Origin of the sequence: Streptomyces sp. NPDC053367 (assembly GCF_044545925.1) — a bacterium.
GTDB lineage: Bacteria > Actinomycetota > Actinomycetes > Streptomycetales > Streptomycetaceae > Streptomyces.
Genome location: NZ_JBITYN010000014.1, coordinates 53,524 through 111,194 on the forward strand (window position 1 = coordinate 53,524; position 57,671 = coordinate 111,194).

Genomic DNA, 57,671 nt, shown 5'->3' on the forward strand with positions numbered 1-57,671 from the left:
GGGTGCGGGCGGCCGGCCGGTCCGAGCATGGCGGCACATGATCCCGACGGAAGGCGGTCGCCGATGACCACGACCTCTTTGTCAGCAGAACCCGGACTCGGTGCGCGCCGGCGCTGGACGGTCCTCGCCGTCTGCGCGCTGAGCATGTTCCTGGTGGGGCTGGACACCACCATCGTCAACGTGGGGCTCCCCGCGATCGGGGAGGGTCTGGGGGTCGGCACGCGGGGCCTGGAGTGGGTTGTGGACGCCTACACCGTCGTCCTGGCCGCGCTCCTCATCACCTCCGGCGCGCTCGCCGACCGCTTCGGACGCCGGCGGGTGTTCCGGGTCGGCCTGGTCGTGTTCGGGGCCGCGTCGCTGGTCTGCGCGGTGGCGCCGTCGCTCGGTGTCCTGGTCGCGGCGCGGGCCGTGCAGGGGGTGGGGGCGTCGATGCTGAGCCCGGTGGCCCTGGCGATCGTGGTGAGCGCGATGCCCGATCCGAGGGAACGGGCCAGGGCCATCGGGATCTGGGCGTCGGTGTTCGGGCTGAGCATGGCGGCGGGGCCGGTCACCGGCGGGGCGCTCGTGGCGGCGCTCGGCTGGCGGTCGGTGTTCTGGGTCAACGCCCCGGTCGTCGTGGCCGCGCTGGTGCTGGTCGCGGTGTTCGTGCCGGAGTCCCACGGGCAGCGCGCCCGCCGTCTGGACCTGCCCGGGCAGGCGCTCCTCGCGCTGGCGCTGGGGGCGAGCGTCTGGGTGCTCATCGAGGGCCCGCGCGTCGGCTGGGCCTCCCCCGTGGCCGCGGCCGGCTACGCGCTGATCGCCGCCGCCACGGTCGCGTTCGTCCGGGTCGAGTCCCGTCGGAGCGAGCCGCTGATGGACCTCGGGCTGTTCCGGCGGCCGGTGTTCGCCACCGCGGTGCTGGGCGCCGTCGCCGTGTTCGTCGCCCTCAGCACGGCCCTGCTGCTGAACACGCTCTACCTCCAGCACGCCCGCGGCTGGACCCCCCTCGCGGCCGGGCTCGCCACCCTGCCCATGGCGCTCGGCGCCACCCTGTGCGCGCCCTGGGCCGGCAGCCTGGTGGGCCGCCTCGGGCCGCGGCGCCCGCTGCTGCTGGCCGGCGCGTTCACCGCGGCGGGCGGCCTGTGCCTGGCCGACCTCGGCCAGGACACCGACGTACGCCTGCTGCTGACGGCCCAGTTGCTGCTCGGGATCGGGTTCGGCTTCGCCAACGCGCCGCTCACCAACGCCGCGGTCGGCGGTCTGCCCGCCTCCCGCGCGGGCGTGGCCGGAGCCATCACGTCCACCGCCCGTCAGGTCGGCTCCGCCGTCGGGGTGGCCGTCGCGGGGGCTCTGGTCGCCGGGGCCGGGCCGGGCGGACTGGCCCGGGCGGCACGTCCCGGGTGGCTGCTGGTGGCGGCCTGCGGGCTGTTCCTGCTGGGCGCGGCGCGGGCCGCCGCACCGGTACGCCGGAAGGCGTGACAGCCGAGCCGCCGGCGAAGGGTCACGCCCCTGGGACACCGGCGCCCCCTGGGACACCGGCGCCCCCTCGGAGCGCCGGCCTCACCTTGGGATACGGCCTCACCTTGGGGCACGGCCCCACCTTCGGGCACCGGCCCCACCGCCCCGTCAGCCGTCGACGAAGGCCAGGCTGCCGGCGTCGTAGCGGGAGCCGGCGACCTCTTCCGCGGGGGCGGCCGCCTCGATGGCGGCGAGGTCCTCCGGCGTCAGCTCGATGTTCAGCGCGGCGAGGTTCTCCTCCAGGTAGCGCTGCCGCCGGGTTCCGGGGATCGGCACCACGTCGTCGCCCCGGTGCTGCACCCAGGCCAGGGCCAGCTGTCCCGCGGTCACGCCCTTGGCTCCGGCCAGCTTCTCCAGCTCGGCGACGATCGCCAGGTTGCGTTCGAGGTTGCCGTCGGCGAACCGCGGCTGGGTGCGGCGTACGTCGTCGGCGGCCAGGCCCTCCACCGAGCCGACCCGGCCGGTCAGGAAGCCCCGGCCGAGCGGGGAGAACGGCACGATGCCGATGCCGAGTTCGCGGCAGACCGGCGCGATCTCCGCCTCCAGGCCGCGGGTCCACAGAGACCACTCGCTCTGCAGCGCGGCGATCGGGTGCACCGCGTGCGCCCGCCGGATCGTGTCCGCTCCGGCTTCCGACAGCCCGAGGTGGCGCACCTTCCCGGCCCGCACCAGCTCGGCCATCGCCCCGACCGTCTCCTCGATCGGCACGCTCGGGTCCACCCGGTGCTGGTAGTAGAGGTCGATGTGGTCGACGTCCAGCCGGCGCAGCGAGGCGTCGCACGCCTGACGCACGTACGCGGCGTCGCCCCGGATGCGGGTGGGCTCGCCCAGCTTGTTGGCGAAACCGAACTTCGTCGCCAGCACCACTTCGTCGCGCCGGCCCTTGATCGCCCGGCCGATCAACTCCTCGTTGTGCCCTGCGCCGTAGAAGTCCGCGGTGTCCAGCAGGGTCACCCCGAGGCCGAGGGCATGGTGCAGGGTCGCGATCGACCGGGCGTCGTCCGAGGCGCCGTAGCCGTGGCTCATGCCCATACAGCCGAGTCCCTGCGCGGAGACCGCCAGTTCGCCGAGGTGCCGGGTGGGGATGTGCGTCATGGTGCTGCCTCCTGGGTCGGTTGCGGCGTGCTGTCATGACGCTAGGTGTTGGACCGCGCTCCAAGTCAAAGAGCCCAAGACCAAGTCGAAGAGCCCCGAGATGTCGACGAGTTGCCCAGGTGGTGTCCGGCACGGCGTCGAGACGCCGGGGCGCTGCACGGCGCCGCCGGGGCGCCCGCTCGCCCCACGCGGCACCGTCCGCCCGCACCTAGGGGCAGTCGTACGTGACTTCGGCCGTGACCGTGCGCGGGTCCGGCGTGAGGATGCGCAGGTCCGCCTGCCCGGTGAGGTGCCCTTCGCCCTCGAACGTCCACTGCAGATGCAGCCTGGCCTCGCGCTGGCCCCGAGCGAGGGTTTCGCGCAGCACGCCGGAGGCGGTTCCGTCGCTGCGGATCCAGCGGTAGGTGAGGGTGCCGGGGCGGCCGTCGGTGGTGACCCGGGCGACGATGTCCGACGTGGCGCCGCAGCCGAGCTCCGCCGGACCGGCCGCGACCGTCACCGAGCGCACCCGGACGGACGGGCCGAGCCGCTGCCAGGCGAGGAACGCCAGCACGCACAGGAGGACCACCGCGGGCAGGGCGTACCGGCGCCACCCCGCCCTGGGGCGGGGCGCGGGCGGCTCGGGCACGACCGGCGCCGGCCGCAGTGTCCGCTCCGCCACGGCGGCCGTGACTCCGGGGCCGAACCGCAGCACGGTGCCCTCGACCCGGTCGGGCTCGGGCGCGCCGTCGCCGGTTCCAGGGCCTGGCAGCGCCACGGTCCCGCCCGGCACCGGCGCCGGAACCCGCACGGTCCCTGCCGAGGGCCCCGGACCGTGGTCCGGCACGGTGGTGGTCCGTGGCCCCGCACCCTCGACGAGCGTGGCTCCGGCCTCCCCCGTGTCCGGGCCCGGGGCGCGGAGGGACACGGTCCCTCGCGGCTCCCGGTCCTGCATGCGCAGGGTCCTGGTCTCCCCCGCTCCGAGGCCCGGGTGCGGCGCGGGCGTGTTCCCCTCCGGCTGCCCGTCCCGCATCCGCAGGGTCCCCGGCTCGTCGGGCTCCGGGCCCTGGATCCAGTGGGTGGCCAGCACGGTGGCGCTGTACTCGTCGTCGTCGGGCCCGGGCGTCGGCGGCGCGGGCGGGGGCGTGCGGTCGTCGGGCGTGGTCATCTCAGCTCACACTGCCTGGTCAGAAGCTGCTGCGAGGCCCCGCCGTCGGCGGGGGCGGGGGTGGTGGTCGCCTGCACGGTCCAGTAGCAGCCCCGGCTCTGGAAGGTGTGCTGGACGGTGACGGTGTAGCTGGTGGCGCCGCTGCGCTGGACGCTCCCGGTCGCGCCGTCCGGGGTGCCGGGCTCTCCCGAGGTGTTCCCGGTGAACCAGCCGACGTCCACGGACACCGGCCCGGTGCCGTCGGTGGTGACGGTGAAGGTGGCGCTGGCGGTGAGCAGGCCCGTCTGCTGGAAGGCCGTCACCGTCACGTCCTTGACGGCCGTGGGGGCGGCGGTGGTGGGCGGGGCGCTCGTCGGCGGGGCCTCGGTGTCGCCGGGCGGCGGAGGCGGCGGTTCCGTGGTCTGGGCGGGTGCGGTCGCGGGCGCGGACACGGTGGCCGGGCCGCCGGCGGTCGGCGTCCCGGTGACCGGCCCCGTATCCGTCGCCGTGGCCGTGGGCGTGGCCGACGGCGTCGCCGTGGTGGTCTCCGGTGAGGGCGACGGAGAAGCCGAGCCCGGCGTGGACGGCGGCGCCGCTCCGCCGGGGCCCGCGCTGGTGGTGGCCAGGGCCCGCGCTGCCTCGCCCGCCGCCACCTCGGAGGCGGGCGGCCGGGCACCGTAGGCGAGCAGGACACCCAGCAGCACGAGCGCGCCGGACAGCAGGAGCCCCGACCTGCCCGGCAGCCAGGCCCGCAGGCCGCCTCGTGCGGAGGGTCCGGCCAGGACCGTGCGGGCGGTGTCGACGGTGGTGCGCGGGGCGGCGGTGCGGGGCCCGGGCAGCAGCAGGGGCAGCAGGGCGACGAGCGCGGCGAGCCGGCCGCGGCCGCGCTCCTCCCAGTCGGGGCCGTAGGCGGCACCGGCGGCCGCCTCCAGTTCGCGGACGAACTCCTCGGCCTGGGTGGGCCGCCGGCCGGGGTCCTTGGCCAGACCGCGGCGCACCAGGTCCCGGACCGGCTCGGGGACCTCGTCGGCGGGGATCGGCGCGTCGACGTGCCGCAGTGCCAGCTCGGCGAGGTTGTCGGCCTGGTAGGGCTTGCGGCGGGTGAGGCACTCGAAGAAGGTGGCCGTCGCCGCGTACACGTCGGCCGCGGGCGAGGCCGGGGCGCCGGTCCACTGCTCGGGCGCCATGTAGGCGGGCGTGCCGGCGATGGTCGCGCTGATGCCGGAGTCCACCGCGATGCCGAAGTCGACCAGACGGGAGGTGCCGTCCGGCCGGACGAGGACGTTCTCCGGCTTGTAGTCGCGGTGCACGACCCCGACGCGGTGCGCGTCGGCGAGGCCGAGCAGCGAGCCCTTGAGGACGACGAGGGCGGCCTCGGGCTCCAGGGGCCCCTGCCGGGCCAGCAGCGTGCGCAGCGACACGCCGTCGACCAGCTCCATCACGATCGCGGCGCCGTCGGGGCTCTCGACGTACTCGTACAGCCCGGCCACGTAGGGGCTGCTCAGTCCGCCGAGGAGGCGGGCCTCCGCCCGGAACTCCCGGACGAAACCGGGCCGGGTGCGCAGCGAGTCGCTGAGGTATTTGACCGCGACCGGCACGCCGGTCGCGGTGTGCACGGCCAGGACCACCCGGCCGCTCGCGCCTGAGCCGAGTTCCTGTGACTCGGCGTATCCGGGCACTGCCCAAGCATTCATGCGTGCAGAGACACATTTTCGGCCACCGCGGTTGCGGTCGGGGCGCAAGGATCAGGGAAGGCTGTCAGTGGCCCGGCTCACATGGCGCACCAGGGGCACGGCCGACACCATGGGCTCGTCCCACCGGCAGGCTGAAGGGATCGAGAATGTTCCGCAAGGTGCTCGTCGCCAACCGTGGCGAGATCGCGATTCGCGCCTTCCGCGCCGGCTATGAGCTGGGCGCGCGGACGGTTGCCGTCTTCCCGCACGAGGACCGCAACTCGCTGCACCGGCTGAAGGCCGACGAGGCCTACGAGATCGGCGAGCCGGGGCATCCGGTGCGGGCGTATCTGTCGGTGGAGGAGATCGTCGGGGCGGCCCGGCGCGCGGGGGCCGACGCCGTGTATCCCGGCTACGGCTTCCTGTCGGAGAACCCCGAGCTGGCGCGGGCCTGCCAGGAGGCGGGGATCACCTTCGTCGGGCCGGACGCGCAGATCCTGGAACTGACCGGCAACAAGGCCAGCGCGGTGGCGGCGGCGCGGGCGGCCGGGGTGCCGGTGCTGGGGTCGTCGGCGCCGTCCACCGACGTCGACGAGCTGGTCCGGGCGGCGGGGGAGATCGGCTTCCCGGTGTTCGTGAAGGCCGTCGCGGGCGGCGGCGGGCGCGGTATGCGCCGGGTGGAGGAGCCGGCGCAGCTGCGGGAGGCCATCGAGGCGGCCTCGCGGGAGGCGGCGTCGGCGTTCGGCGACGCGACGGTGTTCCTGGAGAGGGCCGTCGTCGAGCCCCGCCACATCGAGGTGCAGATCCTCGCCGACGGGGCGGGGAACGTCATCCATCTGTTCGAGCGGGACTGCTCGGTGCAGCGCAGGCACCAGAAGGTGATCGAGCTGGCGCCCGCGCCGAATCTCGACCCGGCGCTGCGGCAGCGGATCTGCGACGACGCCGTGCGGTTCGCGCGGCAGATCGGCTACCGCAACGCGGGCACGGTGGAGTTCCTCGTCGACCGCGACGGCAACCACGTCTTCATCGAGATGAACCCGCGCATCCAGGTCGAGCACACGGTGACCGAGGAGGTCACCGACGTCGACCTGGTACAGGCCCAGTTGCGGATCGCCGCCGGGGAGACCCTCGCCGACCTCGGTCTGTCGCAGGAGAGCGTCACGCTGCGGGGCGCGGCCCTGCAGTGCCGCATCACCACCGAGGACCCGGCCAACGGGTTCCGCCCGGACACCGGCCGGATCAGCGCCTACCGCTCCCCCGGCGGCTCGGGCATCCGCCTCGACGGCGGCACCACCCACGCCGGTTCGGAGATCAGCGCGCACTTCGACTCGATGCTGGTCAAACTGACCTGCCGCGGACGGGACTTCACCACCGCCGTGAACCGCGCCCGGCGCGCGGTCGCCGAGTTCCGCATCCGCGGCGTGGCCACGAACATCCCCTTCCTGCAGGCGGTGCTGGACGACCCGGACTTCCAGGCGGGCCGGGTGACGACCGCGTTCATCGAGCAGCGGCCGCATCTGCTGACGTCCCGTCACTCCGCGGACCGCGGTACGAAGTTGCTGACGTATCTGGCCGACGTGACGGTGAACAAGCCGCACGGCGAGCGTCCCGCGCTGGTCGACCCGGTGACGAAGCTGCCGCCGCTGCCCGCGGGCGGCCCTCGGCCCGGTTCCCGGCAGCGGCTGGTCGAGCTGGGCCCGGAGGGCTTCGCGCGGTGGCTGCGGGAATCGCCGGAGCTCGGCGTCACCGACACGACGTTCCGCGACGCCCACCAGTCGCTGCTGGCGACCCGGGTGCGCACCAAGGACATGCTGGCCGTCGCCCCGGTCGTGGCGCGCACGCTGCCGCAGCTGCTGTCGCTGGAGTGCTGGGGCGGGGCGACGTACGACGTGGCGCTGCGCTTCCTCGCCGAGGACCCGTGGGAGCGGCTGGCCGCGCTGCGCGAGGCCGTGCCGAACATCTGCCTGCAGATGCTGCTGCGCGGCCGCAACACCGTGGGCTACACGCCGTATCCGACGGAGGTGACCGACGCGTTCGTGAAGGAGGCCGCGGCCACCGGCATCGACATCTTCCGCATCTTCGACGCGCTGAACGACGTCGACCAGATGCGGCCCGCGATCGACGCCGTACGGGAGACGGGGACGGCGGTCGCCGAGGTGGCGCTCTGCTACACCGCGGACCTGTCGGACCCGTCGGAGAAGCTGTACACGCTGGACTACTACCTGCGGCTGGCCGAGAGGATCGTCGAGGCGGGCGCGCATGTGCTGGCCGTCAAGGACATGGCGGGCCTGCTGCGGGCGCCGGCGGCGGCGAAGCTGGTCTCCGCGCTGCGGCGGGAGTTCGGGCTGCCGGTGCATCTGCACACCCATGACACCGCGGGCGGCCAGCTCGCCACCTACCTCGCTGCGGTGCAGGCGGGTGTGGACGCGGTGGACGGGGCGGTGGCCTCCATGGCCGGTACGACGTCCCAGCCGTCCCTGTCCTCGATCGTGGCCGCCACCGACCACTCGGAGCGGCCGACGGGGCTCAGCCTCACGGCCGTCGGCGACCTGGAGCCCTACTGGGAGAGCGTGCGCCAGGTGTACGCCCCCTTCGAGGCGGGCCTGTCGGCGCCGACCGGCCGGGTCTACCACCACGAGATCCCCGGCGGGCAGCTGTCCAACCTGCGCACCCAGGCGGTCGCGCTCGGCCTCGGGGACCGCTTCGAGCAGATCGAGGCGATGTACGCGGCCGCCGACCGGATGCTGGGCCGGCTGGTGAAGGTGACCCCGTCGTCGAAGGTGGTCGGTGACCTGGCCCTCCATCTCGTGGGTGCCGGGGTGGACCCGGAGGACTTCGAGGCATCGCCCGACAAGTACGACATCCCGGACTCGGTCATCGGCTTCCTGCGCGGCGAGCTGGGCACCCCGCCCGGTGGCTGGCCGGAGCCGTTCCGCAGCAAGGCGCTGCGCGGGCGGGCCGAGGCCAAGCCGATGGCGGAGCTGTCCGCCGAGGACCGGGCCGGGCTGGTGAAGGAGCCGCGGGCCACGCTGAACCGGCTGCTGTTCCCGGCGCCGACCCGGGAGTTCGAGAGCCACCGGCAGGCCTTCGGCGACACCGGCGTCCTGGACAGCAAGGACTTCTTCTACGGGCTGCGGCCCGGCCAGGAGTACGCCATCGACCTGGAGCCCGGCGTCCGGCTGCTGATCGAGCTCCAGGCCGTCGGCGAGGCCGACGAGCGGGGCATGCGCACGGTGATGTCCTCCCTGAACGGCCAGCTCCGCCCCATCCAGGTCCGCGACCGGGCCGCCGCCACCGACGTCCCGGTGACGGAGAAGGCCGACCGGTCCAACCCCGGCCACGTCCCGGCGCCCTTCGCGGGGGTCGTCACGCTGGTGGTCGCCGAGGGCGACGAGGTCGAGGCGGGCACGACGCTGGCCACCATCGAGGCCATGAAGATGGAGGCCTCCATCACCGCCCCCAGGTCCGGCCGCGTGTCCCGGCTCGCTGTGAACCGGGTCCAGCAGGTGGAGGGCGGCGACCTGCTGGTCGAACTGGGCTGACCCTCCGGCACGGCCCTCCCGCCGACGAAGGGCCGCGCCGCCGCCGACGGGGGCCGCGCCGCCGCCGACGGGGGGCCGCGCCGCCGTGGGCGTGGGGTCACGCCGAGATTGCCGGCGGTGGGTCGTCGCCGGGGGCGCCGGTCCGCCCGGTCGGCCGACACCGCGACGGTGTGGCGCAGCGGGTCCGGGCGGCCCCGAGGGGCCTGCCGGACGGTCGCACTGCCGGGCGCACGGAGGCCCCGGCCGCCACTCGGCCCTCGGCCCTCGGCCCTCGGTCCTCGGTCCTCGGGAGGGGGCCGAGGCTGCGGGCGCTTCGGGCACCCGCCGCGCGAGTCAGGCGTGCCGTCGGCGCCGTGGGCCGGTGCCCCGCTTCGGGGAAGGGGGCCGCCTCAGCACCCGTCGTCCGAGTCGAACGGTGCCGCAGGCTCCCGCCGCCCGAGTCACGCCATGCCGTCAACCGGGGCCGGGGGCGGGGCCGGAGCCGGGGTCGGGGGAACCTCGGGTGGGGCCGGGGGCGACTCGGGCTCCGGCCTGTTGTCCGTGGCGCGGCGTAGTTCCGGGGTCGTGACGGCCACCGATGTGACCGCCGCGAGGCACAGCAGACCGCCGCTGATCAGGGCGGTGGCGCCCGAGGTCCAGCCCGCCACGACGCCGCCGCGCAGATTGCCCAGGTGCGGCCCCGCCTGGCCGACGATCAGCTCGGCGGCCGTCACCCGGCCCAGCAGGGCGTCGGGGGTGTGGGTCTGGATGATCGTGGTGCGGGAGAGGACGGCCACGGCGTCGGCGGCTCCGGCCAGCGCGAGCATGGCGAGGCCCACCCAGGGGTCGGTGGCCAGGCCGAACAGGGTGAGTCCGGCACCCCAGGTGGCGGAGGCGCACAGCATGACCGGGCCCGGGCGGGCCAGCCGGGTGAGCGGACCGGAGAAGGCGGTGGCGGCGACCCCGCCGACGGCCAGCGCCGACAGGAACAGCCCCAGGGTGCGCGGGTCGCCCCCGAACCGCTCGGCGTTGACCAGCGGGAAGAGGCTCATCGGCATGGCCAGCAGGGTGGCGGCGAGGTCGGTGACCAGGGCACCGCGCACCACCCGGTGCCGGGTCAGGAAGCGCAGCCCGTCCAGGACGCCGTCCACCCCGGGGCGGGACTTCTCGCCCTGGGGCGGCAGGGCGGGCAGGCCGAAGGCGCCGTAGAAGGAGAGTCCGAAGCTGAGGGCGTCGAGCGCGTAGCAGACGCCGATCCCCCACCAGCCGAGCACGACACCGGCCACGGCGGGGCCGAGCAGCATCATCGCCTGACCGCTCACCTGGTACAGGGCGAGTCCGGCGGCGACCTGCTCGCGGGGCAGCAGCCTCGGGACGAACACGCCTGCCGCGGGCGCACCGACCGCGCCGAACGCCGACTGCGCGGCGACGAGTACCAGGATCACGGCGACCGGCGCGTGCCCCGCGAACGCCTGGACGGCCAGCAGCAGGGAGGTCACGGCCTGTCCGACGGTGGCCATCAGGAAGACGCGGCGCCGGTCGGACCGGTCCACCCACGCGCCGGCCAGCAGCCCGACCCCGACCATGGGCAGGGCCTGGGCGAGGCCGACGGCACCGCTCCACACGGCGCTGTGGGTCATGTCCCAGACCTGGTACATGACGGTCACCGCCGTCATGAAGCCGCCGAGCGTGGAGACCGTACGCCCGATCAGCAGCCGCCGGAAGAGGGGGGAGGTTCGCAGGGGACCGATGTCCAGCAGGGTTCGGGAGAGCCTCATGAGACGAGGCGGGCGGCGAGGTTCACGGCGCGGAGGCTATCCGCCGGGCGGCCCGTACCACCACCGGATTTCCTCCCGGCCGGGTCAGGCCGCCGGGGCGAGCGCGTCCCGCTCGCGCAGGTCCTCGTGCAGGGCCGGGACCGGGACGGTGACCGGAGTGCGGCGGGAGCGGAACAGGAAACCGGTGCCGATCACGCCGGCGATGAGGAGTCCGCCGGTGACCAGGGCGCCGCGCGCTCCGGCGTGTTCCATGAGGAAGCCGAGGGCGGGCGGGCCGCCGAGGCCCCAGACGGTGGCGATGGTGCCCCAGACGCCGAGGACGCGGCCGCGCATCCGGGCGGGCGGGTCGGTCTGGAGGACGGAGGTGCCGGCCGTGTCGGACACCGACTCGACGACGGCCATCGGCAGCACGAGCGCCAGCAGCACGGTCATCGACGGCGACAGCCCGGCCGCCACCTGGAGGAGCGCTCCGCCCGCGGCGAGGACGCCGACGAGGCGTACAGAGGGCCGGCGCAGCCGGGCGCCGAGGACCGCGCCGAGGATGCCGCCGACGGCGAGGACGGTGGAGACCGTGCCGAACGCTCCCGCGCCGCCCGCGAGGGGGCCGGTGACCAGCACGGCGAGGGTGAGTCCGTAGTTGCGGCCGAAGACGGCGCTCACACCGGTGATGGCGGCGAGCGCGACCAGCCGGGGCCGGCGCATGAAGTACGTCAGGCCCTCGCGGACGGTCAGGGTGTCGGCGGGCGCGGCCGCCTTCTCGGCCGGCTCCGGCTCGGCGTGCCGTACGGGCCGCAGGAACGGGATGACCGCCGTGACGAACAGGAAGGACACGCCGTTCGCCGCGTACGCCGCGGCCGTGCCGAGGAAGGCGACCGTCACACCGGCGAGACCGGCCCCGACGAGCCGGCCGGCGCTGTGCACCAGGGAGCCGACGCCGATGGCCGACGGCACGTCCTCCTGCGGCACGAGGTCGTTGCCCAGCAGTGCGCAGGCCGGGCCGTCGACGGTGGCGACGACACCGGTCACGGCGGCCAGCACCATCAGGGTCGTGATGTCCAGCCGGTCCAGCGCGACCAGCGTGGCGGTGGCGAAGGCGACGAGGCCGAGCAGGGCCTGGCTGACGGCGGCCGTCAGACGCCGGGGCCAGCGGTCGACGACGGCGCCGCCGAAGACGCTGATGAGCAGCGCCGGGGCGGCCTGCACGGACATGGACAGGCCGGTGGCGGCGGCGGAGCCGGTGATCTGCAGCACGAGCAGGTTCTGCACGGTGAGCTGCATCCAGGTGCCGGCGTTCGACACGAGGTTCGCCACCGACCACCAGCGCATGCTGCGGTGGCGCAGCGAACGCCACGGCGAGCGGGAGGCCGGCGAGGGCACGGCGGAGACGGCGGAGGCGGGGGAAGAAGGCACGGTGAAGTCACTCGGGAGGAGTCCGGCGGACCCGGAGGGGGTGTTCCGGCGGGAGTGGGAACACCGGCTGCGCTGCGCGGGTCACTCCTCGGTGCCGGATGACGGCGTCGCCCATCGTGGCAGACGGGCTGCGGGAGGCACGGGTCGCAGGGCCGTTAGTCCGGTCACACGCCCCGCGACGCACCGCCCTGTGCTCGTACGTTGCCGGGCGCGGGTGGTCCGGATCACGCGCCGCGCGCGACGACCTCCCGCATGAGTGCCAGCAGGTCGGGCACCGCGGGGTGTCCCGGTCCGGAGCGCCGGGCGAGGAGGACGGGGACCGGCGGCGCGTCGGCGAGCGGCCGGTAGGCGAGCGCGGGGTGGGCGTGGTTGCCGGGGGTGGCCGAGGTGGACACGCCGACCGCGCGGCCCGCGGCGATGGCGATGGTCCACTCGTCGGTGTTGGTGACCTCGACGCTCGCCGCGGGCCGTCGCCCGGCGGGCCACAGGTCAAGGGTCGTGGTGCCGGACACGGTGTTCAGGGCGATGGTGTGCGCGGCGAGATCCGCGAGGGTCACGCGCGGCAGCGCGGCCAGCGGACTGTCGGCGGCCATGACGGCCACGCGCTCCTCCGACAGCAGCAGTTCGGTACGTATGCCGGGAGCGGTGACCTCGCCGCGCAGGAGGGCCGCGTCGACCTTGCCCCGGGTGAGTCCGGCCGTCGGGTCGTCGACGCGCAGCAGCTCCAGCGGCACGTCCGGGTAGGTCTCGTCCCAGCGGCGCAGCAGCGGCACGGTGTGGTCGCCGAGCGCGGCCCAGGTGTGGCCGAGCCGCAGCGGCCAGCCGCGCAGTCCGGCGGGGTCGAGGGCCGTCTCCACGGCGGCGAGCGCGGCCCGTGCCTTGTCGCGGAAGGTGCGGCCCTCCGCGGTGAGCCGGAGGTGGTGGGTGGACCGGTCGACGAGCCGGGCGCCGAGGTGGTCCTCCAGCCGGCGCAGGGTGCGCGAGAGCGCGGGCTGCCCGAGGTGGAGGCGGGCGGCGGCACGGGTGACGTTGCCCTCGTCGGCGATGGCGAGGAAGGCTCGCAGATGCCGCAGCTCGATGGTCATGCCTCGGAAGCATAAGCCCAGCGGAATCGGCATTTCCCGGGGCGGCGGCGCGCTTTCTAGCGTGGGCGTCATGACCACTCCCCTGCGCGACACGACGGCCACTCGCCTGTCCACCTCGTCTCCCCGCTCCTCGGCGCGGCCCGGCGCCCTCGCCGGTGCCGGTCTGGTGCTGGCGGGGGCGGTGTCCGTGCAGTTCGGCTCCGCCTGTGCGGCTCTGCTGTTCCCGCGGGCCGGGGCGCTCGGCACGGTCGCGCTGCGGGTGACCCTGGCGGCCGTGCTGCTGCTGGTGGTGGCGCGGCCGAGGCTGCGGGGTCTGTCGCGCGGGGACTGGGCGGTCGGGGCGGGGTACGGGCTCGCCCTCGGCGGTATGAACGTCCTCTTCTACCAGGCCATCGACCGGATACCGCTCGGCCCCGCGGTGACACTGGAGGTGCTGGGCCCGCTGCTGCTCTCGGTGGCCGCGGCGCGGCGGGCCGCCGGTGTGCTGTGGGCCGCGCTGGCGCTGGCGGGGGTGGCGCTGCTCGGCGGCGGCATGGGCGGGCTCGACCCGGTGGGTGCGGGCTTCGCGCTGGCCGCGGGCGCGATGTGGGCGGCGTACATCGTGCTCGGTTCGCGGGCCGGCGGCCGTTTCCCGCGGCTGGACGGGCTGGCCGTCGCGATGGCCGTCGCCGCGCTGGTCGGCCTGCCGCTGGGGGTCGCCTCGGCGGGCGGGGCGCTGCTGGAGCCGGGCGTGCTGGTGCTGGGGCTGGGGATCGCGGTGCTGAGCTCGGGTGTGCCGTACACCCTGGAGCTGCTGGCGCTGCGGCGGCTGCCCGCGGCGACCTTCGCGGTGCTGATGAGCCTGGCGCCGGCCCTGGCCGCGCTGGCGGGTCTGCTGGTGCTGGGCCAGGGCCTTTCCCTGCCGCAGTGCGCGGCCGTCGCGATGGTGGTCGCGGCGAGCGCGGGGGCGGTGCGGACGGGGTCTCAGTGAGCCCGGCGGGGCGGCAGCCCCATCGGGTTCGGGAAGGGGACGAGCCCGCTGTCGAGGACCTCGTCGGCCAGTGGGGCCAGCTTCTCCAGCAGCCGTGAGGCCTCCTGCGGTGCCAGGACGCGGTAGGGCCGGACGGCGAGTTCGTCGGTGCGGGCCTCGATGTGCGCGCGCAGCGCCTCGCCGTCCGCGGTGAGGGTCCCGGCGTCCGTCAGCAGGCCGCGCGCGGTGAGCCGGTCGAGGGCGGCCTGCCACTCCTCGGCGGACCAGCCGCGGTTGTCGCGCAGCACCTCCGCGGGCACCTGCTCGCCTGCGGCGAAGAGGACATGCGCCTCGCAGCCGTCCAGGCCCTCGGCGGTCAGGACGGCGACATGGCCGTCGCCCCGGTGCTCGCGCAGCGTGGTCGCGGCCTGCCACAGGGCGCCGGCCGGGTCCCCGGGCGCGGGCACGCCCCGGTTGGCGGCGAACAGCGGCCGTCCCGCTCCGTCGGCGGCCGCGACGACCCGCTCCAGCAACGCCACGGCCGGCGCGGCCTCCTTCGCCACCGAGGGCGCCACCCGGCGCAGGGCGGCGGTGGCGGAGTCGGCGCGGGCGCGCAGGACCGCCTCGGGGGAGGCGAAGTCCCAGGCGTCGGGGAGGGCGCGGCGGACCATCGCGGGATGGAAGTTGAAGAAGGCCGCCTCCACCACGCCGGGTGCGACCGCGCCGAGCGGGGCGGCCCGCAGGGCGAAGTAGCCCATCCAGAACCCGCGCAGGCCCACCTCGCGAGCCGCCTCACGGCTCTCGGGGGCGAAGTACGTGACGGCGTGCAGGGGTTCGATCACCTGCCAGACCGAGCGGGCGTAACCGGCGTCCATGCACGGCAGTCTGGCAGACGGCACCGACAACGCTCCCTCAGCCGCTGTGGACGGTCACCTCGTACAGCGAGTAGCCCCAGTCCGTGGCCCGGTCGAGGAGCTGCACGCGCACGTACCGGGCCGGTGTCCCGGCGAAGTCGGCCGTGTCGAGGCCGCCGTCGCCGGTGGTCGTGGACCAGACGGTCCGCCAGTCGGTGCCGTCGGTGGAGAGGTCGATCCGGTACGCGCGCCCGTACGCGCGTTCCCAGTCGAGTGTGACGCGGCCGATCCGGTGGGTGGTGCCCAGGTCGAGGCGCAGCCACTGGTCGTCGCTCCAGCCGCTCGCCCAGCGGGTGTCGCGCGAGCCGTCCACGGCCCGGCCCGGCGCATAGCTGGTGAACGGGTTCCACTCGGCCGAACTGGCTGTGGCCGAGGCACCCTTGCCGAGGTTCACGGCGGCCTGGTGGTGCTCGGTCGCGCCCCAGGTGTCGAGGTAGGACTCGGCGCCCCGGAAGAGGTCGTCGACCACGTCCTGGCCGCCGACAAGACGGATGTCCTCGATCCAGTCCGGGACGAGGCCGTAGTGCGCAGCCCCGTCGGTGTTGAGGTCCCAGGTGCGCTGCCCGGTGGTCTGCCGGTCGATGAGGGAGCCGCCGTCGACGCTGCGGAAGGGGTACGTGACGGGGTTGGCGGTGGCGGCGCCGCGCGGGCCGGGCCAGCCGCCGACGCCGTTCATGTCGGTGCCGTAGCCGTAGCCGACGCCGTACTTGTCGCGCAGCGCGTCGGTGCGCCTGGCCTCGGCGGTGAACCCTTCGGAGCCGTGCATGTACTGGGCGACGAACCCGCCGAGGGAGTAGACGCGTTCGGTCCAGTCGAGGTCCATCCAGCTGTGCGAGGAGATGACGCCCGGGTAGGAGGCGGCCTGGAAGAGGTCGAGGACCCGGCCGGTCGCCTTGACGCTCATGTGGTCGATCTCGAGCATCATCTTGCGTTTCATCAGGCCGCGCACGGCGTATTCGCCCAGTTCCGTCAGCCCGCGTACGTTGCACTGCGCGTCGGCGGCGTAGGAGGGCACGGAGACGCCCGCGGGGAGCTCGGCCTCGGCGGCGGGTGCGGAGGCCAGGCCGATGGGGTTGTCGTGCTGGGGGCCGGTGCACCTCTCGGTCCGCCAGAAGGTGCCGGTCGACAGGAACTGGCCGACGTTGATGGCGGTGCCGAGCGTGCCTTCGTCGAAGCGGACGCCGCAGAGGGCGTTGTCGAACTTGTGGCACAGGAACATGCTGCGCACACCGAGCGCGTACAGCTCGTCGAGCCCCTTGTCGATGTCCTCCTTGCTGCACTGCGGGATGTCGAGGATCTGCTTGCAGCCGAACGGCTCGGAGGTCTCGACCCCGAGGATCACGGCCAGCTTGCCCTGTTCGACGACCTGGCGCGCCTGGGCGCTGTCGGTGACGATCCGGAACCAGCCCTTTCCGGGGCCGCCGTACATCCGGTCGACGTAGGCCTGGAGGTCGTGACTGAGCCTGGCCTGGAGGCGGATGGACGTCATCTCGTCGCAGGAGCGGTCCTTGAAGAAGTACACCGAGCAGATCACGCCGTTGGTGACGAGGTCGTTGACGAGCACGCGCTGGCCGCCGCGCCAGGCGCGCTCCACCCAGGCGTAGTAGTTCTGCTGGTGGGTGAGCGAGTCATGGGCGGGCCAGTCCTTGAAGGTGGGCCAGCCGACGGGGTCGTGGCGGCCGTCACCGCCGCGCGTGATGAAGTCGAAGACGGCGAGGGATCCGTCGGGGTAGTGCTCGGGGCAGTCCTTGAGTGCGTCGGCGATGCCGGCCTCGGAGAAGGTCTTGCCGCAGATCAGGCGGCCGCCGAACGCCTCGTTGGAGAACAGGTGGTCGTGGGCGTCGACGAACCCGCGTACCTCGCCCCGGGAGTCGGTGCCCTTGAACGGCTCGCCCGTCACGCCGATCTGCGCGTCCGGCGCCGGCCGTGCGGTCGGGTTCCACCAGTCGTCGGCTCCGGCGGCGGAGCTGGGCGCGGGGCCGAGGGCCATCGCCAGCACGAGCAGCACAAGCGTGACGACGGCGACGTACGGGCGCCGAACCTTGGCCATCGACCCACGTCCCTCGGTCGGAGCGGGCAGGCGAACCGGCGACGGCTTGTCATGCCCAGTGAAAGTTACCGACGAGGATCGTCAGAGCCGCGTGAGGAGTCAAGGGTCGTGCACGCCTTACCGAGGGGGCGGATGTTTCCGTTCCGCGACGAATGAGACCACTTTGTGTCGGAACACGGCACAACGGACGGCGGCGGCGACGAGTCGTACCAGGCACAGTCACTGCGACGACCCATCTCCCAGGGGGCACCATGACCCACCGTTCTCGACGTGTCCGACTGACGCTCGCCGCCCTCGCGGCCGGCACCGCGGCAGCCGTCGGCATGGCCGCACCCGCGGCGACCGCCGCCACCGGCCCGAAGTTCCTCAAGCCGGGCGAACTGCCCCCGCACCCCACCTCGCCCTGGTACGCGGGCCCGGTGACCCCCGGGCAGCCGGACCCGCTGCCGGTCTGCGCCGGCGAGTCGCCGCCGTCCATCTCCTCGCACCGCGCGTTCTGGACCGAGTTCGACACCAACGCCGTGCAGGTGACCGTCGTCGAGCGCAGCACCCAGCGGGCCAAGGACTTCGCCGCGCTGCTGCGCAAGAAGATCCGCGACTGCGCGACCGCGCTGGAGCGGCAGGACCCCGACATGTCGGCGTCCGGCAGGTACTACGGCCACCTGAACGTCGAGGAGGGCGCCGACGTCTACGGCCTGCACACCGCGTCGAGCTGGGGCGCCTCAGACATCGCCCTGCTCTCGGTCGGACGGGACGGCCGGACGGTGACGTTCGTGAAGTGGGCCCAGATGGGCACCTGGCGCCACGCCCAGGTGGCGGACTTCAAGAAGACCACGAAGACGGCGGTGAACAAGCTCTACTGAACCCCGAAGGCCCCGCCGGACTCCGCCAGGCCTTATCGGACGCCGGGCACCAGCCGCTCGACCGCCGCGGCGACGAGCTGGTCGCGCTCACCCTCCGAGAGCACGTCGGGGAGGGTGAGCTGCTCGACGATCAGCCAGTTGAGCGCCAGGTAGAGCAGGCGTACGGCGGTGGCGTCGCCGGGCAGGCCGGACTCCTCGTGGTAGGCGACGCTGCCGTCGAGGTCGGCGCGCACCTGCTCGGTCAGCAGGGCGCGCAGCGCGGGCCGCCGGGTGGCCTCCAGACGCAGTTCCAGCAGCGCCAGACAGCCGGCCCGGAACGCGCCGACCCGGCCGACCAGTTCGCGCATCAGCTCCGTGTACGTCTCCCGGTCACGGGCGGCCGTACGGTGCCGGGCGAGCACCGACTCGTCCGGCCGGAGCCGCTCGTAGACGCGGGCGCCGGTCTGGGTGAGGAGGTCGTCGCGGTTGGCGAAGTAGTTGGAGGCGGTCCCGACGGGCACGCCGGCCTCGGCGTCCACCGCCCTGAAGGTCAGACCGCGCGCGCCCTCGCGGGCCAGCACCTCGATGGCGGCGTCCACCAGGGCGGCCCGCCGCTCGTCGTTCCTGCGCACCACCGCACCCGCTCCCCTCGCCCGACGACGAGCGCAGACTACTTCAGTTGAAGTGGCCTGGGTCGCGGGTTCCGCCGTCAGCGTCGGGTGGGGGTGCCCTGGTTGTGGAACATCTGCCGGCGCCCCGGCGCCGCGCGGCGCCACAGGGATGTCCGGTGCGACCAGCGGCCGTCGATGTTCGCCGTGTACTTGAGCATGACCAGCCCGTCGGCCAGCCGTACGCCCCGCATGTCCTCCACCCCGATGGGCTCGCCCTCGGGATCGGTGCCGGCCGCCACACGCTCGGCGGTCCCCTCGAAGAAGATCTCCCGGCCCGAGGCGCCGAACTCGTGGAAGTCCGGGGCGAGGAAGCTCCGCAGCCGGTCGGCGTCGGCCCGGCAGGCGGGCGACAGCGTCTCGTACTCGGCGGCCATCGCCTCGGCCACCTGCGGGTCGTCACTGCCGGGGTGGGTGTGGGTGGACGTCATGGTCCAGGACTATCACGCGCCGTCCGGGCACCTCACGCCTGTGACCTGCGGCCGGAGCCGTCCGGCGGGCCGCTGTCAGTGCCCCGCGCTAGTCTGCGCGTAATCGACCGATCCGCCCGTTCCGGACCGTTCAGGGAGGTATGCATGGCTTCGCGTCTCAACCCCTACCTCAGCTTCGACGGCGACGCCCGCCAGGCGATGGAGTTCTACCGGGAGGTCTTCGGCGGCACCCTCACGCTGAACACCTACGGCTCCTTCGGCGGCGAGGGCGCGCCGCACGCGGACAACATCATGCACGGCATGCTGGAGACCCCCGCCGGGTTCACCCTGATGGGCGCCGACTCCCCGCCCGGCATGGAGGTGAACGCGGGCAACAACATGGCCGTGTCCGTGAGCGGTGACGACGAGGCCGCGCTGCGCGGCTACTGGGAGAAGCTGTCGGCCGGCGGCCAGGTGTCCGTGCCGCTGGAGAAGCAGATGTGGGGCGATGTGTTCGGCATGTGCACGGACCGCTTCGGCGTCAGCTGGATGGTCGACATCACCGAGCCCCAGGGCTGACCCCCCGCCTTCACGCCGTGCCGAACCACGCCTCGGCGAGGACGGGCAGGCTCGTCTCGCCGGGGACACCCAGCTCCCGCATGTACCAGGGGAGATCGCTGTACACATGGAGCAGCGTGTACGCGAGCAGCTCGGCCGGCGGAAAGGTGCGCCCGTAGGCGCGGCCGAGCCGGGCCAGCAGGGCCGGGTCGCCGCGGGTGAGGAACAGGCCGACGCCCACGAAGTCGTAGGCGGGGTCGCCGATCATCGCGGGCTCGAAGTCGAAGAGGCCGGTCAGGCGCGGGCCGTCCGCCGGGTCGGCGAGGAAGTGCTGCCGCATCACCTCGGTGTGCAGCAGTGAGGGCCGCGGGGCGCGCGGCAGCGGGGTCGCGGCGAGGAAGTCCGGGATCTGCTCCAGCCAGACGCCGGGCAGGCCCTTGTCCCGCTGCCACCGCACCGCACCGGCGGTCCGACGGTCCACGAACGCGCCCCAGTCCCCCGGGCCGAGCACGTCCGCCAGCGGGGCCGGGTCCAGGGAGTGCAGCACCGCGAGGGTCTCGCCGACCTCGGTGACGACACGCTCCCGCTGCGGCCTGGACAGGCGCTCCCAGACCGTGGCGAGGTTCTCGCCGTGCAGCCGAGACATCAGCACATAACGCCAGCCGTTCTCGTACGTCCCGAAGTCCCGCACCCGCGGCGTCGGCACGGGCAGCCGGCCCTGGAGGTGCGCGAGCACCCTCGCCTCGGCGAGCCCGTCCGCCGCCGCGGCCGCCGGGAACAGCTTGAGGACGTGCTCGTCGCCGACCGCGTACACCGGCTGCGAGCCGTCGGCGAAGCGGGTGAGCGGTGCCCCCGCCAGTCCGAGGCGCCCGCACAGGTCCTCGACGCCGGGGCGCATCACGGCCTCGTCGGGGACGATCGCGTCCCACTGTTCGTCGGTCTCCACGGCGGGCAGCATGATCGGGACCGTAGGGGGAGGTGTGCGGGCGGGCAACAGGATTTCCCCCGCGGACCTCCCTCGGGCCCTGCACCCGGCGGCAGAGCGCCTCGGCGCGGTCGTGGAAGCCGGGGGACTCCCGCTCGGCCGTCTCGATCAGGGCGCATGCCGGCGCCCGGTGCTCCGGTGAGGACCGCTCCGCGAGGGAGTGGGCGCAGGGGACGCCGACGACCCTCGATCGGGCCGCTCCCTTCCTCGACCGGCCGGGCGTTCCGGTACGCGCGCCGAGACCGGCGGGCCCGTGATCGGGCACGGGCGGCGGGGAGCGTAGCGTGGGCACGGCCGGGGCACGTCGGGGGCACGGCCCGGGCACACGGCTCCTCGCGTGCTCGTCGCAGAACGGAGAGGCATCCGCATGAACCTGCCCGCATCTGGCCGGCGTGTCCTCGTCAGCGGAGCGTCGCGGGGGCTCGGCCGCGCGGTGGCGCAGGCGTTCGCGGCCAACGGCGACCGGGTCGCCGTGCACTACGGCTCGCGCGCCGAGGAGGCCCGCGCGACCCTGGACTCCCTCAGCGGCACGGGCCACGCCCTGACCGGCGGCGACCTCGCGGACCCGGCCGGGGCCGCTGCGGTGGTGGACGCGGCGGCCGGCGCGCTCGGCGGGATCGACGTCCTGGTGAACAACGCTGCGGTGAACGAACGGCATCCGCTCGCCGAGACGACGTACGAGGAGTGGGTGGCCGTGTGGCAGCGGCATGTGGCCGTGAACCTGCTCGCCACGGCCAACCTGAGCCATCTCGCCGCGCGCCGGATGATCGACGGGGGCACGGGCGGACGCATCGTCAACATCGGCTCGCGGGGCGCCTTCCGGGGCGAGCCCGACCACCCCGCGTACGGGGCGACCAAGGCCGCGGTGCACGCCCTCGGCCAGTCCCTCGCGGTGTCCCTCGCCCCGTACGGCATCGGTGTCGCGTCCGTCGCCCCCGGCTTCTTCGCCACCGAGCGGGTCGCGCCGCGTCTGGACGGGCCGGAGGGCGAGGCGATCCGTGCGCAGAGTCCCTTCGGCCGGGTGGCGGAGGCGGAGGAGGTCGCGGCGGCCGTGGTGTGGCTGGCCTCGCCCGCCGCGGAGTGGTCGTCGGGCACGATCCTGGACCTCAACGGGGCTTCGTACCTGCGCAGTTGAGGGGGTGTCCGGCGGACCGGCCGGCAAGACGCCTATGCCGTCTCCTCCACTACCGCCCGGATCACATGGCGCGCGTTGTCCGCCATCGCCCGGTTGGTGTCGCGGTAGTAGGGCAGGGCGATCAGCGCCTGGGAGAGCGTGCGGGCGCGGCCGCGGCGCCAGGTCGTGTCGTCCACGCCGAGTGCGTCGCGGAAGACCTGGCGGGCGTCGGCGGGCAGCAGGTTCCAGGCCGGGAAGAGGTCGCAGGCCGGGTCGCCGACGCCCATGCAGCCGAAGTCGATGACCGAGCCGAGCCTGCCGGCGCGCAGGAGCAGGTTGCCCGGCATCAGGTCGGCGTGCAGCCACACCGGCGCCCGCTCCCACCCGGGCGCCCGCAGGGCGTCCTCCCACACGGCGGTCACGGCGTCGCAGTCGACACCCTCCTGCGGGAGCGCCCGCAGCCGAGCGATCGCCGAGCGGGTCTCCGCGTCCTGCAGAGCGAGCGGCCCGCCGCGGTGCGCCGGGGGCGCTCCGGGCAGGGTGATGCCGCGCATCGCCGTCACGAACGCGGCCAAGTCCTCTGCCAGCAGGGCGGGTTCGGTCAGGGCGCCCGCCTCGGGGGTCTCCCCGTCCAGCCACCGGTACACCGACCACGGCCACGGATACCCCTCGGCCGGCCTCCCGGCGCCCAGCACCTCGGGCACGGCCGTGGGCAACAGGGGCGCCAGGCGCGGCAGCCACTCCCGCTCCGTCGTCACGTCCGCCGCGCCGCCCCGCACCAACGGCAGCCGTACGACCATGTCGTCGCCGAGGCGGTACATGGCGTTGACCGTGCCGCCGGAGGCGATCCGCCGCACCGGCAGACCCGTCCATCGCGGGAACTGCCCGGCCACCAGCCGCCGTACGAGATCGTCGTCGAGAGGGTGCTCGTCGGGATGCATCTGTCCTGCGCTCATGGGACGTCATCCGACCGGCGGACGGCGACGGCCGTCAACCGCATTTGATCGGCCCCGGCGGGCGCCTTACCTCGGAGGTAATCGCCCCGGCGGCCCGAGGGTGCCATGATCGTCGGCGTAAGCAGGGCCGTTCGACGAAGGGACCAGCCGTGACCGCCTACGCCATAGCCCACCTGCGCGAGATCACCCCGCACCCGGAGATCCCCGAGTACATCGACCGCATCACCGCCACCTTCGAGCCGTACGGCGGCCGCTTCCTGGTGCACGGCACCGAGCACGAGGTGCTGGAGGGCGACTGGCCGGGCGCCGTGGTGATGATCGCCTTTCCGGGCACGGCCGAAGCCCGGGCGTGGTGGAACTCCCCCGCCTACCAGGAGATCGCCCCGCTGCGCTCGCGGCACATCGTGGGCGACATCATCCTGGTGCCGGGCGTGCCCGAGGGCTACGACCCGCACGTCACGGCCGAGGCCGTGCGGGCGTCCCTGCCCGCCGAGTGACGCCCACCGGCCCGACAACCACCTGACAGGCCCGCGCGGGTGTGCCGACATCGCGGCGATTGACGCTCCTCGGCCGGGGGCGACCCCTCCCGCCGCCCGGCTGCTCGGCCCTCAGGCCCTTGGCTCGATCTGCCGGAGGATGCTCGGGTCGGAGATCTCGCTGTCGGCGGCGAGCAGGAACGCCTTGCTGAGGATGACGGCCAGCCGGTCGTCCTCGAACGGCAGGAACACCTTGCCCTCGGCCGGCCGGCGCGCCGGAACGACGCACAGATAGCTGTCGTCCGGCTCCATCAGCACGTTCGCCGACCATATGTGGATCTTGTAGGTGCGCAGCTCGCCGCGGACGACGAGGAAGCGTCCGTCGAGCGTGCACCGGTCGGCGATCTTCAGCCTCGGCAGGATGCGGGCGAGGGCCTCGCGCCGGACCTCGCCGGTGCCGGGCAGCTCGGCGAACCCGGCGCGCCGCCAGTAGGCGTGTCCCGGTCCGCCGTCGGTCCAGTCGGGGTCCGCGGCGATCGACGTCACCCCGACGAAGAGGTCCACGTCCCGCATGGCCTCGCTGAACACCAGCGCGGGCACCTCGGCGGGCGGCGCCTCCCGCCATGTCCCGGCCGTGCGGCGGGCGAAGCGGACCTGGTCGGTGGAGGCGAGCGCGTCCCCGTCCGCCCAGTCGGCGAGCGCATGGCGGAAGGTGACCCGCCACTCCCCCGCGCCCAGTGTCCGCTCGGCCGTGTCGTCGTCGCCCGGGTGCCAGGGGCGGCCGCTGGTCCAGCCCCTGGCCCGGAACAGCGCGCGCATCCGGTGGTAGTGCACGAGGTGGCCGGCGAAGCGGTTGGAGTAGGTGCGGGTCTCCTCCTCGGCCGGTGTGAGCAGATAGATCTCGCGGTACGCCTGCTTGAACGGCTGTCTCACGTGTGCCTCGACGAGCAGGTCCCGCCAGGCCCGTACGGTGTCGGGGTCGGAGCGCAGCGGGTGCCACAGCCGCACGGCCGCGTCCTCGGGTGCCTCGGGCAGGTCGTCGGTCTCCGGCAGCACGGCGTGCCAGGTGCCGGGCGCCGTCTCGATCTCCCAGATCAGTCGGCGCACGACGGACCGGCCGAGCGGATGCCCGGCCAGCCGGGTGCGCCACCAGCCGTACGGGTGCGTGGCGTCGGCGCTGTAGCCGCCCTCCAGGGCCCGGGTCAGGGTGGCGAGATGGGCGGAGGCCCGCTTCACCAGCTCGCGCAGCTCCTTGAGCAGGTCGCCGTGGTCGCGGCGGACGGCCGCGGGCACGCCGCGCAGCCGCCGTCCGTCCTTCTCCCAGGCCAGCTCGACGCCCTCGCCGACCGTGACGACGGCCTTGTGCTCACCCGCCTCCCGGCGCAGGACGCCGTCGTCGCCGAAGCCCAGGGCGGGCAGGCGCAGCGCCACGTCGGTGCGCTCGGCGAGGGCGGCGTCGATCTTCTTGAGCACCTTGTCGAGCTGCTTGGGCACCCCTGCGTGCCGGACCGTCCCGCGGACCGTGCGCAGGCCGGTGACCAGCTCGGGCGTCGGCCATTCCTGCGCGGCGCGGGTGATTTCGTAGAGCAGGGCCTGCGAGGGCAGGGTCCTGGCGGCGGTCGGTGCGAGGGAGATGCCGGGCAGCAGTCTGTCGAGGAGGCCCGGCAGCCACGGCTCGTCACGCACCAGGGCGACCCGCAGGGCGCGCCCGAGCGTCGTGACCTCCTGGGGGGTGAAGGCCTTGTCCGACCGGTAGGGGACGGTGCCCGCCTTGATGGCGTCGGTGCGGTCGGCGGCCGCGCGCAGCAGACGGTGGGAGAGTTCGGCGTAGGCGGGGAGCCCGGCGATGGCGCGCCAGGTCTCCGGCGGTGCAGGCGGTTCCCCGATCGGGTGCCTGTCGACATCGGCGAACAACGCCAGCTCGGCCGGGGTGAGGGCGGTGACGACGTCCAGCTCGTCCCGCGTGATGGGGCCTTCGGCCCGCAGCAGGTGCTGTGCGGCCCGGGCCGAGGACTCCGGCCCGGCGAGCACGCCGAGGACGAGCACGGTGAGCGGCCTGCGCTCGGCGTAGCCCTCGCTCAGGGCGTGCCGGACCAGGAACGCGGCGGGCTCGGCCAGGTCGGGCAGCGGCCCCGTGCACCGCGCGAGGGCTCCCGCGCCCAGGCCGAGATCGGCCCAGTTCCGCCGCTCGGTGCCCGCGACGAGCGCCTCGAACAGGCGGCGGCAGGCGTCGGGCGTGTAGCGGGGCGGGCGCTCCTTGGCCGCCTCCTCGACCGCGAACCGGGCCGCACCCCTCCCGGCCGTGACGCCGTAGGCCGCGGGGACCAGGGTGCCCAGCTCCTCCTGGGACACCTCGGCCGCGTCGCCATACGGGTCCGCTATCTCGTACGACGGGTCGGTCAGCGCGCGCATCAGCCGTTCGGCGGGCCTCACCGGGCACCGCCTCGGCGCGGGCAGGAGACGGATACGCCGGCCGGCACGGCGGCGGTGCGGCCGTGCCGGTCACTGCTGTGGGCGCTCACCCGGGCGTCGTCGAACATGCCCCGATCATGGCAGGGGGCACTGACAATGCCCGCTGACCAGGGATTTCAGCAGCCCATGGCCCCGCTGCGGGAGTCACCGCAGCCGTGATCAGTCATACCGCGGCAGGCCCTAGGTGCCCGGCCGGAACGGGTCAGGCCCGGAAGCTCCGCTTCAGCGCGGCGACCAAGTGCCGCAGCCCGGGAGGCGGTTGTCCCTGGCGTACGACGAGTGAGGTCGGTACGGCGGGCTCGGTCAGCGGACGGATGGCGACGCCCGGGGCCGGGGGCAGGCCGGAGACGTCGTAGAAGACGGTCCAGGAAGGCGGACCGACGGCGATCTCGGCGAGGGTCTCGCGGAGGCTGGTGAACTCCGGCGCCGGTGGCGGGGTGACGCCGGCGGCGCGCAGGGCGTCCGTGAGCAGGTCGTGGAAGGGCGGGTTGCGGTCCCGGGCCGCGAGTCTCAGCGGCAGTCCGGCGAACTGCTCCGGGCCGAGCCGGGCCTCGGCGGCGAGGGGGTGCCGGGCGGGGAGGGCGGCGTAGAGGAGGTCGGTCCGCAAGGGGATGAGCCGCAGCCCGGGTGCCGAGGTCAGGGCACGGATCAGGGCCGCGTCCAGACTGCCTTCCCGTACGGCCGCCACCCGTTCGGCCGCCGGGAGCCGCTTGAGGCGCACCTGGAGCCCCGGGTGGGTGTCCGCCAGCTCGGCCAGGGCGCGGTAGAGGCGCTCGCCCGGGCCGTGGACGGTGCCGAGCCGGAGGAGGCCGGCCGCGCCCGTGGTGATGTCGGCCGCGACCTGCCGGGTGCGCCGGGCGGCGTCGAGCACCAGGCGGGCCTCGGGCAGGAGCCGTTCTCCGGCGGCCGACAGGTGCACATGGCGGGTGGAGCGGTCGAAGAGGGTCACCCCGAGGTCCCGCTCCAGCCTGCGGATCTGCTGGCTCACGGCCGACTGGACGATGCCGATGCGTTCGGCGGCCCGGGCGAAGCCGCCCTCCTCCGCCACGGCGAGGAAGTACTGCAACTGGCGCAGCTCCACGGCCGTCCCCCTCCTCGTTCCGCAGGGCATTCATCACTGATGCCGATCTCTGTGTGCGCCAACCGCTTCTGGTTCGGCGGTTGTTCCCGCTGTCGAATGGTCGCGGACGATTCCCGCGCAGCAGGTACCGGAAGGAGCGGAAGATGACAGAGGCCGTGGTCGTGGCCGCGGAGGAGGCCGAGGTGGTGGGGCTGGCGCACGGCGGCGCGTTCCGGCTGCTGGTCGACGGCGACGCCACGGCGGGGACGCCGGGCGCCAACCGGCTCACGCTGCCGGCCGGGGCCGACGGGGCGAGGCCGCACCGGCACGAGCGGTCGGCCGAGCTGTTCCATGTGCTGGGCGGCCGGCTGGAGTTCCTGCTCGGGGAGCGGTCGGTGACCGTGGGCGAGGGCGGTCTGGTGGTGGTGCCGCCCGGACTGGTGCACGCGTTCGGCGCGGCCCCGGGCACGGGTGCCGATGTACTCGTGGTGATGGCGCCGGGCGTGGAGCGGTTCGACTACTTCCGCCATCTGGGCCGGGTGTCCATGGGGCTGGAGCCCGCGGAGAGCCTGCTGCCCGAACAGGGCCGCTACGACGTGCACTTCGTGGCGGGCACGCGGTGGGCGGAGCTGCGCGGCCGGGGCGCCTGAATCCCGCGGGGCTCCCGGCCCCGGCCCAGCGTCTCGCATCCTCGCCCCCCGTGGGCCACAGCAGCGCCGGGCACGTTCACCGGCGCCCGCGAGGCTCCTTCCGAACCCCCGGCGCCCCGTGCCGCCGCGCACCGCGCTGACCTGTCGAGCCACCCCGGGCCCGCGTCCGACGCAGGGGCAATCGCCCCCGGACGCGGGCCCGTTGCCCTGTCCGTGGTCTCCCCTCGGCCCCGGCACGCACTCTGGCGAACCCGTGCGCCGATGCGCTATACCTTCCTCGCCTGATTGATTGTGCTCGATGTGACCGGCTTTCAAGCACCTTCCGTCAACGCGACCTGTGCCCACAGACGCTTGCGAAGGGAATCGACATGACCGCACCACCCCGTAGACCGAAGACGCGCCCGGCGGCCCTCATCGGCGCCACGCTGCTCGCCCTGCTGGCGGCGGCGACCGGCCCTGCCGTTCCCGCCCAGGCCGCGCAGGCCACCGCCCGAGCGGACACGGCAGACACGGCCGGCGCGGCAGACCCGGCCGCCCAGGCGACGGTGATCGGCGACGTCACCGGCTTCTCCGCGAACGGCGCCACCTACACCCTGACCGCCGGCGCGGCCAGGGCCCGGGTCAGCTTCGTCGGCCAGGACACGTTCCGGATCGAGGTGGCGCCCGACGGCACCTTCACGGACCCGGTCGGCGACGACATCGTGCTGCCGCAGGGCGCGCCGCCCGCCACACGGTGGGCCGACCGCGGCGACCGCTACGAGCTGTCCACGGACCAGGTCACCCTGCGCGCCTACAAGTCACCGCTGCGCTTCGCCCTGTACCGCGCCGACGGCACCCGGCTGTGGGAGGAGTCCCGCGGCATCAGCTGGACCGGCACCTCCACCACCCAGACCCTCCGGCGCGGCGCGGACGAGCAGTTCTACGGCCTGGGCGAGCAGAACGGCAGCGGCAACACCTCGCACCGCGGCAAGACCCTGGAGGTGGGCGTCGACTACGACTGGAACGAGGGCGGCCACCCCAACTCGGTGCCGTTCTACCTCTCTTCGGGCGGCTACGGCGTCTACCGCAACACATACTCCCCCGGCACGTACGCCTTCACCGACCCGGTCACCACCACCGAGCAGGAGAAGCGGTTCGACGCCTACTACTTCGCCGGCCGCTCCGCCAAGGACGTGATCGGGCAGTACACCAAGCTCACGGGCCGGCCGATGATGCCGCCGATCTACGGTCTGGAGATCGGCGACTCCGACTGCTACCTGCACAACGCCAACCGCGGCGAACGGCACACGCTGGACGCGCTGAAGGTCGCCGACGAGTACCTACGGCACGACATGCCGCTCGGCTGGATGCTCGTCAACGACGGCTACGGCTGCGGTTACGAGAACCTCGCCGAGACCGCCCAGGGGCTCAACGACCGCAGGATGGAGATGGGGTTGTGGACCGAGGACGGCCTCGACAAGCTCGCCGAGCAGGTGCGGGCCGGGCAGCGGGTGGCGAAGCTGGACGTGGCCTGGGTGGGCGACGGCTACAAGTTCGCCCTCGACGGCTGCAAGGCCGCCCACCGCGGCATCGAGGAGAACAGCGACGCCCGCGGCTTCACCTGGGCGCCGGAGAGCTGGTCGGGCGCGCAGCGCTGCGGGGTGCAGTGGAGCGGCGACCAGTCCGGCAGCTGGGACTACATCCGCTGGCAGATCCCGACGTACGCGGGCGCCACGATGTCCGGCCTCGCCTACACCACCGGTGACGTGGACGGCATCTTCGGCGGCAGCGCCAAGACGTACGTCCGCGACCTGCAGTGGAAGGCGTTCCTGCCGGCCGTGATGACGATGGACGGCTGGGCCGCGAGCGACAAGCAGCCCTTCCGGTACGGGGAGCCGTACACGAGCATCAACCGCAAGTACCTCAAGCTCAAGGAATCCCTGCTGCCGTACATGTACACCTACGCGGCCCGTGCGCACCGCGACGGCGTGGGCCCGGTGCGGCCGCTGGCGTTGGAGTACCCGGACGACCCGGTGGCCGCGTCCGACGCCGCCAAGTACGAGTTCCTGACCGGCGAGCACTTCCTCGTCGCGCCGGTCTACCGCGACGCGACGGTCCGCGACGGCATCTACCTGCCGAAGGGCACCTGGGTCGACTACTGGTCGGGCCGCACCTACGAGGGCCCGGCCACGGTCGACGGCTACCAGGCGCCCCTGGACACGCTGCCGCTGTTCGTGAAGGCCGGAGCGTCGGTGCCGATGTGGCCGGGCATCACCTCGTACCGCGACCGCACGGCGGGCTCCGCGCTCGCCTGGGACGTCTACCCGCAGGGCCGTACGTCGTTCACGCTGTACGAGGACGACGGCGTGACCCGGCAGCACCGGACGGGCAGGTACGCCGAGCAGCGGGTCCAGGTGACCGCGCCGCAGAGCGGGCCGGGGCCGGTCACGATCGACGTCGGCGCGAGCGTGGGCGGCTTCACGGGCAAGCAGACCTCACGCCCGTACCGGTTCACCGTGCACACCGGCTCGGCACCCGAACAGGTGCTGCTCGCCGACCGGGTGCTGCCGCGGCACACGTCGAAGGCCGCCTTCGACGCGGCGGCCGAGGGCTGGTGGTACGACGCCGCCGACCGGGCCGGCGTCGTCCAGGTCAAGACGCGTGCGCTGAGCACCGCGCGGGCGTTCCGGATCGAGCTGGCCGGGGCGAGCGCGGTGGGCGGCAAGGTGCCCGGCGCGCAGGGCACGCTCGCGGTGACCGCGCCCGCCGAGCTCGGCGCGGGTACGCCGGCTCAGGTGGCGGTCGACTTCACCGCCGGGCGCGCCGGCGCCGACGCCACGGAGCTGTCCCTGGTCGCGCCGGAGGGCTGGACGGTGTCGGCCGCGCGGACCGTGGGCCGGGTCGAGCCCGGCCGGCGGGCGCACGCCGATTTCACGGTGACGCCGCCCGGCGAACAGGGCGTGGGCGAGGCGGTGTTGACGGCCGCAGCCCGCTACCGGGCAGCGGGTGAGGAGCAGTCGACCGCGCTCCGGACGGCCGTACGCACCATGCCGAAGCCGCCGACGGCGGACGCGTGGGCGAGCGATCTGCCCTGGCTGAAGTCGGCCAACGGCTGGGGTCCGCCCGAACGCGACCGCAGCAACGGCGAGTCGGGCTCGTCCGACGGCCACCCGCTCACCCTCGACGGCACGACGTACACCAAGGGCATCGGCGCCCACGCCAACTCCGACATCGAGTTCTGGCTCGGCGGCCGGTGCACGTCCTTCACCGCCGCGGTCGGCATCGACGACGAGATCAACGGCTACGGCGGGGTGTCCTTCTCCGTCGTCGCCGACGGCCGCACCCTGTGGTCCTCGCCGACCCTGACCGGTACGTCCGCCCCGGTCCGCGCGGACGTACCGCTCACCGGAGCCAGCCATGTGAACCTCCTGGTCACCGACACGGACGGCACCAAGTCCGGCGACCACGGCGACTGGGCCGAGGCGAAGTTCCACTGCGCACCCTGACCCCCACGGCGAAGCCGCCGGCCGGCCGGGGCCGGCCGGCGGTGCTCGCGCGTCAGCGGAATGCGTGCACGACCTCGATCCACCCGACGATGTGCGTGTCGAACTCCGTCAACTCCTCGGCGGGCAGCCGCAGGTGAAGCGACCGGGCACGGCGACTTCCGAACGGACCTCACATCGGGAACGAGTGCAGTCGTACGGTGCCCGACGGCCAGTCGGCATCCTCGTGGAGGGGTGTCCGCATCGTGTGCAGCGGCATGAGGACCGGGCCGTCGTGCTGTTCGACGTGGACGGGGGCCTGGACGGGGTGCCAGCCCAGGTGGGTGTAGAAGGGGACGAGCGGGGGGCGGCAGAAGAGGAGGGCGTTGGGCGGGCCCTGGGTGCGTGCGTGGGTCAGGGCGGCGGCGACGACCCGGCGGGCCAGGCCGCGGCCGCGCACGTCGGGGGCGACGGCGACCCCTCCGACGCCCATGGCCTCGGAGGGGGTGTCGCCGACGGTCAGGGACAGCCGGAGCAGGCCGGCGTGGGCGACGAGGCGGCCGGCGAGTCTGATGCCGAAGTGCTCGTCCTTGGGCAGGAAGGTGAGCCCGGTGCCGGCGACACCGAAGGGGTCGTCGCCGTCGCCGAGGATCTCCGTCTGGTCGGTCCTGGTGTAGGCCGCGAGCCGTACCGGCGTCGTCGGGTCGTCATCCATGACCTCGCCCATGCCCGCGTCGTCCGTACCCGTCTCGTCCGTACCCGTCTTGTCCGTACCCGTCTTGTCCGTACCCGTCTCGTCCGTACCCGTCGCATCCATACTCGTCCCGTCCATACCCTCATGATCCACCGCGGTCCTGGCCCGCGGCACGGTACCGCCGGACCCGGTCCGGTTATCATCACGGCGTGAACACCCACTGGCACGTCGTCCTTCCGCCGCCCCGCGCCTGACGGGCGCGGACTTCCGGCGGTAGTTGATCCCCCTGCCCCGGCCGGCCCTCAGGGCGGTCAGGGCTTGTTGTCGTGCGCCCGTTCTCGGATCGATTCCCAGACGCTTCGACGACGGAAGACACGACTGTGCCGAACCGCACCGCTTCTACGACTCCCGCGCGCCCGGCAGACGCCGCACGGCGCGCCTCCCGCCACCGGCTCCTCGGCGGACCGGTCCCCATTCTCACCTCGGCCGTGATGTGGGGCACGACCGGAACGGCGGGTTCCCTGGCCCCGGCCGGTGCCCCCGCGGCGGCGATCGGCTGCGCCGGTCTCGCCCTCGGCGGGCTGCTCATGTTCCTCACCTCCCGAGGATCGCGTTCGCTCGCGGCCGCCTGCTCACCCCGCGAGCGGTCGCTGCTCGCGCTGGGCGCGGTCGCGGTGGCCGGGTATCCGGTGTGCTTCTACCCGGCGGTGGCCCGCACCGGCGTGGCGGTGGCCACGGTGATCGCGCTGGGCAGCGCGCCGGTGTTCGCCGGGCTCCTCGCGTGGGCCGCCGGACGGGGCCGGCCGACCGCCCGCTGGGCCGCCGCCACCGCGGCCGCCGTCCTCGGCTGCGCGCTGCTGGCGCTCGGCCCCGACCTCACCGGACAGGCCACCCCGATGGACCCGGCCGGGGTGGCGCTCGCCGCGGGCGGCGGGCTGTCGTACGCCGTCTACGCGCTGATCGGCGGCTCCTTCATCACCCGCGGGCACGCTTCCGGGGCGGTGATGGGCGTACTGTTCGGCGGCGCCGCACTGCTCGTGGTGCCGGTGGTGGTGCTCACCGACACCGGCTGGCTGAGCACGCTGCGCGGGGCGTCGGTGGCCGCGTATCTAGCCGTGTTCACGGTCTGCCTGGCGTACCGCCTCTTCGGGTACGGTCTGCGCCGCACGCCCGCGTCGGTGGCGACCTCCCTCACCCTGGCCGAGCCCGCCGTCGCGGCGGTGCTGGGCGTGGCCGTGCTCGGGGAACGCCTGCCGGCCGTGGGCTGGTGCGGGCTGGCGGTGCTCGCCGCCGGGCTGGTCCTGCTGACCGTACCGGCCCGTCGGGGCTGACCGGGGCCTGGTGGAGGACAGACCCTGGCGGGACTCCCGGTCCCGCAGCGTGTAGCCGCCCGCGACCACCGGCATGTCGGCCGCGGGCGCCATGCAGCGGGTCAGCAGCGGGGCTTTTCTGGGCGTCGCGCCGGAGAGCCCCGCACGGGCCGGGTCCTTGGGGCCCTCGCCGCCGTGCCCGGGGACGTAGAAGCTCACGCCCATACGGGTGCGGGGCTCCAGCTCGGTCGCCCATGGGTGGCCGGGGCTGGTGCGGACCAGGCGGCCGGTCACGGTGGCGGTGGGCCCGCCCGTGGTGAGGCAGTCGACCTCGAACTCGCCCCAGTAGTCCTGGCCGCCGGCGGCGTGGGAGATCCTGAAGGTGCCCCAGGAGCGGGCGGGGATGCTGCCGAGGTCGTCGTAGACGGCATGGGCGTCCACGCTGACCCGGACCGCCTCGCTGCGCACCGGGTAGTCCAGGCGGGCGGTGCCCTGGAGGGAGGACACGAGAGTGACCTCGGCCGCCCGGGAGGGGACAGGGTGGCCGGGGGCGGGCGCCGCGACCGCGACGGGCGCGGCCACCGCGGCGACGACGGCGAGTACGGCGGTGGCGCGCACGAGCTGCTTCAGCACGGAGGACTCCTGCGGAGAAGGGTTGCTGACGACCCGTCGATCGTCGCCGCCGTGCCGTCGCGCGGGCGTCCTCCGCCGGTATCGACCGTCTCCGCCGCACGGGTGAGAGGCCCGCCGCCGGGCAGCCTGCCGCCTGCCCCGGCACCGGCCTCTCCGGCATATTCCGTCACATGCCGGACAGCTCAGCGGGCGAGGAGACGGACAGCCGAGACACGGAGGGCCGGGGGAAGCCCTGGAAGACATGGTGGCGGCGGCGTCGATGGGCTGCCGCCGAGCTGGGACCCTGGGAGCAGCGGGAGGCCGTCCTCGCGAGGATCTCCGAGATCCAGGCGGTCCTCGACGTCGCGGCGATCCGCGCCACGGACGAGTACGAGACCGACGTGCTGTCGGGGTACAAGGCCGCGGCCGAACGGGAGTTGCAGCAGGCGCGCGACGCGCTCGCCCACTCGGCGCACGCGGCCATGCGGGGTGCGGCCCATGTCGGTGTCGCCCAGTCGCACCTCGACACCGCGCAGAACCTCATCGTCTCGCTGGCTCCCCAGGACGACGTCAAGGCGCTGCTTCCGCAGATGGTGGCCCTGGTCGACGAGCACTTCACCGCCAAGGACCCCCGTCGCCTCCACGTCAAGGAGATCGCGGACCGGGTGAAGAAGGGCGGGGACCTCACACCGAGTGATCGTGGCTTCCTGTCCGAGACGACCGGGCTCGCCCGCCGTCTGCTGCGCAAGGAGACGCTCCGCGTCCGCAGCTTCGCCCGGGTCCTGGCCGCCGTCTCGGCCACGATGCTGCTGATCGCGGTGATCGTGGCCTTCTGCTCGTTCAGATGGCCGGAGATGGTCCCTTTGTGCTTCGCCCCGGAGGACGGCGGCAAGTACTCCGTCGTCTGCCCGACCGCGAGCGTCACCAAGATCGACCACACACCCGACACCCATGACATCGGCGCGGCCGCCCAGGCCCAGGACTACCTGGTCGTGGAGATCGTCGGCGCGGTGTCCGCGGCCGTCGCCTCGGCCGCGGCGCTGCGCCGGATCAGAGGCACGGCACTGCCCTACAACGTGCCGCTGCTCCTGGCCGCCCTCAAGCTGCCGACCGGCGCCCTCACCGCTCTGCTGGGCCTGCTGCTCATGCGGGGCGGTTTCGTGCCGGGGCTCAGCGCGCTCGACTCCTCGGCGCAGATCATCGCGTGGGCCATCATCTTCGGCTACTCCCAGCAGCTGTTCACCAAGTTCGTCGACTCGCAGGGCCAGGCGCTGCTGGACGCCGTCCGGGGCCCGGGCAGCGCCCCGCCGGCCGAGGGGGCCAAGACGTAGCCGGATGCCTCCGCTCCCTCGCCCGGCCCGCGCCATGACGGACGCTTCCGGCCCTGCCGCCCGGCCCGCGCCATGAGCGCCCGGCCCGCGCCCGACGGATCCTTCCGGCCCTGCCGCCCGGCCCGCGCCATGACGGACGCTTCCGGCCCTACCGCGCGGCGCGTGCGGTGCTGGCCCGCACCACCAGCCGCGGCTCGACGGACACCGGCTCGGGCGCCGTGCCGGGATCCTCGATGTGGCGCAGGAGATGGGTGACCGCGAGGGAGCCCATCTCGGCGAAGGGCTGGGCGACCGTCGTCAGGGACGGTGAGCAGTACTCGGCGAGTTCGATGTCGTCGACACCGACCACGGAGATGTCCTCCGGGACCCGCCGGCCCAGCTCGTGCAGGGCCCGGATCACCCCGAAGGCCATCTCGTCGCTGGCCACGAACACGGCGGTCACGTCCGGGACACGGCCGAGGACCAGACCGCACCGGTAGCCGGAGGCGGGCGACCAGTCGCCCTCCATCGGCGGCGGCACCGCCCGGCCCGCCTCGCGCAGGGTCGCCCGCCAGCCCTCCTCCCGGCTCGCGGCGTCCAGCCACTCCCGCGGTCCCGCGATGTGCCAGACGGTGTCGTGGCCGAGGTCCAGCAGATGCCGGGTGGCGAGCCGTGCCGTGAGGGACTGGTCGACGGCGACGACCTCGGTGGCCGCCGTGCGCGAGCCGTCGATGGTGAGGGTGGGGACCGCGCGGGTGAGCTGCTCGATCCGGGGGCTGGTGTGGATCAGCGGCACCGACAGGATGACGCCCTCGACGGCCTGGTCGGCGAGCCGGGACAGGGCGCCCTCGATGGCCGAGGTGTCCAGGGAGGTGGTGGTGGCGGTGCTGACGGTGTAGCCGGCCGCGCGGGCGGCGTACTCGATGCCGGAGGTGACGGCCGCGCGCGAGTAGAAGTTCGTCTGCAGCGTCACCACACCGATCGTGCGGCTGCGGCCCGAGGACAGCGCGCGGGCCGCGTTGTTGCGGCGGTAGCCCAGCCGGTCCACGGCCTCCAGCACCCTGGCGCGCGTCTTCTCCTGCACGTTCGGGTGCCCCGACAGCACCCGCGACACCGTCTGCGCCGACACCCCGGCCGCCCGCGCCACGTCCGCCATCCCCGGCGGCCGTGCGCTGCCGCCGCCACTCTGCTTCGCCATGGGCCCCTTCCTATCGCACATCCACGTCATGTTATCGCCAACATCGACTTCTACCTGTTTCCTTTGCGACCTCCGTGCAAGTCGTTGGCATCGATAACATCCTCTGCCATAGTGACCACGTCCACCGCACCCACGTCCCAGGAGGTGCCGTGCAGCGCTCAGCCGCGGGCACGACGACCGACTCCGCGCGTGCCCTCGTCCAGGCCGACGGCAGGCTGCTGCGGCACGGCTCAACGCACCGCGTCCTCGCCGGTTCGCTGCACTACTTCCGGGTCCATCCCGCGCAGTGGGCCGACCGGCTCGACCGGCTCGCCGCGCTCGGGCTCAACACCGTGGACACGTACGTGCCGTGGAACTTCCACGAACGCAGACCCGGTGCCGCCCGCTTCGACGGCCCGCGCGATCTGGCCCGGTTCGCGCGGCTGGTCCAGGAGGCGGGGCTGGACCTCATCGTCCGGCCGGGCCCGTACATCTGCGCCGAGTGGGACAACGGCGGCCTGCCGGCCTGGCTGACCGGCGCACCCGGCATGCGCCCGCGCACCTGCCATCCGCCCTACCTCGCGGCCGTGGCCCGCTGGTTCGACGAACTGATCCCGCGGGTGGCCGAGTTGCAGTCCGGGCGCGGCGGACCGGTGGTGGCCGTGCAGATCGAGAACGAGTACGGCAGCTACGGCGACGACCGCGCCTACGTCCGCTGGGTGCGGGACGCGCTGGTGGAGCGGGGCGTCACCGAGCTGCTCTACACCGCCGACGGGCCGACCCCGCTCATGCAGGACGCGGGCGCCGTACCCGGTGAACTCGCCGCGGCCACCTTCGGCTCGGCCCCCGCCGAGGCCGCCGCGCTGCTGCGCTCGCGCCGGCCGCGGGAGCCCTTCTTCTGCGCCGAGTTCTGGAACGGCTGGTTCGACCACTGGGGCGAGCCGCACCATGTGCGCTCGCCCGAAGGGGCGGCCCGGACCCTCGGGGAGATCCTCGACGAGGGCGGCTCGGTGAGCCTCTACATGGCGCACGGCGGCACCAACTTCGGCCTGTGGGCGGGCGCCAACCACGACGGCGACACCCTCCGGCCCACGGTCACCAGCTACGACTCCGACGCGCCCGTCGCCGAACACGGCGCTCTCACGCTCAAGTTCTTCGCACTGCGCGAGCAACTCGCCCGCTCGGGAGTTCGGTTGCCCGACAGGCCGCTGCCGCCCGAGCCCGTCCTGCTGGCGCCGCGCACGCTGCCGGTGACCCGGCGGGCGGGCCTGCTGGACGCGCTGCGGTCGGCGGACGCCCCCGTGCCCGCGCCGGCACCCCTGAGCTTCGAGGAACTCGGGCAGTCGGCGGGGCTGGTGCTGTACGCGGCCGGGCCGCGGGTGCCGCCGGGCGAGCACGAGGTGACCGTCACCGGACTGCACGACCGGGCCCAGGTGTTCGCCGACGGCACCCCGATCGCCGTACTGGAACGCGAGACCGCCACGTTCGCCCTGCGCGGCACCGGGTCCCCGGTCCGGCTGGAGCTGCTGGTGGAGAACCAGGGCCGGATCAACTACGGCCCGCTGCTGGGCCAGGGCAAGGGCATCCTGGGCGGCGTACGGCTGGAGCGGCGGCTGGTGCACAACTGGGCCATGCGCCGGCTGCCCCTGGACGAGTGGACCGCCGCCGACCTCGTCCGTCTCACCCGGGCGGCTCCCCCGTCCGGGCGGGCGGGCTTCGCCACCGCCGAACTCACCGTCGGCGAGCCGGCCGACGCCTTCCTCGCGCTGCCCGGTTTCGGCAAGGGCTTCGTGTGGGTGGGCGAGACCCTGCTGGGCCGCTACTGGCACGTGGGCCCGCAGACCACGTTGTACGTCCCCGCGCCCCTGCTGCGGCCGGGCGCCAACACCGTCACCGTCCTCGAACTCGAACACCTCGGGGACCGCGTCGAGATCCTGGACCGGCCTCGACTGGGGCCGCCCGAGGAGTACGTCGAGAGCTTCGGCTGACGCCGTTCACCTGGAGGAACCATGCCCCTGGCCGCCACCGGCGCGCTGCTCACCGCGGCAGCCGCCCGGGGTGAGGGCGTCGCCGCGTTCGACGTGCTCACCCTCCACCACGCCCAGGCCGTCGTGCGCGGCGCCGCCGCGGCGGGCCGGCCCGTGATCGTCCAGATCGGGCCGGACGCCGTCGCCCATCACGCCGGCGAACTGGTGCCGCTGGCCCGGGCGGTGGCCGCCCTCGCCGAGGCCTGCCCCGTCGCGGTGGCCCTCCAGCTGCACCGGGTGCGCGGCACCGCGCTCCTCGCGCAGGCCGCGCCCTGCCGGTTCAGTTCCATCGCCTACGACTCCTCGCACCTGACGCCCGCACGCGACCTGGCCGTCACCCGGGACATCGTGCGCTGGGCCCATGAGCAGAACCTGTGGGTGGAGGCGGCGGCACCGAGACGCCCGGGCGGCAGGGCCGGGCGGCCCGGCGGCACGGCCGGGCCGACAGGCAACGCGCCCCGGCCCCCCGGCAGTCTGCCCGGACACCGGGCGCCGAGCGGCTCCGACCCCGAGGCGGCCCTCGCCTACGCCGCGGCCACCGGCGCCGACGCCCTCGCCGTCACGCTCGACCTGCCGGGGACGCACGCCCTGGACCACGCCCTGCTCGCCCGGCTGCACGCGGGAGCCGACCTGCCGCTCGTGCTGCACGCCCGCGCCGGGACCCCGCCGCACGAGCTGGCCCGCGCCGTCGCCGGCGGCGTCACCGAGGTCGGCTTCGGGCCGGTCCTGGACGCGGTGCTGACCCGGGCGGTCCGAAAGGGGCTCGCCACGGGCGCCGGACCCGGCGACTACCTGGCCGCGGGGCGCGGGGCCATGGAGGAGACCGTCGTACGGCTGATGACCGCCGTGAACGGCCCGGCCCTCGCGGACACCAGCCCGTTGCCGTCACTGAGCTAGCGCCTTTCCGACGCACGACCTCCCCGGGGCCGCCGCAAAGGGGCGCGGCCCCTCCACCCGTGAGGAGTACCTGTGTCAACTGTCCGCAGGAGACTGGCCGGTGGGCTCGCCGCCACGGCCACGACGCTGGCCCTGGCCGGCGTCGGCACGCTCGGCTCGCCCCCGGCGTCGGCGGCGCCCGAGGCCGACCCCGGCTACACCGTCACCGTCGGCGCCAAGGGCTCCTGGAGCCACCCCGACGACACCCCGGCCGCGTCCTACATCGACAAGGACGGCACCTACTACTTCCAGCAGGCACACGCCCTGTACGGCGCGAACGACAGCCGCCAGTGGAACTTCTTCACCGGCACGAACCTCGACACGGCCACCCGGTCGGGCACGATCAGCAACGCGGTGAACCCCGCCGAACCCGACGACAAGAACGGTGACACGACCTGGCGCTGCAACAACAGCCCGACCGGCGTCGAGTCCACCTATGCGCCCGCGGGTTCGGGCTACGCCCAGCGCAACTACTGTGATCTGGCGGGCGTCTGGGTCGACCCGGACACCGGCCACTGGTACGGGCTGGTGCACAACGAGTTCACCCCGCAGCCCTTCGGCGACGGACTGCACTACGACGGCATCGACTACGCCGTCTCCACCGACCAGGGGCGCACCTGGGACATCAAGTCCCATGTGATCACCTCGCCCTACAGCACGGAGCGCGGCGACACGACCGCCTTCCCGCAGGCGACGTACCACTACGGCGACGGCGACCCGCGGCTGTACGTCGACACCGCCTCGGGCTGGTTCTACGTCTTCTACGGCTCGCGGATCGTGGAGAAGGGCGGCGGCTGGAAGGCGTTCCACGCGCATGTGGCGCGTGCCCCCATCTCCCAGAAGATGGCGCCCGGTTCATGGCGCAAGTGGTACGACGGCACCTGGAGCGAGCCCGGTGTGGGCGGCCGGGAGAGCAACATGGTCCCGGTCGGCGCCGACGGCGGCACCGGCTACACGCCCGTGGACAAGGAGTACGACCCGGCCAACAGCGGCAAGGTCGCCGAGCAGGTCGCGGCGGGCAAGATGCCGCCGACCTCTCCCTTGTTCGTCATGGACATCACCTACAACGCCCACCTGGGGCTGTACATAGGCGAACCCCAGGCGGTCGACCAGAGCGGCGACGCCCCGCAGCAGTTCTACGCCACCGACAACCTCGCCACGCAGAAGTGGCGGCTGATCGGCGACACGGGCAGCTACACCAACGCCTCCTGGTACCGGTGGTTCCTGGACGGCGTCAGCAGGACGAGCTCCCAGATCGTGGGCCGGTCGTTCCGCTCGTACTGCTCCTTCGGCTGCTCGGGCGGCTCGTCGAGCGAGTACGTGAACGTCAGCATCAACACCTCCGCGCCGGCCGCCCCGGTCGACACCACGAAGTCGTACCGCATAGGCAACGGCGACGGGCGCGTCCTGGCCCAGGTGACCGGCGGCACCGCGACCACGTCCGTGGCCCGGCCGACGGGCTCCGCGGCGCAGGCATGGGTCTTCACCGGCAACGGCGACGGCTCCTACCGCATCGCCAACGCGGCCACCGGCGCACTGCTCGGCGTCGGCTCCGGCACCACCTCGACCCGGGCGTGGGGCACCAGGCCGACCGCGACCGCCCCCGGGGCCGGTGGTCCCACGGTGGGGCAGCAGTGGTGGGTGATCCCCGGCACCTCAGCCGACGGGACCGCGGACGGCACCTACCGGCTCGTCAACCGCTACAGCGGGCTGGTCCTCGGGCTGTCCGCCGACACCGCGCGCAACACCGAGACCGTCCCGGCCCGTCACTGGAGCTCCGGCACCCGTACCGCCGCGGAGCAGACCCTTGCCCTCACCGCCGTAGGAACGGCGCCCGGCTCGCTCGACGGCACCCACACCCTGGTCACCGGCGGCAAGGCGCTGGACGACCCGGACCACAGCACCGCGGCCGGCACCCAGCTGGTCACCTGGACGCCCAACGGCGGCGCCAACCAGCAGTGGACCCTCACCCGCCAGACCGACGGCTCCTACGAGCTGCGCAACGCCGAGTCCCGGCTGTGCGCCGACGTCGAGGGCGGCTCCACCACGGCCGGGGCCAAGGTCGTCCAGTGGACCTGCACCGGCGGCACCAACCAGCGCTGGCGCCTGGAGCGGCAGTCCGACGGCACCTACGAGGTCGCCTCGGTGCAGAGCGGTCTGCTGCTGACCACCGCCTCCACCACCGACGGGGCGAAGGTGACCCAGCAACCGGACACCGGGGCGCCGCTCCAGCGGTGGACGGTCTCCTGAGCGGGACCAGGGCAGCAGGGACCGGGCCGGTCGCCCGCAACCTGGACGCGATCCGCGCCGAGCGGCTGCGGCCCACGAACCGCCACGACGTGCATCTGTCCCCCGACCGGGAGACCGCCACCCGGGTCGGCGCCCGCCGTGGACGCCCCGTCGGCGGCCGGCGGTCACCCTGTGAGGTCACCGGGCCACGGTGACCTCACAGGGGCACGCCCAAGGGCGGCTCCCGGTGGCGGCGTCCGGGGCCCGCCCTCGCGTCCGGCGGCCGCGCGGTCGTCGCGGCGGTCCTCCGCCATGCGTGGGGCGCCCGGGAGGGGATACCCGCCTGTCATGAACCGACTCCTCAGAGCCCTGCGCCCCCGGCACACCACCGACCGGTTCGGCCCGGACTCCGAGGTCGAGGAGCGGGCGCCCGACACCCCGGCGCAACTGCCGCGGGCCGCCTGGTGGGCGGCCGTCAAGGGAACCGTCCGGGAGTTCCGCGACGACGAGCTGACCGACCGCGCCGCCACCCTCACCTACTACGGTGTCCTGTCGCTGTTCCCGGCCCTGCTGGTGCTCGTGTCGCTGATCGGCGTGGCCGGGCGCTCGGCCACGGACCGGCTCCTGGAGAACTTCGGGCAGTTCGCGCCCGGCTCGGCCCGGGAGATCATCACCCGGGCCGTCCAGCAGCTGAGCGACCGCGGCGGACTCGGCTCGGTCATGGCCGTCGTCGGTCTCGTCCTCGCCCTCTGGTCGGCGTCGGCGTACGTGGCCGCGTTCATCCGTGCCGCCAACGCCGTCTACGACGTCCCCGAGGGCCGCCCGCTGTGGAAGATCCTGCCGCTGCGGCTGGCCGTGACCGTCACGTTGCTGGTGCTCGCCGTCCTCAGCGCGCTCATCGTCGTCTTCACCGGCGGCCTCGCCCACCGCGCGGGCACCGCCCTGGGCATCGGCGACACCGCGCTCACGGTGTGGTCCGTCGTCAAGTGGCCCCTGCTGGCCCTCCTCGTCGTCGCCATGATCGCGCTGCTGTACTGGGCCACGCCCAACGCCGAGGTGCACGGCTTCAAGTGGATCACCCCGGGCAGTCTGCTGGCCCTACTCGTCTGGCTGGCCGCCTCCGCCGGTTTCGCCCTCTATGTGGCGAACTTCGGCTCCTACAACAAGACTTACGGCACCATGGCCGGTGCCATCGTCTTCCTGGTGTGGCTCTGGATCGGCAACCTCGCCATCCTGCTCGGCCTGGAGTTCGACGCGGAGACGGCCCGGCAGCGCGCCGTCGCGGGTGGATATCCCGCGGACGAGGAGCCGTACACGACTCCCCGCGACACCAGCACCTGGGACGAGCAGGACCGCGCGAGGATGCGCCAGCAGGAATCGGGCTGAACCGGTTGCGACCTCCTTGACCATACGTGGAGTGCTCGCACGACTAAACACAGGACTAAACCGGACCGATGCCTGGACAACGTTGTCATAGTGCGGGCACAGTGTCTGCGCGGCGCGTCCCATCCCATGCCGCCGACGCAGGAGGACCTTTCAGGACATGGTGTACGGAGCACTGGACATAGGTGGCACGAAGATCGCCGGGGCGCTGGTCTCCCCGGACGGGCGGGTGCTGGCCCGGGCGCAGCGGCCGACACCGGCGCGTGAACCGGGCGAGGTGCTGATGGCGGTCGTCGCCTCGGTCCTCGACGAGCTTTCCGCGCATCCCGAGTGGCGCTCCCTCGCCGGCCTGGGCATCGCCAGCGCGGGCCCGGTCGACACCACCGCCGGTACGGTCAGCCCGGTCAACATCCCCGGCTGGCGCGGTTTCCCGCTGGTCGACCGGGTCCGGGAGCATCCGGGCCTGCCCTCCGACGTGGACGTCTCCCTCGTCGGGGACGCGGTGGCCATGGCCGCGGCCGAGCACTGGCTCGGTGCGGCACGCGGTGTGGACAACGCCCTGTGCATGGTGGTCTCCACGGGCGTCGGAGGCGGCCTGATCCTCGATGGACGGCTGCATCCGGGGCGTTCGGGCAACGCCGGGCACATCGGGCACATCTCGGTCGACCTCGACGGCTCCGACTGCCCCTGCGGCGCCCGGGGTTGCGTGGAGGGCCTGGCCAGCGGCACGGCCATCGCCGCCCGTGCCGTGGCGGCCGGCTGGCGGCCACCGGCCGGTGCCGCCGCGAACGCCGCGAGCGTGGCCGCTGCCGCCGCCGCGGGCGACCCGGTGGCCCTGGCGTCCTACGACCGTGCCGGCCAGGCCCTGGCGGCCGCCGTCGCCGCCACGGCCGCACTCGTCGAGCTCGACCTGGCCGTCGTCGGCGGCGGCGTGGCCCAGGCGGGCGACGTCCTCTTCACCCCGCTGCGCCGCTGGATGTCGCGCTACGCCGTCCTCGACTTCGCCCGGGACGTACCCGTCGTACCGGCCGGGCTCGCCCTGGACGCCGGCCTGATCGGCGCGGCTGCGGCTGTCGCCGTACGGGAGGGGAGCACAGCGCCGTACGAAGAGGTGGCGGGGGTCTGAGCGACGGCCCGGGGCGGCCGGGGGTGCCCGCGGCTGGGGGGCTCGTGCTGGGCGGGCCTACCGTCCGTGGTCCGGGAGCTCGTGCTGGGCGGGCTTGTCTGTCTGTGGCGGACAGCGCGCGGATCAGGTCGGCGTGCGGCCCGTCGGCGGGCTTCCCGCCGGGTCGGGGCAGCCGCTCAGGACCACGCGACCGCGGCACCCGACCGAGGCGAGATCTTGCCGCGGCAAGGGCAGCCGCACGAGGCGTGTCGCCCACCCACGGCCGGCCCCCCTTCCGAGGCGGAGGGCGGCGCAACGGGCGTGCAGGGCCGGCCTGATCAGGCCGGGGGCTCCGGTCGCCCGGCCGGCCGGCGGCCACACCGGCTGCTCCCCCGCCAACGGGCCCCGGCCCCCTCGCCGCTGCCCTCCCACCTCCCCAGCGACGGAGGCACCCGGACCGGGCGCGCCGGCGGCACGTCACCGACCACGCGGCGCCGGGCGGGGTCGCGGGCGGCCAGCGGTACGCCACATCACCAGGAGCGACACAGAGCAGTCGCCGAACCACTCGCCGCAGCCGCGTCACCACTCACCGAAAAACCCCCACCCGTACTCGCCGCCGCGCGCAACCCCCCTTCCCCCGCTCGTCCCACGCCCCTCCCCCGACCGACGCCCGGAAAGGACCCACCCATGGACCGCCTCACCAACACCGTCCGCCCCTACCCCTGGGGCTCCGCCACAGCCCTGCCGCAGCTGATGGGTCTCGCGCCGGACGGCACTCCGCAGGCCGAGTTGTGGATGGGTGCGCACCCCGCGGCCCCGTCGTACGCCGAGCGGACCGGGCGGCTGGAGGCGCTCGACAAGGTGGTGGCGGCCGACCCTCGGGGCGAGTTGGGCGACTGGGTGGTCGACCGCTTCGGCTCCCGGCTGCCCTTCCTGCTCAAACTGCTGGCCGCCGACGCCCCGTTGTCCCTCCAGGTGCATCCGGACGCCGACCAGGCGGCCGCCGGCTTCGCGCGGGAGGAGGAGCGGGGGGTCCCGCTGGACGCGCCGCACCGGTCGTACCGCGATCCGCACCACAAGCCCGAGATGATCGTCGCGCTCGGGCCGTTCGAGGGCCTGTGCGGCTTCCGGGCGCCCGGCGCGAGCGCCGACCTGCTGGAAACGCTGGGGGTCGCGGGCCTGGCGCCGTACGTCGAGATGCTGCGCTCCGGGCGGCCAGAGGAGCAGGCGCTGCGCGAGGTCTTCACCGGATTCCTGTCCGCGGGCCCGGATCTGGTCGACGACGTCACGGACGCGCTCGCCCGGTCCGCACGGGAGGGCGGCGAACGGGCCGCGCTCTTCGACGTGTACCACAGGATCGCGCGGGCCCACCCCGGTGACGCGGGTGTGCCGGCCGCTCTTCTGGTCCGGCACGTCCGGCTGTCCCCGGGTGAGGCGCTCTTCCTCGGCGCGGGTGTCCCGCACGCCTATGTGCGGGGCCTCGGTGTGGAGATCATGGCCGCCTCGGACAACGTCCTGCGCTGCGGTCTGACCGACAAGCACGTGGACGTCGCCGAGTTGCTGCGGGTGGTGCGCTTCGAGGCCGTGCCCGTCCGTCCGTCCGGGCCGGTGTTCGGCCCCGGTGGGGAGGATCTGTACCCGGCGCCCGTCGACGACTTCCGCCTCTCCCGCGTACGCGTCCGGACGGGCGGTGAGGTGGCCGCCCAGGCCCTCGGCGGCAGGGGCCCGCAGATCCTGGTGTGCACCGAGGGGGCGGTACGGCTGCGCGGCCCGCAGGACGACGTCCTGCTCACCGCGGGCCGCTCCGTGTACGCGCGCCACGGCGAGCGCATCGCCGTGTCGGGGGAGGGAACGGTGTTCCGGGCGACGGTTCCGGTTCCGCCCGTCAACTGAACCGCAGCTAAACTTAACCGGTTTCGTCCAGGCTGTTGTCTCCGTCGATTTCCTTCCCTAGCCTCATTTCCGGCCACCGATCCGGTGGGCTCGAATGCCGCTGTTCTCCTGGGTATTACAAGCCCCTTCACAGAACAGCCGGCGTGCGGAACGAGTCCGTGATCCATTCCATTCCGTGCGGGGCCGATCGCCTTTCCGGCCGGCCCGCACGGGCGACCACAGGAGAACAGGGATGAGAAGAAGACTGGCCGCCGTGGCGGGAGCGGTGCTGGCCGTCACGGCGTCGGTGCTGGCGGCGCCCCCCTCCGCCGCCGGGACCGCCGGGGCGGCCCACGCCTCCCGGGCGGCCGACACCACGGCCGGGTTCCATGTCGCCGACGGACGGCTGCTCGACGCGACCGGCACGGACTTCGTGATGCGCGGGGTCAACCACGCCCACACCTGGTACCCGAGCCGCACCACGCAGGCGCTGAAGGACATCAAGGCGCTGGGCGCGAACGCCGTGCGGGTGGTCCTGAGCACGGGCGACCGCTGGACCCGCAGCGACACGGCCGACGTCGCCTCGATCGTCTCCCAGTGCAAGCAGAACCGCCTCGTCTGCGTCCTGGAGGCGCACGACACCACCGGCTACGGCGAACAGAGCGGCGCCGTCTCCCTGGACCGCGCGGTGGACTACTGGGTGAGCGTCAAGGGCGCGGTCGAGGGCGAGGAGGAGTACGTCGTCCTGAACCTCGGCAACGAACCGCACGGCAACTCCGGCTACACCGCCTGGACCTCCGACACCAAGGGCGCCATCGCCCGGATGCGCTCGGCCGGTTTCGACCACACGCTGATGGTGGACGCGCCCAACTGGGGCCAGGACTGGTCCTTCACCATGCGCGACAATGCGGAGAGCGTGTTCGCCGCGGACCCGGACCGCAACACCGTGTTCTCCATCCACATGTACGGCGTGTTCGACACGGCCACCGAGGTGCAGGACTACCTCAACCGGTTCACGTCCCGCAGACTCCCCCTGGTGATCGGGGAATTCGGTGACTTCCACTCCGACGGCGATCCGGACGAGAACGCCATCATGGCGACGGCCCGGCAGCTCGGCATCGGCTATCTCGGCTGGTCCTGGAGCGGCAACGGCGGCGGGGTCGAGTACCTCGACATGGCCACCGGCTTCGACGCCTCGAAGCTGACGCCGTGGGGCCTGCGGATCTTCAACGGCACGGACGGCATCAGGCAGACCGCCCGCGAGGCGGGCGTCTACTCCGGCGGCGGCACCGACACCCAGGCGCCGACCGCACCCGGCACCCCCACGGCCGCCGACGTCACCTCGGGCAGTGTCCGTCTCTCCTGGGCACCGTCCACCGACAACGTGGGAGTCGCCGGCTACGACGTCGTCCGGCTGGACGGCACCCAGGAGACCCGCGTGGCCACCGCCGGCACGGCCGGCGCCACGGTCACCGGGCTGTCCCCGTCGACCGCGTACACCTTCGCCGTGTACGCCCGGGACGCCGCCGGCAACCGCTCCGCCCGCTCCGGCACCCTCCGGGTGACCACCACCGGCGGCTCCACGAGCGGCAGTTGCGCGGTGACGTACCGGCTGAGCGACTGGGGCAGCACGTTCAACGCCGACGTGATCATCCGCAACACCGGCACCACCGCCGTCAAGGGTTGGCAGCTCGACTTCGCCTTCCCCGGCGCGCAGAAGGTCAACTCCGCCTGGAACGCCAAGGTCGTCCAGCAGGACGCCCAGGTGCGGGCCACCCATGAGTCCTGGACGGAGACGATCCCGGCCGGCGGCACGGTGAGCTTCGGCTTCAACGGCAGCTCCACGGGGACGAACGGCGTCCCTGCCGCGTTCACCCTCAACGGGACTTCCTGTACGAAGGGTTGAGAGCACGAGAAGGGGCCCCACCCGCACCCGGGAGGGGCCCCTTCTCGTGTGCCGGTCAGACCGTGTGACCGGGAGCGGGCGCCGTGGAGCCGCGCGGGGTCAGGGACGGGGTGGGCACCTGGTGGGGGCCGTTGTGCTCGCCGTTGATGACGTCGAACAGCACCCGCGCCACCTCGGCCCCGAACTGGTGCACGTCATGGCTCATCGCCGACAGCGTGGGATGGGTGATCCGGCACAGCTGGGAGTCGTCCCAGGCCAGCAGGGACAGATCGTCGGGGACGGTGAACCCCATCTCGGCGGCGACGCCCGCGCCGGCCACCGCCATGATGTCGTTGTCGTAGACGATCGCGGTGGGCCGCCGCTCCCCGAGCAGCAGCGAACGGGTGGCCCGCGCGCCCTCCTTCTCCTCGAAGCCGGTGGCGATCTGCGGGGCCTCCTCCAGGCCGAGCTGGCGCACGGTGTCCGCGAACGCCCGGGTCCTGATGGCGCTGTGACCGAGGTCGGCCGGCCCGCCGACGCGGGCGATACGGCGGTGGCCGAGGGCCGCCAGATAGCGGACCGCCTCACCGACCGCGGAGGAGTCGTCCGTCCACACCGCCGGGAAGGGGCCGGCCAGCGAGGGATGGCCGACGGCCACCGCGGGCATGCCGAGGCCCTCCATCGACGGAATCCTCGGGTCGTCCTCGCGCAGGTCGACCAGGATCGCCCCGGCGATCATGCGGCCCCGCCACCACTCCTTGTACAGGCCGATCTCCTCGTCGAGGTCGCGCACCAGCCGCAGCAGCAGGGAGCAGGAGCGCTCGGCCAGGACGCTCTCGATGCCGGAGATGAAGTCCATGTAGAACGGCTCCAGGCCGAGCAGCCGGGCGGGCCGGCACAGCGCCAGGCCGACGATGTCGATGCGCCGGCTGGACAGGCTGCGCGCGGTGACGCTCGGCGCCCAGCCCAGCTCACGGGCCGCCGCGAAGATCCGCTCGCGGGTGGCCGCGGAGACGCCGGGCTTCTGGTTGAACGCCAGCGACACCGCGCCCTTGGAGACCCCGGCCCGCGCGGCGACGTCCTTGATGGTGACGCGCTCCTGCCCCCCGGTCACACCGGGTCCACGCAGAACAGGGCCGCACGCACTGCGTCGGCGTCGACGGGTCCGGGGCCGCCGACACGGATGCGCGTGCGTTCGCCGGGCAGCAGGGTCTGCGGGCCGCGATCGCAGACGGCAGCCGGGGCGAGCCGGTCGGGCTGCAGCAGCAGGTCTCTGACGAGGGTACGAGCGGTCACCACGACATCGACCTTATCCTCCTGCCCCGGCACCGGCTCCACCTCGACGTCGAATCCCGGTCGCGGGTAGCCGAAGTCCTTGTCCGCGACGGGGAAGTGCAGCGCGCGCAGCCCGTCGGCGTCGGCCACCAGGAACTCCTTGGCGGACCCGGCGGCAGGCGCCAGGTCCTCGGGCACGGGCAGCCTGAGCACCGCCCGGGGCCCGGCCTCGGCGTCCACCGCCGTCTCCGCGAGTACGGTGCCGTCGGCCGTCAGCCGCCGCAGCGCGACCCGGGCGCGCCAGGGCTCGGCGGACTGGTTGATCACCGCGAGCACCAGGCCGGGCCCGTCGGGCTGGAGGGTCAGCAGGCGGTCGGCGTAGACGCGGCGCAGCTCGTGGTGGAGGGGCTTGAGCCGGCCGTCGCCGTCGACTGCCGCCCAGGAGGTCACCGGCCAGCAGTCGTTGAGCTGCCAGACGACGGTTCCGGCGCACACCGGCCAGTGCGAGCGCCAGTGTTCGATGCCGGCTGCGACGGCGCGGGCCTGGACGAGCTGGGTGAGGTAGTGCCAGCGGTCGAAGTCGCCGTCGGGCAGCGGGAAGTGGCGGGCGACACCGCGGTTCAGCTTGCCGTTGCCGTCCTCGGCCTTCTGGTGGTGCAGCATCCCGGGCGAGTCGGGGGCGAGCGCCTCGCCGGGCAGCGCGCGGCGCAGGGTGGCCAGGGCGGGCGGCGCCTGCCACCCGAACTCCGCGACGAAGCGCGGCACACTCGCCCGGTACTCGGCGTAGTCCTGCCGGTTCCACACCTCCCAGGAGTGGTGGGTGCCGTGGGCGGGGTCGTTGGGGTGGTGGTCCCAGGAACCGGACCAGGGGCTGCCCGCGGTGTACGGGCGGGTGGGGTCGAGTTCGGCGACGATCCGGGGCAGCAGTCCGAGGTAGTAGCCCTCACCCCAGGAGTCACCGGCGAGAGTCGGCTCCCAGCCCCAGTCGCGGAAGCCCCAGAGGTTCTCGTTGTTGCCGTTCCACAGCACGAGGGACGGGTGCGGCATCAGCCGGACAACGTTGTCGCGCGCCTCGGCCTCGACCTCTCCGCGCAGCGGCTGCTCCTCGGGGTAGGCGGAGCAGGCGAAGAGGAAGTCCTGCCAGACCATCAGGCCGAGCTCGTCGCAGGTGTCGTAGAACGCGTCGTCCTCGTAGATGCCGCCGCCCCAGACGCGTACGAGATCGACGTTCGCGTCGGCGGCCTGGGTGAGCCGGGTCCGGTAGCGCTCGGGGGTGACGCGGGAGGGGAAGGCGTCGTCGGGGATCCAGTTGACGCCTCGGGCGAAGATCCGTACGCCGTTGACGGCCAGGGTGAAGCCGGTGCCGTGCTCGTCGGCCGAGCGGTCGAGCTCCACCGTGCGGAAGCCGACCCGGCGGTGCCAGGTGTCCAGCGGGTCCTCGTCGTCGTAGAGGGTGATCTCCAGGTCGTACAGCGGCTGTTCGCCGTATCCGCGCGGCCACCAGAGCCGCGGCTCGGGGACCTCCAGGCGCAGGACGGCGGTGTCACCGGTGAACGCGGTCTCGGCCCGGACGCCCGCGATGCGGGCCTCGGCGCGCAGGGTGCGGCCGCGGCCGAGGGCGGTGCGTTCGGTGTCGAGGTGCACCTCGACGTGGCCGGTGCCGGCCTCGACGGTGACCAGGGGTCGTACGGCGGCGATGCGGGCGGTGGACCAGTGCTCCAGGCGCACCGGCCGCCAGATGCCGGCGGTGACCAGCGTGGGACCCCAGTCCCAGCCGAAGTTGCAGGCCATCTTGCGCAGGTACTGGGAGGGTTCGGGATAGACGTTGGGCCGCTCGCCGACGGCCGCGCGGACCGACTCGGCCTCGTCGTAGGCGGAGGCGAAGCGGACGAGGAGTTCGCCGGTGCGTCCGGTGACGTCGAAGCGGTGGACGCGGTGCATGTTGCGGGCGGTGCCGACGGGGCGGCCGTCCAGGGTGACGGAGGCGGCGGTGTCCAGGCCGTCGAAGACCAGGTCGGTGCGCTCGTGGGGGCTGTCGTGGTGCAGCCGGGTGACGTAGGTCCAGGGGCGGCGGCCCACCCAGGCGACCTCGGTCTCGTTCCGGCCGAGGAACGGGTCCGGGATGACACCGGCGGCCATCAGGTCGGTGTGGACGCAGCCCGGCACGCGGGCCTCCAGCAACTCCTCGCCGTGGCGCAGGCTCCAGCCCTCGCCGAGCTGGGTGACGTCCTTCATGGTGCGGCTCCAATCGCCTGACAAGGCCGGATGGGAAGTGCGACGGCGCACACGCTAACCCGGTGATCGAGAGGTGTCCATAAACCGGTCTAGTCAACTTCGCTGACGAGCGATGACCGAATAGCCCGCCTTTGAGAGCCTGCAGTGCCGCCACGGTAACGATTGAGTATCGCGCTAGAAATCTTAGCTTTACCGGTTCACCACCGACTGACATAGTGCCGACATCCCACCCGCAGAGTGAGCCGCGATCCTGAAGGAGCTGGGCACATGGGGAAGAGGAAGACGCTCGCCGGAGCGTTGCTGGCCACCGCGATCATGACCGTCACCGGATGCAGCGGGGCAGGCGCGCCCTCGGGCGAGGCCGCGTCGGCGCCCGCCGATCCCGCCGAGATCTCGGGCGACATCAAGGTCCTCACGCACCGCACCGACCTGGTGCAGGACGGCACGATGGCCAAGTACGCCGCGGAGTTCAACAAGACCTACCCGAAGGTCAAGGTGAAGTTCGAGGCCCTCACCGACTACGAGGGCGAGGTCAAGATCCGTATGAACACCGCGGACTACGGCGACGTCCTCATGATCCCGGGGGCCGTGGCCAAGAACGACTACCCGAAGTTCTTCGCGCCCCTCGGCAGCACCGCCGAGCTGAGCGGAAAGTACCGGTTCAGCGACAAGACGGACGTCGGCGGCAAGGTCTACGGCATCGCCCAGTTCGGCACCGCCAACGGCTTCGTCTACAACAAGGCCGTCTGGAAGCGGGCCGGCGTCACCGACTGGCCGGCCACGCCCGCGGAGTTCCTCTCCGGCCTGCGGGCCATCGAGGCGAAGACGGACGCGGTGCCGTACTACACCAACTTCAAGGACGGCTGGCCGCTGACCGCCTGGAGCAACAACATCGGCTCGGTCACCTGCGACCCCGGCGCCAACGACAAGCTCGCCGGGGCCGTCTCTCCCTGGAAGGCGGGCAGCGAGCTCAACGTCATCGACACCCTGCTGCACGACATCGTCGCGGACGGCCTTTCCGAGAAGGACCCCAATACCACCAACTGGGAAGCCTCCAAGGGCATGATCGCCAAGGGCGAGATCGCCACCATGCAGCTCGGCTCCTGGGCCATCACCCAGATGCGGGCCGCCGCCGAGAAGGCGGGCACCGACCCCGACGACATCGGGTTCATGCCCTTCCCCGTCCAGAAGGGCGGCAAGTTCTGCGCCACGCTCGTCTCCGACTACCAGCAGGCGGTCAACGCCCACTCCGACCACAAGGCCGCCGCCCGCGCCTGGATCGACTGGTTCACCCAGGAGTCCGGCTACTCGGAGAGGGAGGGCGCCGTTCCCGCGGTCAAGTCCGCGCCCATGCCCGACACCCTCAAGGACTTTGTTGACAACGATGTCACCTTGGTGGAGCGGTCCGAGGCCAAGACAGGCGAGGTCAACGCGATCGACAACGTGGCGGAGATCGGGCTCGCCAAGCCGGACTACCGGCAGCAGCTGGTGGATCTCGCCCGGGGCGCGCTCAAGGGAGACCTGAAGGAGTTCTTCGCCGACCTGGACAAGCGGTGGAACGAGGCGGCCCGCGCCGCCGGGTCCTGATCGTCGGCTGGCCGTCGATGACGCGGGACGGCTGCTCGGGGTGTGTGAGGTCGAGTGCCGTCGGTCTGATCGGTCCGGTCGGTCCGGTCGGTCCGGTCGGTCCGGTCGGCTGCGTCGGGTGGTGGTGTCGAGGGGACGGCCGTTTCCCGGCGGTGGGTCCGAGGGGGTGCAGGTTGTGGGGGCGGCCGTTTCCCGGCGGGGAGTCCAAGGGGGCGCAGGTGGCCGGGGGCAGCGGTTCCCCGTGGGAATCCGGGCGGGTCTGGCCTTTGGGGCTGGCCGCCCCTGGCGGCCCTGAGCCGGCGCGGGGTCGGAGCCTTGCCGCTTCGGGCGACGGGCCTGGCTCGGCGGTTCGCGGCATCGAGCCCGGCTCGCCTTTGGGGGCGGGACGCGGCCGAAGGCACGGGGTCGCTGGCCGGTCAGCCGGCGGGCCTGGTCCGGTGGTCAGCCGGCGGGCCTGGTCCGGTCAGCCGGCGGGCCTGGCCCGGTCGGCCGGCGGGCCCCGTCCAGGTCAGTTGTCGGGCGGATCTCCGGCGACTGGGACCCGGGGCCGCTCGGGGACCCGAGCCTGGCCCGGCTTCGGCGGCTGGACCCGGTCGACGCGCCGGCAGGAGCTCGGTTTCCTCACGGAGCAGGGCACCAGGTGCTCTTCCCCGGCCGACGCCGACTCGGGAGCCGGCCGAGGTCCGGGCCCCTGTCGACGCGTGGCAGGTCGGCCCTCGGCGACCGAGTCGGCCGAGAGCCTGGGCCGGACCCCGCTCACCAATCACGGCAGGTCTCCCACAACCGAGTCAGCCAAAGCCCAGCAGCCGGCCCTGGGCCCCCGCCAATCCGCCTCCGGACAGGACGGACAGGACGGACAGCCGAAACCACCCTCGCCGGACTCCCGAGAACTCGCCCGCCCCGACCACCCACCCGACCCCGGCTCCCCTCCCCCGCAGGCTCCAGATGCTCGACCGCCCGCGGTGGGTCGTGAGCCGGCCGGCATCCGGGAGTCCGGCCCCGCCCGGTCTCGCCCGCCTCCCGGCAGGGGCCCGCTTCCTACTGCTTCCCGTACGTCGCCACGCGGCGTGGACGAAAGGCCTGATCATGACCGAGACGACCGACGCGGTGGGTGCCCGGCCGCCGCGCACCGGCGTGCCACCGAGCAAGAGGGCGCACCGGGCGGCCTCGCCCGGTGGGCGGCGTCGCAGGGGCGGCGGGATGCTGCGGCGGCTGACGCCGTGGCTGTTCCTCGCCGTGCCGCTGGCTCTGCTGATCACGTTCACCTATGTCCCGGTGGGGAACATGATCTACTTCAGCTTCACCGACTGGGACGGTGTCAGCCCCGACCGCAACTTCACGGGGATCGACAACTACCGGCAGATCTTCACCCGCCCCGAGTTGTTCCGGGTGTTCTTCGTCAGCGGCTACTACCTGGCCGCGTCGGTCGTGCAGATCGTCGTCGCCCTCTACTTCGCGACGGTGCTCAGCTTCGACCTGCGCTTCCGGAACTTCTTCAAGGGGATCCTGTTCTTCCCCTATCTGATCAACGGCGTGGCGATCGGTTTCGTCTTCCTCTACTTCTTCCAGGACGGCGGCACCCTTGACTCGGTGCTGTCCTGGTTCGGCGGTGAGCCCGACCACGCCTGGCTGGGCGACCCGACGTCGGCGAACACCTCGCTGGCGGGGGTGTCCGTATGGCGCTTCACCGGGCTGAACTTCGTGCTGTTCCTCGGGGCGATCCAGTCGATCCCGGGTGAGCTGTACGAGGCGGCGGAGCTGGACGGCGCCTCGCGGTGGCAGCAGTTCCGGCATCTCATCGCGCCCAGCATCCGGCCGGTGCTGAGCCTGAGCGTCATCCTGGCGGTCTCGGGGTCACTGGCCGTCTTCGAGATCCCGTACATCATGACGTCGGGCGCGACGGGGACGTCGACGTTCGTCATCCAGACGGTGAAGCTCGCCTTCCAGTTCAACAAGACCGGCCTCGCCTCCGCCGCGGCCGTCGTCCTGCTGCTGATCATCCTGCTGATCACCTGGATCCAGCGGCGCCTCGTGCCCGACGAGAGGGTGGACCTCGTATGACCCTGTCCCTGCCCGCCCAGCGCCGCCGTATCGGTCCGGCCCTGGTGTATCTGTCCCTGGTGGCCGCCTCGCTGGTCGTGCTGATCCCGCTCGTCGTCGTCTTCCTGACCTCGCTGAAGACGTCGTCCGAGGTCGACGACGGAGGCGCGCTGTCGCTGCCGCACGACTGGCTGAACCTCGACAACTACGTCACGGCGTTCACCGACGGCGACATGCTCGCCGCGCTCGGGAACACCGCGTTCATCCTGCTGTTCTCGATCACCGGCACGGTCCTCATCGGCTCGATGACGGCGTACGCGATCGACCGGTTCGCCTTCCGTGCCAAGAAGCCGGTCATGGCGCTGTTCCTGATCGCCACGCTGGTGCCGGGTGTCACCACGCAGGTCGCGACCTTCCAGGTGGTCAACAGCTTCGGCCTGTTCAACACCCTGTGGGCGCCGATCCTGCTCTACATGGGCACCGACATCGTGTCGATCTACATCTTCCTGCAGTTCATCCGGGGCATCCCGGTCTCCCTGGACGAGGCGGCCCGGCTCGACGGCGCCAACTCGCTGACCATCTACTGGAAGATCATCCTGCCGCTGCTGAAGCCGGCGATCGCCACCGTGGTCATCATCAAGGGCATCACCGTCTACAACGACTTCTACATCCCCTTCCTCTACATGCCCTCCGAGGACCTCGGCACCATCTCCACCGCCCTGTTCCGCTTCAAGGGCCCCTTCGGTGCGCACTGGGAGAACATCTCCGCGGGCACGATCCTGGTGATCGTGCCGACGCTGGTCGTCTTCCTCTTCCTGCAGCGCTACATCTACAGCGGGTTCACGCAGGGAGCGACGAAGTGACGTGCCCGGGCCGGCCGGGCCACTCCTCGGCCGGCCCGGGGCTGGGGGTCAACTCACCGTGCAGGCGCTGCCGTCGAGACTGAACGCCGTCGGGGCGGTGTTGGTGGTGCCCTTGGCGGCGATGAAGCCGAGGGTCACCGAGCCGCCGGCGGCGATCGTGGAGGTGTAGGAGGCGGGGGTGACGGTCACCGAGCCGCCCGCGGTCTGGGCCGGGGTGCCTCCCCACATGTTGCTGATCGTCTGGCCGTCGGCGAACGAGAAGCCGAGCCGCCAGCCGCTGAGGGCTGCCGAGCCGGTGTTGCGGATGACGATCTCGCCCTGGAACCCGCCGGGCCACTCCCCCGCGACCCGGTAGCCGACCGCGCAGGAACCGGCGGGGGTGCTGCCGGTGGTGACGTTCACCGTGCCCGAGCGCGTCGAGCGGTTGCCTGCCGCGTCCTTGGCGTAGACGGCGAAGGAGTACGCCGTGTTCGCGGTGAGGCCGGTGACGGTGGCCGAGGTGGTGGTGGAGGAGGCGGCCGCGGTCTCGGTGCCGGACGCCACGCGGACGACGTCGTAGCCGGTCACGCCGACGTTGTCGGTGGCGGCGGGCCAGGTCAGGGTGACCGAAGTGGCGGTGACGGCGGGGGCCGTCGGGGTGCCGGGGGCGGTCGGCGCCTGGGTGTCGGCGGGGCCTTGGCCGCCGAAGACGGTGGCCTCCTCGGAGGTCTGGGCGATGCCGTTGGCGCCGTTGAAGATGCGCTGCCCCCAGGAGCTGAGCCGGGCCGGGTCGAAGTCGGTCGCGAGGTCGAGGATGGGGTCGGTGTTGCCGCTCCAGGACCAGGCCAGGTAGCCGAGGTCGAGCCGCTCCGCCTCGGCCATCATCGTGTTCTCGTCCGGGTCGCCCCACTGGTCGGCCGGACCGCCGAACTCGCCGATGACGAGCGGGATTTCCGCCGTGACGAAGGCGTTGAGATAGTCGGTGATCTCCTGCGCGGTGTCGAACACGCTGTACATGTGGATGGAGAAGATCAGGTTGCCGGTGGGGTCGGCGTCGTACACCGTGCGGGCGTTGGCGCGCATGACGCCCTGCCAGTCCTGGCCCCAGTTGGGGGCGTCGACCATGATGGTGTGCTCGAACCCGGCGGCGCGCAGCTTCTTCACCGCCGCGACGGTGGGGTCGGTCCAGCCGGCCGGATTCGTGTTGCCCCAGGGCTCGTTGCCGATGTTGATGACGACGTAGTCCTCCTGGCCGGCGAGGACGTCCTTCAGGCTGATCCAGTAGTCGGCCGCGTGGTCGAGCGTGCCCGCGGCGGCGTCCTCGCCGTAGCCGGTGGTGTCGTGCACCTCCAGCACGCAGATCAGGCGGTTGGCCTTGCAGCGGTCGATCACCGCGGCCACGTCCGCCGCGCTGTTGCGGGTCCAGCGGTGGCCGTCGGAGAGGACCACGCGCACGGTGTTGGCGCCCAGCGCCTTCACGTCGGCCCAGGACTGGGTCTCGCCCGTGTACCAGGTGTGGGCGTGGTTGACGCCGCGCATGACGAAGTCGTTGCCGTTGCCCTCGACGAGGCGGCCGTTGCTGATGTGGAGGCCGGTGGCCTGGGTGCCGGGCGGCTCCGCCGCGGTCTGCGCGGCAGCGGGGGTGAGCGCTGCGGCGACGGCCAGCCCGAGGAGGGCGGCCAGCACCGTCAGCAGACCGGTGAGGGTGCGGGTCGTGCTTCTCGTTGGTCTCACTGCGACTCCAGAAAGCGGTTGCCGATGGGAGTGGGGATGCCCACGGTGGGCCTGTGGGAGCGCTCCCATGAACCCATTGATGCCAAGGACACGTCAAGATGCGTGCGTGAGGTAGGTTCGCGGCGGTGTGCCGTTTGCCTACACCCTTTAGGCAGAAGCAGAATCCCCTCAGGGCGGCACGGACGACCGGCCGAGCACGGACAACCGGTCGGCCGACGGGCGACCGGTCAGGCACGGACGACCGGCGGCGCGGCCGACGGGCGACCGGTCGAGCACGGACAACCGGTCGGGCACGGACGACCGGCGGCGCGGCCGACGGGCGACCGGTCGGGCACGGGCGAGCGGGCAGGCACGGACGACCGGCGGCGCGGCCGACGGGCGACCGGTCGGGCACGGGCGAGCGGGCAGCATAGGACGACCGGAGCAACCAGGACGACCGGAGCGACCAGGACGACCTGGAAACACAGACGACCTGCAAACACAGAGGAGGCCGATGGCACGCGCAGGACTCACCGCCGAGCGTCTGACCCGGGCCGGGGCCGAACTGGCCGACGAGGTCGGTTTCGAGCAGGTCACCGTGTCCGCGGTCGCCCGGCACTTCGATGTGAAGGTCGCGAGCCTGTACTCGCACGTCAAGAGCTCGCACGACCTCAAGACGCGGATCGCCC

The 57,671-nt window shown here is 73.4% G+C and carries 41 protein-coding genes and 1 pseudogene (1 of these 42 running past the window's edge); 23 read left to right on the plus strand and 19 right to left on the minus strand.

What is annotated here, in order from left to right; genetic code table 11:
* Positions 1–63 precede the first annotated feature (63 nt).
* Positions 64–1,458 carry an MFS transporter gene (locus ACIGXJ_RS33300; protein ID WP_399653461.1) on the plus strand — a complete coding sequence of 465 codons (1,395 nt, stop codon included), beginning with the start codon at positions 64–66 and terminating at the stop codon, positions 1,456–1,458.
* 147 nt (positions 1,459–1,605) lie between these two features.
* Here ACIGXJ_RS33300 and ACIGXJ_RS33305 read toward each other — a convergent pair whose 3' ends face one another.
* The 3 genes from ACIGXJ_RS33305 to ACIGXJ_RS33315 all read right to left on the minus strand — a co-directional run bounded on the left by ACIGXJ_RS33305 (position 1,606) and on the right by ACIGXJ_RS33315 (position 5,412).
* Entirely contained in the window at positions 1,606–2,592 is a 987-nt protein-coding gene (locus tag ACIGXJ_RS33305; RefSeq protein ID WP_399653463.1) for an aldo/keto reductase, read from the minus strand.
* 208 nt (positions 2,593–2,800) lie between these two features.
* On the minus strand, positions 2,801–3,739 hold the full coding sequence (locus tag ACIGXJ_RS33310) for a hypothetical protein (protein WP_399653466.1): 939 nt from the start codon (positions 3,737–3,739) through the stop codon (positions 2,801–2,803).
* Entirely contained in the window at positions 3,736–5,412 is a 1,677-nt protein-coding gene (locus ACIGXJ_RS33315; protein ID WP_399653469.1) for a serine/threonine-protein kinase, read from the minus strand. Before ACIGXJ_RS33315 ends, ACIGXJ_RS33310 begins: the two co-directional genes overlap by 4 nt.
* A 146-nt stretch (positions 5,413–5,558) precedes the next feature.
* Here ACIGXJ_RS33315 and ACIGXJ_RS33320 point away from each other — a divergent pair, with 146 nt between their 5' ends.
* Positions 5,559–8,933 (plus strand): pyruvate carboxylase, encoded by a 3,375-nt coding sequence (locus ACIGXJ_RS33320; protein ID WP_399653472.1) that lies wholly within the window; start codon positions 5,559–5,561, stop codon positions 8,931–8,933.
* Positions 8,934–9,373: 440 nt separating this feature from the next.
* Here ACIGXJ_RS33320 and ACIGXJ_RS33325 read toward each other — a convergent pair whose 3' ends face one another.
* The 3 genes from ACIGXJ_RS33325 to ACIGXJ_RS33335 form a co-directional block, all read right to left on the minus strand.
* Positions 9,374–10,690: an MFS transporter gene (locus ACIGXJ_RS33325; RefSeq protein ID WP_399653474.1), complete on the minus strand. Its 1,317-nt coding sequence runs from the start codon at positions 10,688–10,690 to the stop codon at positions 9,374–9,376.
* An 84-nt stretch (positions 10,691–10,774) separates the two neighbouring features.
* Positions 10,775–12,016: an MFS transporter gene (locus ACIGXJ_RS33330; RefSeq protein ID WP_399653858.1), complete on the minus strand. Its 1,242-nt coding sequence runs from the start codon at positions 12,014–12,016 to the stop codon at positions 10,775–10,777.
* Positions 12,017–12,324: 308 nt separating this feature from the next.
* Entirely contained in the window at positions 12,325–13,185 is an 861-nt protein-coding gene (locus ACIGXJ_RS33335) for a LysR family transcriptional regulator (protein ID WP_399653477.1), read from the minus strand.
* 70 nt (positions 13,186–13,255) lie between these two features.
* Between ACIGXJ_RS33335 and ACIGXJ_RS33340 the strand changes: the two genes are divergently transcribed.
* Positions 13,256–14,155 (plus strand): EamA family transporter, encoded by a 900-nt coding sequence (locus ACIGXJ_RS33340; protein WP_399653480.1) that lies wholly within the window; start codon positions 13,256–13,258, stop codon positions 14,153–14,155.
* Here the strand turns inward: ACIGXJ_RS33340 and ACIGXJ_RS33345 are convergent.
* A complete protein-coding gene (locus ACIGXJ_RS33345; protein ID WP_399653482.1) occupies positions 14,149–15,009 on the minus strand; it encodes a hypothetical protein in 861 nt (286 codons plus the stop codon). The genes ACIGXJ_RS33340 and ACIGXJ_RS33345 overlap by 7 nt on opposite strands.
* 37 nt (positions 15,010–15,046) lie before the next feature.
* The gene (locus ACIGXJ_RS33350) at positions 15,047–17,098 is read right to left on the minus strand and encodes a discoidin domain-containing protein (protein ID WP_399653485.1); all 2,052 of its coding nucleotides are present in this window, start codon (positions 17,096–17,098) and stop codon (positions 15,047–15,049) included.
* Between the two features lie 251 nt (positions 17,099–17,349).
* Between ACIGXJ_RS33350 and ACIGXJ_RS33355 the strand changes: the two genes are divergently transcribed.
* Positions 17,350–17,961: a hypothetical protein gene (locus ACIGXJ_RS33355; protein ID WP_399653487.1), complete on the plus strand. Its 612-nt coding sequence runs from the start codon at positions 17,350–17,352 to the stop codon at positions 17,959–17,961.
* Between the two features lie 32 nt (positions 17,962–17,993).
* Here ACIGXJ_RS33355 and ACIGXJ_RS33360 read toward each other — a convergent pair whose 3' ends face one another.
* Positions 17,994–18,575, minus strand: a complete 582-nt coding sequence (locus ACIGXJ_RS33360; RefSeq protein WP_399653489.1) for a TetR/AcrR family transcriptional regulator — start codon at positions 18,573–18,575, stop codon at positions 17,994–17,996.
* Positions 18,576–18,649: 74 nt separating this feature from the next.
* On the minus strand, positions 18,650–19,039 hold the full coding sequence (locus ACIGXJ_RS33365) for a DUF4440 domain-containing protein (RefSeq protein WP_399653492.1): 390 nt from the start codon (positions 19,037–19,039) through the stop codon (positions 18,650–18,652).
* A gap of 144 nt (positions 19,040–19,183) precedes the next feature.
* Here ACIGXJ_RS33365 and ACIGXJ_RS33370 point away from each other — a divergent pair, with 144 nt between their 5' ends.
* A complete protein-coding gene (locus tag ACIGXJ_RS33370) occupies positions 19,184–19,597 on the plus strand; it encodes a VOC family protein (RefSeq protein ID WP_399653493.1) in 414 nt (137 codons plus the stop codon).
* 10 nt (positions 19,598–19,607) lie between these two features.
* Here ACIGXJ_RS33370 and ACIGXJ_RS33375 read toward each other — a convergent pair whose 3' ends face one another.
* On the minus strand, positions 19,608–20,534 hold the full coding sequence (locus ACIGXJ_RS33375; protein WP_399653495.1) for a phosphotransferase family protein: 927 nt from the start codon (positions 20,532–20,534) through the stop codon (positions 19,608–19,610).
* Between the two features lie 394 nt (positions 20,535–20,928).
* On the opposite strand from ACIGXJ_RS33375, the gene ACIGXJ_RS33380 reads away from it, so the two are divergent.
* On the plus strand, positions 20,929–21,696 hold the full coding sequence (locus ACIGXJ_RS33380; protein ID WP_399653498.1) for an SDR family NAD(P)-dependent oxidoreductase: 768 nt from the start codon (positions 20,929–20,931) through the stop codon (positions 21,694–21,696).
* Between the two features lie 32 nt (positions 21,697–21,728).
* Here the strand turns inward: ACIGXJ_RS33380 and ACIGXJ_RS33385 are convergent, their stop codons facing one another.
* Positions 21,729–22,631, minus strand: a complete 903-nt coding sequence (locus ACIGXJ_RS33385) for an aminoglycoside phosphotransferase family protein (RefSeq protein WP_399653501.1) — start codon at positions 22,629–22,631, stop codon at positions 21,729–21,731.
* 149 nt (positions 22,632–22,780) lie between these two features.
* Here ACIGXJ_RS33385 and ACIGXJ_RS33390 point away from each other — a divergent pair, with 149 nt between their 5' ends.
* Entirely contained in the window at positions 22,781–23,128 is a 348-nt protein-coding gene (locus ACIGXJ_RS33390; protein WP_399653504.1) for a DUF1330 domain-containing protein, read from the plus strand.
* Positions 23,129–23,239: 111 nt separating this feature from the next.
* Here ACIGXJ_RS33390 and ACIGXJ_RS33395 read toward each other — a convergent pair whose 3' ends face one another.
* Together ACIGXJ_RS33395 and ACIGXJ_RS33400 are read right to left on the minus strand one after the other, a co-directional pair.
* Entirely contained in the window at positions 23,240–25,540 is a 2,301-nt protein-coding gene (locus ACIGXJ_RS33395; RefSeq protein WP_399653506.1) for a DUF4132 domain-containing protein, read from the minus strand.
* A 241-nt stretch (positions 25,541–25,781) separates the two neighbouring features.
* Positions 25,782–26,660, minus strand: a complete 879-nt coding sequence (locus tag ACIGXJ_RS33400; protein WP_399653509.1) for a LysR family transcriptional regulator — start codon at positions 26,658–26,660, stop codon at positions 25,782–25,784.
* 143 nt (positions 26,661–26,803) lie between these two features.
* Here ACIGXJ_RS33400 and ACIGXJ_RS33405 point away from each other — a divergent pair, with 143 nt between their 5' ends.
* Entirely contained in the window at positions 26,804–27,289 is a 486-nt protein-coding gene (locus ACIGXJ_RS33405; RefSeq protein WP_399653511.1) for a cupin domain-containing protein, read from the plus strand.
* 368 nt (positions 27,290–27,657) lie between these two features.
* Positions 27,658–30,774: an NPCBM/NEW2 domain-containing protein gene (locus ACIGXJ_RS33410; RefSeq protein WP_399653513.1), complete on the plus strand. Its 3,117-nt coding sequence runs from the start codon at positions 27,658–27,660 to the stop codon at positions 30,772–30,774.
* Between the two features lie 169 nt (positions 30,775–30,943).
* Here the strand turns inward: ACIGXJ_RS33410 and ACIGXJ_RS33415 are convergent, their stop codons facing one another.
* The gene (locus ACIGXJ_RS33415; protein WP_399653861.1) at positions 30,944–31,477 is read right to left on the minus strand and encodes a GNAT family N-acetyltransferase; all 534 of its coding nucleotides are present in this window, start codon (positions 31,475–31,477) and stop codon (positions 30,944–30,946) included.
* 347 nt (positions 31,478–31,824) lie between these two features.
* Here ACIGXJ_RS33415 and ACIGXJ_RS33420 point away from each other — a divergent pair, with 347 nt between their 5' ends.
* Positions 31,825–32,775: a DMT family transporter gene (locus ACIGXJ_RS33420; RefSeq protein ID WP_399653516.1), complete on the plus strand. Its 951-nt coding sequence runs from the start codon at positions 31,825–31,827 to the stop codon at positions 32,773–32,775.
* A 782-nt stretch (positions 32,776–33,557) separates the two neighbouring features.
* On the plus strand, positions 33,558–34,697 hold the full coding sequence (locus ACIGXJ_RS33425) for a hypothetical protein (protein ID WP_399653518.1): 1,140 nt from the start codon (positions 33,558–33,560) through the stop codon (positions 34,695–34,697).
* A 148-nt stretch (positions 34,698–34,845) separates the two neighbouring features.
* On the opposite strand, the gene ACIGXJ_RS33430 is transcribed toward ACIGXJ_RS33425, so the two are convergent.
* Positions 34,846–35,874 (minus strand): LacI family DNA-binding transcriptional regulator, encoded by a 1,029-nt coding sequence (locus ACIGXJ_RS33430; RefSeq protein ID WP_399653521.1) that lies wholly within the window; start codon positions 35,872–35,874, stop codon positions 34,846–34,848.
* 149 nt (positions 35,875–36,023) lie between these two features.
* On the opposite strand from ACIGXJ_RS33430, the gene ACIGXJ_RS33435 reads away from it, so the two are divergent.
* The 8 genes and pseudogenes from ACIGXJ_RS33435 (at position 36,024) to ACIGXJ_RS33470 (ending at position 47,311) form a co-directional block, all read left to right on the plus strand.
* Positions 36,024–37,841 carry a beta-galactosidase gene (locus ACIGXJ_RS33435; RefSeq protein WP_399653524.1) on the plus strand — a complete coding sequence of 606 codons (1,818 nt, stop codon included), beginning with the start codon at positions 36,024–36,026 and terminating at the stop codon, positions 37,839–37,841.
* A 21-nt stretch (positions 37,842–37,862) separates the two neighbouring features.
* Positions 37,863–38,777, plus strand: coding sequence for a class II fructose-bisphosphate aldolase (locus tag ACIGXJ_RS33440; RefSeq protein WP_399653526.1), 915 nt, complete (start codon positions 37,863–37,865; stop codon positions 38,775–38,777).
* A 72-nt stretch (positions 38,778–38,849) separates the two neighbouring features.
* The gene (locus ACIGXJ_RS33445) at positions 38,850–41,066 is read left to right on the plus strand and encodes an RICIN domain-containing protein (RefSeq protein WP_399653529.1); all 2,217 of its coding nucleotides are present in this window, start codon (positions 38,850–38,852) and stop codon (positions 41,064–41,066) included.
* Positions 41,067–41,089: 23 nt separating this feature from the next.
* Positions 41,090–41,218, plus strand: a pseudogene (locus tag ACIGXJ_RS33450) (RNA 2'-phosphotransferase); the annotation flags it as partial.
* A 175-nt stretch (positions 41,219–41,393) separates the two neighbouring features.
* Complete coding sequence (locus ACIGXJ_RS33455) at positions 41,394–42,431, plus strand: YihY/virulence factor BrkB family protein (protein WP_399653531.1); 1,038 nt, start codon at positions 41,394–41,396, stop codon at positions 42,429–42,431.
* A 157-nt stretch (positions 42,432–42,588) separates the two neighbouring features.
* Positions 42,589–43,554: an ROK family protein gene (locus ACIGXJ_RS33460; RefSeq protein ID WP_399653533.1), complete on the plus strand. Its 966-nt coding sequence runs from the start codon at positions 42,589–42,591 to the stop codon at positions 43,552–43,554.
* Between the two features lie 666 nt (positions 43,555–44,220).
* The gene (manA, locus tag ACIGXJ_RS33465; RefSeq protein ID WP_399653536.1) at positions 44,221–45,426 is read left to right on the plus strand and encodes a mannose-6-phosphate isomerase, class I; all 1,206 of its coding nucleotides are present in this window, start codon (positions 44,221–44,223) and stop codon (positions 45,424–45,426) included.
* A 232-nt stretch (positions 45,427–45,658) separates the two neighbouring features.
* Positions 45,659–47,311: a cellulase family glycosylhydrolase gene (locus ACIGXJ_RS33470; RefSeq protein WP_399653538.1), complete on the plus strand. Its 1,653-nt coding sequence runs from the start codon at positions 45,659–45,661 to the stop codon at positions 47,309–47,311.
* 55 nt (positions 47,312–47,366) lie between these two features.
* On the opposite strand, the gene ACIGXJ_RS33475 is transcribed toward ACIGXJ_RS33470, so the two are convergent.
* Positions 47,367–48,404 (minus strand): LacI family DNA-binding transcriptional regulator, encoded by a 1,038-nt coding sequence (locus ACIGXJ_RS33475; RefSeq protein ID WP_399653541.1) that lies wholly within the window; start codon positions 48,402–48,404, stop codon positions 47,367–47,369.
* The gene (locus ACIGXJ_RS33480; RefSeq protein WP_399653544.1) at positions 48,401–50,800 is read right to left on the minus strand and encodes a glycoside hydrolase family 2 protein; all 2,400 of its coding nucleotides are present in this window, start codon (positions 50,798–50,800) and stop codon (positions 48,401–48,403) included. Before ACIGXJ_RS33480 ends, ACIGXJ_RS33475 begins: the two co-directional genes overlap by 4 nt.
* A 267-nt stretch (positions 50,801–51,067) precedes the next feature.
* Between ACIGXJ_RS33480 and ACIGXJ_RS33485 the strand changes: the two genes are divergently transcribed.
* The 3 genes from ACIGXJ_RS33485 to ACIGXJ_RS33495 all read left to right on the plus strand — a co-directional run bounded on the left by ACIGXJ_RS33485 (position 51,068) and on the right by ACIGXJ_RS33495 (position 55,290).
* On the plus strand, positions 51,068–52,387 hold the full coding sequence (locus ACIGXJ_RS33485) for an ABC transporter substrate-binding protein (protein WP_399653547.1): 1,320 nt from the start codon (positions 51,068–51,070) through the stop codon (positions 52,385–52,387).
* A gap of 1,086 nt (positions 52,388–53,473) precedes the next feature.
* Positions 53,474–54,448 carry a carbohydrate ABC transporter permease gene (locus tag ACIGXJ_RS33490; RefSeq protein ID WP_399653549.1) on the plus strand — a complete coding sequence of 325 codons (975 nt, stop codon included), beginning with the start codon at positions 53,474–53,476 and terminating at the stop codon, positions 54,446–54,448.
* Positions 54,445–55,290 carry a carbohydrate ABC transporter permease gene (locus ACIGXJ_RS33495; RefSeq protein ID WP_399653551.1) on the plus strand — a complete coding sequence of 282 codons (846 nt, stop codon included), beginning with the start codon at positions 54,445–54,447 and terminating at the stop codon, positions 55,288–55,290. The genes ACIGXJ_RS33490 and ACIGXJ_RS33495 overlap by 4 nt, the downstream gene beginning before the upstream one ends.
* A 48-nt stretch (positions 55,291–55,338) precedes the next feature.
* Here the strand turns inward: ACIGXJ_RS33495 and ACIGXJ_RS33500 are convergent, their stop codons facing one another.
* Entirely contained in the window at positions 55,339–57,003 is a 1,665-nt protein-coding gene (locus ACIGXJ_RS33500; RefSeq protein WP_399653554.1) for a cellulase family glycosylhydrolase, read from the minus strand.
* A 493-nt stretch (positions 57,004–57,496) separates the two neighbouring features.
* On the opposite strand from ACIGXJ_RS33500, the gene ACIGXJ_RS33505 reads away from it, so the two are divergent.
* Positions 57,497–57,671: the 5' end (the start) of a TetR/AcrR family transcriptional regulator gene (locus tag ACIGXJ_RS33505; RefSeq protein ID WP_399653556.1), read on the plus strand. Its footprint extends 404 nt past the window's final position; the window shows 175 of its 579 coding nt (coding positions 1–175); its start codon is at positions 57,497–57,499; the stop codon falls past the right edge of the window.

Coding starts and splice junctions, on each gene's coding strand:
- ACIGXJ_RS33300 (WP_399653461.1), top strand. CDS start 64: ATGACCACGACCTCTTTGTCAGCAGAACCCGGACTCGGTGCGCGCCGG.
- ACIGXJ_RS33305 (WP_399653463.1), bottom strand. CDS start 2,592: ATGACGCACATCCCCACCCGGCACCTCGGCGAACTGGCGGTCTCCGCG.
- ACIGXJ_RS33310 (WP_399653466.1), bottom strand. CDS start 3,739: ATGACCACGCCCGACGACCGCACGCCCCCGCCCGCGCCGCCGACGCCC.
- ACIGXJ_RS33315 (WP_399653469.1), bottom strand. CDS start 5,412: ATGAATGCTTGGGCAGTGCCCGGATACGCCGAGTCACAGGAACTCGGC.
- ACIGXJ_RS33320 (WP_399653472.1), top strand. CDS start 5,559: ATGTTCCGCAAGGTGCTCGTCGCCAACCGTGGCGAGATCGCGATTCGC.
- ACIGXJ_RS33325 (WP_399653474.1), bottom strand. CDS start 10,690: ATGAGGCTCTCCCGAACCCTGCTGGACATCGGTCCCCTGCGAACCTCC.
- ACIGXJ_RS33330 (WP_399653858.1), bottom strand. CDS start 12,016: ATGCGCTGGTGGTCGGTGGCGAACCTCGTGTCGAACGCCGGCACCTGG.
- ACIGXJ_RS33335 (WP_399653477.1), bottom strand. CDS start 13,185: ATGACCATCGAGCTGCGGCATCTGCGAGCCTTCCTCGCCATCGCCGAC.
- ACIGXJ_RS33340 (WP_399653480.1), top strand. CDS start 13,256: ATGACCACTCCCCTGCGCGACACGACGGCCACTCGCCTGTCCACCTCG.
- ACIGXJ_RS33345 (WP_399653482.1), bottom strand. CDS start 15,009: ATGGACGCCGGTTACGCCCGCTCGGTCTGGCAGGTGATCGAACCCCTG.
- ACIGXJ_RS33350 (WP_399653485.1), bottom strand. CDS start 17,098: ATGGCCAAGGTTCGGCGCCCGTACGTCGCCGTCGTCACGCTTGTGCTG.
- ACIGXJ_RS33355 (WP_399653487.1), top strand. CDS start 17,350: ATGACCCACCGTTCTCGACGTGTCCGACTGACGCTCGCCGCCCTCGCG.
- ACIGXJ_RS33365 (WP_399653492.1), bottom strand. CDS start 19,039: ATGACGTCCACCCACACCCACCCCGGCAGTGACGACCCGCAGGTGGCC.
- ACIGXJ_RS33370 (WP_399653493.1), top strand. CDS start 19,184: ATGGCTTCGCGTCTCAACCCCTACCTCAGCTTCGACGGCGACGCCCGC.
- ACIGXJ_RS33375 (WP_399653495.1), bottom strand. CDS start 20,534: ATGCTGCCCGCCGTGGAGACCGACGAACAGTGGGACGCGATCGTCCCC.
- ACIGXJ_RS33380 (WP_399653498.1), top strand. CDS start 20,929: ATGAACCTGCCCGCATCTGGCCGGCGTGTCCTCGTCAGCGGAGCGTCG.
- ACIGXJ_RS33385 (WP_399653501.1), bottom strand. CDS start 22,631: ATGAGCGCAGGACAGATGCATCCCGACGAGCACCCTCTCGACGACGAT.
- ACIGXJ_RS33405 (WP_399653511.1), top strand. CDS start 26,804: ATGACAGAGGCCGTGGTCGTGGCCGCGGAGGAGGCCGAGGTGGTGGGG.
- ACIGXJ_RS33410 (WP_399653513.1), top strand. CDS start 27,658: ATGACCGCACCACCCCGTAGACCGAAGACGCGCCCGGCGGCCCTCATC.
- ACIGXJ_RS33415 (WP_399653861.1), bottom strand. CDS start 31,477: ATGGGCGAGGTCATGGATGACGACCCGACGACGCCGGTACGGCTCGCG.
- ACIGXJ_RS33425 (WP_399653518.1), top strand. CDS start 33,558: ATGCCGGACAGCTCAGCGGGCGAGGAGACGGACAGCCGAGACACGGAG.
- ACIGXJ_RS33430 (WP_399653521.1), bottom strand. CDS start 35,874: ATGGCGAAGCAGAGTGGCGGCGGCAGCGCACGGCCGCCGGGGATGGCG.
- ACIGXJ_RS33440 (WP_399653526.1), top strand. CDS start 37,863: ATGCCCCTGGCCGCCACCGGCGCGCTGCTCACCGCGGCAGCCGCCCGG.
- ACIGXJ_RS33455 (WP_399653531.1), top strand. CDS start 41,394: ATGAACCGACTCCTCAGAGCCCTGCGCCCCCGGCACACCACCGACCGG.
- ACIGXJ_RS33460 (WP_399653533.1), top strand. CDS start 42,589: ATGGTGTACGGAGCACTGGACATAGGTGGCACGAAGATCGCCGGGGCG.
- manA (WP_399653536.1), top strand. CDS start 44,221: ATGGACCGCCTCACCAACACCGTCCGCCCCTACCCCTGGGGCTCCGCC.
- ACIGXJ_RS33470 (WP_399653538.1), top strand. CDS start 45,659: ATGAGAAGAAGACTGGCCGCCGTGGCGGGAGCGGTGCTGGCCGTCACG.
- ACIGXJ_RS33480 (WP_399653544.1), bottom strand. CDS start 50,800: ATGAAGGACGTCACCCAGCTCGGCGAGGGCTGGAGCCTGCGCCACGGC.
- ACIGXJ_RS33485 (WP_399653547.1), top strand. CDS start 51,068: ATGGGGAAGAGGAAGACGCTCGCCGGAGCGTTGCTGGCCACCGCGATC.
- ACIGXJ_RS33490 (WP_399653549.1), top strand. CDS start 53,474: ATGACCGAGACGACCGACGCGGTGGGTGCCCGGCCGCCGCGCACCGGC.
- ACIGXJ_RS33495 (WP_399653551.1), top strand. CDS start 54,445: ATGACCCTGTCCCTGCCCGCCCAGCGCCGCCGTATCGGTCCGGCCCTG.